This is a genomic window from Paenibacillus cymbidii, assembly GCF_004764705.1.
Lineage (GTDB): Bacteria > Bacillota > Bacilli > Paenibacillales > NBRC-103111 > Paenibacillus_AN > Paenibacillus_AN cymbidii.
The window spans coordinates 1-57,671 of the sequence record NZ_SHLX01000009.1 but is presented as its reverse complement, the minus strand read 5'-3'; the positions used below and the strand labels follow the sequence as shown (position 1 = coordinate 57,671).

Sequence of the window (57,671 nt, the reverse complement as noted above, 5' to 3'; positions counted from 1 at the left end):
TTAGAACGTCCGAAACGCCGAGTTCGTCTCCAATTTCGTAAAGCTTCTTGGTTCGGCCGCTCTTTAACCATATTTGAAGGGCCGCCGCCCGGTTGTTGCTGCGTGGTCGTGACATCGCATTTCACCACCCCCTTATAAGGATTTGAGTTGAGTGGAACGCTCCGATGATTTTTCGGGCGAGCGTTACCAATGAAAAGACTTAAAATCGACGATGATGACGCCATTAAAATACTGGAATCCTCTTCCTAATTCACCACAACAACTGTAAAACGAGTGAACCATAATCATTGTTGTGTTGCACTCGCCAGAATGCCGAAAAGCCGCGTCAAATATGGGTTTTTGGCGATCCCGGAAAGCGAGTGAACAAAGCATGTTATTGTGATGCACTCAAATTCAACTAAGCTTCGAAATGGCCTCGTCCATCATGTCTTGCGTCATGCCGATATAGTCCAAAGTGTACCCTGGATCGCGGTGTCCGAACATTTTCATTAGTAACGAAAGGACGACCGCTGATTCGCTTGGCTTCGCATTTTTTACGAGCTGGTAGCCCCACGTTTTCCGCATGGTGTGCGTTCCGACACTGTTCAGCCGAAATTCCTTTGCCGCACGGTTAAGCATCCGGTAAGCGGTGCTGCGGTGAATCGGTTGGTTGCGAATCGGTTCATTTTTCTTGATTTGTCGGCTGGGGAATAAATATTCGTCGTCGCCTTTGTCGGCAATGTAATCATCCAGTTCGGCGCGAATGCTCGGATGGATGATGAACATTTTGTCATGAATGTTTTTTCGCTCGGTCATTTTAACGTGCTTTCCGCGCACCATACCGACACGAAGCTCCAGCAAGTCGGATACCCGTAAGCCGCTATAAATGCCGAAGCAGAATAGAAGATAATTCCTCAAGCTGCGCAGCTTCAAATACTGTTTAAACCCGTCGATTACAGCTTGGTCACGGATCGGTTGAACGACTTTCATCCATGCTCACCGCCGTTCGTATGCATCGCTGTTTGCTGCAGAATTGAGAAGAACCTTCCCACTTGCCCCATACGCAGCCGCGGCATAGTGCGGGCTGTTTGGGGTCGAGAACGAATTTATGGCGCCGCGGCTGGTATCCCTTTACTCTTTGCATTGGAAGACTCATATCGTCGCCCCCAGGCACGAAAAAAGAACAGCCGTTTGGCTGCTCTCTTGAAATTGTTTCGATGATATAAATATAGCAGGGATTTTGCAAAGAAATCGGACGCAGAGCGGACATAGAACGGACATGGAGCGGACATTATTTTTCATCAATTTTCCACATTTTTCTTGTAGGATAGCATTGGCAATTGTAATATATGATTAACTATGCAATCGGGGTGTTTACCATGAAAAAGAAACTTCAAGTTTTTGTTTCGTCAACGTTTGAAGATTTGAAAGAAGAAAGACAAGTTGCTGTTCAAGCAATTTTAAATTCTGGTCACATTCCTGCCGGAATGGAATTGTTCACAGCAGGAGATGAAACCCAAAAAGAAATAATAATGAGATGGATTGAAGAGTCCGATGTATATTTATTAATTTTAGGAGGGAGATATGGATCTATTGATAAAACGACAAATAAAAGCTATACACATTGGGAGTATGAATATGCCGGCAAAATTAAAAAGCCTCGTTTCGCAATCGTAATTGACGAAAATGCGCTTAATGAAAAAATAAAAAAATATGGGGTTTCGGTGTGGGAAACAGAGAATCTCGACAAATACAAGGAATTCAGGAATCTTGTGCTGGAGAAGATTTGTAAATTTTATACGGATACAAGGGATATCCAGCTTGCAATTCATCAAAAAATGGCAGAATACGAAAAAGATGAAAAACTTACTGGCTGGGTCAATTCCAAAGATGTACCAAATGTGGGCTCATTAATCAAACAAATCGATAAACTGACCAAAGAGAATGCGAAACTTATAAGTTCTTCCGAATCGAAGAAGAAAAATCTCGAGTTCCACGACGGATATTCCTTTGAGGAATTATGCAAAAAACTGAACGACATTAAAATTAATATCCCGGGTTCAATATCTTCGGATGGAAAATCTATTACAGTGGATTTATTAGGTCTTTATGTAAGTAATCAAAACTTATATGCGACAGGTATAACAAATCATAATGATTCGAATAAAAAAGTCGAGTTCCTCTTTTATACCTTGGCTCCGAAATTGTTGACGTTTGGATTATTAGAAAAAGTGGGATTGCCAGGTGGAACTTATCAAAGAATACAAAATTCAAGTCTTGGAAATCGTTTTTTGGCTAAGATAATGATGTCGGTAGACGATGTGGAGCAATTAAACAAAATTCTTCGTCCTTCCTAAAGGATTTCTGATTCTCCCCCTGGGAGCCGTTAGGCTCCCTTTTTTTGTTCACTCTTAGTCCCAAAGCGTCGTAGCTACTTGTGTTATACGGTCCCAGTTCTTTACTTCTCGCCATCCAAGAAACGGATGGTAGTAGTGGACGTCGGCCCACTTCCGGCCTTCGCCGATCAGGCGCATATTACTAGCCATATATCGGCGACCGTGGATTTCTGTTTCGCGGGCGAAACTGACTTTTAAACAAGTCCGGTTGTTGTCCTCGATCCGCCCGATATTCAATGTTTGACCAGCGAAGTAGACACGAGCTTCATCTTCTGTGCCGTTGAAGCTTGTCGTTATCATGTTCCCATCGTCGTAATGGCATTGAACCGTTATCACCCAGTATATCCTCCCTAGGGAGCCGTTAGGCTCCCGTGATTATTTTTTCAGCCCACAATACCATACCGTCGAAGGAGGTAAAACCTCCAGCGTCAAGTATCGACTGTAGAGCTTTCCTTCCGCCGACTGGGATATACGGGCCTTTGTCGCCCTTAAATCCAACATATGAGCCGTCAGCGTTTTGGAACGTCCAGCCTTTGGGCTTGATGTAGCCGCCCGGTACTTGGAACAATTTCGATCCGTCCAGTTTAACGATTTTCAAGGTGGTTACCTCCCTGCCCTTCTGGGCTACTATTTGCGAAATGTTCTGACCAGCGACGCGACCGATAGCGCCAACGCCGCCAAGCTGACGATCCAAATTGCTGTTCCCATGTCGCACCTCCGTTTATTTTTTCAACCTACTATGATAAGATTGGGGGAGAAGGCCGGGTCGTGACCGACCTTCTCGGGAACCTATTTACGTTTGCCTGCCCGGCTGCGTTTGGTTCCTTTTTTCTTGCCCTTACGTTCCATCAGCATCTTGGCTGCTACAATCAACTGTATGATGGCCGTAAGTAGCTGAACCCAATCTCGCATTGTATCACCTCTCTTTCTATCTCTATTTTACATGCTTTTAAATGCTTTGTAAATAGTTATTTTGAATATTGCTAAATATTTTTAAATGCTGTAATATTGCATATAAAGGAGCGTGTTCGTTATGGCCGGCCGTCCCAAGAAAGATGATAAGAAGATTCGCGAAGCTATTTATTTCGAACCGGAACTGCTGCAATGGTTGCAAGAGAAGGCCGAGAAGCAGAAGACGACCGTTAGCGTCATCGTGAACATTTTGACTGAGGAAGCGAAGAATGCCGAGAGCCTACCCGCTAAGGGATAGGCTCTCTTTTCATTCGCGAAGCTTCACCAGACCCAGGATGCCGGCAAGCCGGAAAAGTGCGATGGATTTATAGCGGCGATATTGCCGATCCGAATAGCCGATGTCCTGGGCAACTGTGAAATCCATGACGTTGTCGTCTTCCATGTACTTCTTGCGGATCAACTCTTGCTGCCGGCTCCCCAACCGGGCAATGGCTCTTTCCGCCCTCTCGACATGGCGGCGGCGGCGTTCCGGTTCGTCGACGTTCTGGATTGCGATCCGCTCGACCGGTTTGCTGATGTCGTAGGGCGACCCGTACCGGGGTTCAAATCCCGCGGTAATCTTCTGCTCCAGCGGGATATATTCCGTTACTTTGTATTCCCTTGCCTGAAGCAGATATTTTTCTACTGCGTTTTTGGTGGCCTCTTCATCCACTGGGTAGATGTCAAAAGTCAATCGAAGCGCTTTCCCCATATTCCCCTCACCATCCCTATATGATATACTGGTGATGAGAACATTAATTCGGTAACCCCCGGTGCCCTATCCCCATAGGCCGGGGGTTTTGTTCTACTTGCGAACGTCTCCGATATCAGGTTCCAACATGCGGAGAAAGCGAATGGCATCTGCCGGGGTTCCCCCACCATTCAAAATTCGAAAACGGAAATCGTCGCCGATCGGACCCCATACGATGAACTTGCCATTTTCATAGTCGTCGGCATATGCACCGTTTAGCGCGGTCGCCAGTATGCAAAACGTCCCTTCGCTATCGCTGGCGCTGCCTATTTCTTCTTCGGATACGCCAACATCGATCAGTTTTTGGCGGTTTACCGGATTGTCTGCCACTAAGATGTACGCGTCTTCTCCGCCTTGCCGTTCGATGACTTCCAGACTATTCAGCACGTCACAAATAGCTTGTCTGTTCATTGGGCTGTTTCCCCCTTCGGGTCAAATGGTCCGATATCTTCGCCATAGCTGCCTTTGTAGACTTCCCGGTCATGATCCCAGCAATAACGGCACATCTTGCCGCCGTTCCGGTCATAATCGAAAATGTGAGGGTTTCGCAATTCCTCCCGATCTTCTCCACACCATGCACAGGTTTCAACCATTCCCCAATGGCCGTGATGTTTGAGAATGTCGATTACTTCATCCGCATACGGCTCGTCGGTGTTAATGACCAAATATTGATTTACTGGCGATTTCCCTTGTTTGATTCGGATTTCTTGGATTGCTTCCCCGATATGCCCGAGAGCTACCTTTTCGTGATGGGTAAGCTGTTCGACGTCCGATATCTTCATAACTACGAATTTGTGTTCAATACCAGCGGTATTAGCCATTTAAGATCCCCCTTTCGTTGTCTCTGATGTGGATAGGGCTTCGCGCAACTGGCCGATTACCTTTTCGATCGTGTTCGCCGGATCGTCGTCCATCTGCATGCATTCCCAGATAGATATGGCTTCGGTAATGTCGTCCCGCAATTGGTCGTTCTTTACCTGGATGTCATTCCGTTCGACAATGGCATCCGCTGCCCTCATTTCGGCATCGTCATATGATTCTTGTAATATATTTCGATCTTCGGTCAGTTCTGCAATGAGCCTATCTTTCGCTTCCACTTCCCATTGCAGCCGTTCGTTCGCTTCGACCAGTTGGTTCAGCCACATAGGCGCATTGGCGATAAGATGGGCATTAGCTTCGGCATTAGGTTGTACCACCAACCGGCATATTCCGGTATTGTTGATGCTCTGCCACACCTCGAACGTCTTCCCGTCAATAAACTTCACGGTGGACCACGGTCCAATTTCTGCCTTATCCAGCGCTTCCTTGATCTGCTCGATCATTCCCGCCACCCTTTCGCTTTTTCGTCGTGATGCACAACTAACCTTCCAATTCTTCCGGCGTCATCGGGCGCTCAAAAGAGCAATCGTCGTTCGGACAAGATGCCTTTCCACCCCAGTAATCCAAGTCAGCGCCACATTTCGGGCATTCTTGTTCAATGGCCCCATCTTGCTGGCCGAAGTATTCGGCAACTTCGTCGATGTCGTCCGTTATGAAGTCGGCGAAACCGTACATAACATCAAACTCGCCATTCGGGAAATCTTCCTGATAGATGACAAGGTGTTTGCCCCGCCCCTTTGCATATCCGGCTTCCAAGTGTGCAGATTTACCTGCCGGCAGGATCAGAAGCACGGCTTCCGCCCAATCAAGCCATTTCCTATCCTCGTTAAATGCTTGGTTGACTGGCGGGAAATTGAAAATAGTGATTGCGTTATGTTCGGACAGATTCGCCGGAAGTAGATCGAAACTGAATACGAACCGTCCCGCTGATGTATCGCAGAATGCGTCGACCTCGTGCCCTTCTGCCTCCAAAATATCCTTAACGCCTTTCACCAGCTCGGCATTCTTCCACGATGACGCAAGATAAATTTTCATGGTTCCATCATCCCTTCTATGTCGCAAAATGAGTCGATTTCGTCGAACTGCGTCATATCGTCACTGCTGGATATGCCTTGTCGGCAAGCTTCTGCTTCTTCTCCGCGCGCTTCTGCTTCCTGACGACCTCTTTTTCCGCCAATCGCGTCACAGCCCGATCCCAGTCACCCGGCTCCATCTCCCGATCGTCGATCAGCCATGGCCGCTTGACGGCGTCTTCTTCCCATGCTGCACGAATAAGTTCAATTTCTTCGGCGCTAATCAGTTCAATCGGCACACGATGCAACGGATTTTCATCGTACGCCCGCAACGTGTTGACCTCCTGTTGTGCCTGCAGCAGCTCCGTTAGCAGGTACTTGCGCGCGTGGATCGCGAGGCAACCTTTCCCAGGCCCGAGCGGCGTCCGGTTACGTCGGTAACCGCTGCGCCAGTCCGGATGCTTCTTCGGATTGTGAGCGTCCTTCAAAAGCTGGCGCCATTCGGTGAGCGGCTTCATCCACTCGTACTTCGCGGACATGTTCTCCGTGCTCCGGTCCTTGGTGATCGGCGGGCACACCCAGCAGCCGAACCGGGCACCGCATGCCTGAGTCGCCTTGACGGAGCCGCCGGGATTGATAAGCGCGCACTCGCCGGTCGCATCCTTGTAAAGCTTGCGAATCTCGTCCGATGATCCCCACGGCAGCGCATTGAGCAATACCTGCCACACCTCGTCCGTCGTCCATTCGACGATCGGCATGTAGATGCGCCGCCCGTCACTGTACGGGCTGACGGTAAACCGGCTCCCGCGCTCCTCGCGATATGTCTCGATGGTCGCGGCCCGCCTTGTCGACTCCTCCGTCCGGCTGCCGATCAACTGCAGGCATGGATTGACGTCGGTCAAGCGCTGGTTTTGCGGCTCAATCTTCAAAGCGTGGGTACAGTAACGGTCATCCCCGTTCGTGGGCAACGTCCAGCCCCATCCGAGCCACCCGACCCACACGCTCCGCTTAATCGGCCGTGAAACGATTTCGGCTGTCAGCGGCATCGCATTCTGCCGGGCCCAGCGATTGACGGCCCGCACTTGCCGGCGCATATAGTCCTCGAGGATCGGGTTTTCGATCTTGGTATCCGACATGATGACGATAACTTCCCGAGTCCGCTTCGACGACGGGAGCATCTGCAGCGCCCGGCAGACAAGCGCGAGTACCGTCGTGCTGTCCTTGCCGCCGCTCCAGCTCACCGCCCACGGCCGCCCTTGCGTGTCAGGATCGCAATACTGCTCGGCGATTTCGGCCACTGCCGCCATGACTTTCGTTTGCAAGTCCATTCCCCAAGCTCCTCTCTATGTCGCTTCATGAGTCGACTATGCTATTTCGAAATGTTTTTCGACGATTGCTCTTACCTTGGTTCGATCATGATTTTTCGAGATATCCTGCATTACTTGCTTTGATTGAAAACCGCGACTTTCCCGCTTGGAAGTGTCCCGGAATTCCCATGACTCTTCCATCAATCTGTTCGCGTAGTTGCCCTGAATAAAATAAATATCGCCAGTATCATTGATGTTGTATCTGCCGCGAATATTTCCGCTCGACCATTCTGGATCAAGATCGCCAAGGCGAATTGGCCTGGGGTTATCGCCGGATCGTTTGTACTCCATCAATTCGGCTGCGAACAGGCGAGCTTTTTCCAAAAAATCATGCGTGTGATGAACAATGAAAAAATGGCGGGAATAGTAGTATTGCGAAACTATTAGAGTGTACTTAAAAGGCGATTCCATTGACTAAATGACCTCCTTCGCAATGCTGCGGTAATCCCGAATGACGTTGCCGTTCCGGTCGAAATACCGCGTCTCCCACCATGGATGGCAATTCTCACCGTAATGTCGGCCGTCAAAACACACGTCCAGGTTGCCACTTCTGTTCGATCCGACGATGGTGCCCATTTGCCCGGCGACTTCGATCCGCATCCCCATATAAGCAAAGGGGAGGTTGCGCATTTTGATGACATGAGCAAAGCTGTCGGGGTTGCCGAATAAATCGGATACCTTGAATTTGCCGACGAGCTTGCAACGCAAATGCCGAACGACTTCTCCGAATGGTTCTTCCCATAGTCCGTCTTGTAGATAGTGCCAATAGGCGTATTTTGCTTTTCCACTCGTCGCCGCCTGCACCTCTTGAACACACCATTCATCATCCCATGGTTTGGATTGTACCCATACGCGGTATGTGTTCATCAACTGCTACCCTCCCATTCGAACAAACTGATTTGTTCCTGTGTTGCCGCCGCGATAGGATTGATCCAAATGACCTCTGTTCGTTGCCCGAAATTCATTACTTTTCCCTTGATAACTTCTCGTTTCCAGTGAACTAGCTTTTCTTTATACAATTGGCTTTCATAGCCTGATATTATGGCCGGCCCACTGTGATCATTGAGTGAGTCGAGCAGAATCATATGTTCCTCTTCCGTCATTTCACACTGATAAAGTTTCCCGACTCGACTCGAAAGCACATATGGCGGATCGGCATATATGAGGACTTCTGGCCGATTAAATCGTTTGATTATTTCTATAGCTGGCTTATTCTCGATGTTAACTTGTTTCAATCGGTCGGCAGCAATCATGATTCTGTCCGGTATATAATTCCAATCTCGAACAACCTTGTCGCCATAAGCACATCTGTATCCTGACTTTCCATCAGTCTTAACTCGAATGGCTTGCCAACACTTAATCAAGAATCTCCTTGCACGTTCGATATCATGCCCGATTTCCATCTGTGCTGCATCGTATTCTTCCCGTGCAAATGGGGTTAATTTAATCGCAATGGCCAGCTTTTCTGGCTGTTCCCGAATGACTCTAAATAAATTCACGATGTCTCCACTGACGTCATTTATTACTTCTTGTTCCGACGCATTCTTGTTGAAGAGAACAGCTCCACTTCCGAAAAACGGTTCGATGTATGTTTGATGTTCCGGCATGTGCGAAATGATCCATTCCGCTATGCTCCACTTGCTGCCGGGGTAATGCAGGATACGTCGAACGCTCATTGTCACCCCTCCCATTCGAATAAACTCAGTTGCCTTTGTGCTACAGCGGCTATGGGGTTTATCCATAGGACTTCCATTCGCTGTCGGCCCGCCTCGGCTTTAGCGACTTTTTCAAATCGACTCCAATGTCGTAATCGATCGTCGTAAAGCGAGCTGGCGTATCCCGACAATAGTACCGGTCCGGTATGAGCATCCAATGCTTCAAGCAACTTTACATGGTCGTCGTCGGTCATTTCATAGGCATAAATGCGACTACTACGAGTTGATAGCACATACGGTGGATCCGCATAAATGAGAACGTCTGAATGGCGGTATCGCTCGATCAGCCGGACTGCATCTTGATTTTCAATTTGAACGCTCTTTAGTCGGTCAGTTGCAATGAGTATTCGCTCAGGAAGTTCCCGCCATTGTTCATTCGCAAGCTTATGAGGGCTCTTTTCCGCTTGTACATTGCTGCGCCATCCTGTTCTATCGCTGGACTTTGCTCCGATTGCCTGCCACGTCCGAAGTAAGAAGCGCCGCGCCTTTTCAAGTGGGTCGTCGGTTAACTGGTAGGATTGGTAATACTCCGCACGCGAATATGGTGTCCAATACACTTGTCGGGCCAGTTCCTCCGGTCGACTTCGAATAACTTCGAACAAATTCGTTACGTCGTTGCTGGCGTCGTTTATCGTTTCGATCTTCGACCTTGGTTTGCTGAACAAAACGGCGCCCGAGCCAAAGAACGGTTCCACATATGTCTGATGATCCGGCATGTGCGAAATGATCCATTCCGCTATGCTCCACTTGCTGCCGGGGTAGTGCAGGATGCGAGGAATGCTCATGCCTCGCACCGGCCATGCGGGCAATCGTTGCCGTATACATCCGATTCGGTCACTGCGTCAGGCGGGATTAACTCGCCGTCCTGGATGACCAGTTCCAGTTGTTCGGGATCGGTCATGCCTTCTCACCTCCGCGGGTCAATAATGGCGCTGTCGCAAACACGCTGTTTTCTTCGTCGTCGCCGGACATGATGATGAGTTTGCCGGGACCTTGAAGCCGAATTCGAAATTCGTCATTTTCAATGGCGTGCAACGATTCGAGGAATAAGTCTCCGTTAACCGTAATGGGGATCATTTCGCCAGTAAATTCCTGGACAGAAACAAAATCCTCCGCATTCCCCGTTGTTGCGGATACCGATACACCTTCGGCCGTTGCTTTGATGCTGATTTCATCGTTTTCTGCCGCCAACAACGTCAATTCGACCGCCGAAATAAATTCTTTCGTTTTAAGTCGGAACATGGTCTTTTCCTTGAATTTATTGAGGTTCTGGATGGTTTCAACCGGATACGCAGTTTCGATAATCCTTGAATACACGACGATGCTTCCGGAATGAAGCACGAACCATGAACGAGTCACGGAAAACGAGACATCATCGCGGATCAGCTTCGCTATGTCCTTGAGTACAGGACCGGAAACCAGTACATTCATTTCGACATCCGAATCGATGTCGTCAGACACGTGCGCCATCTTTGACTTTTTATCCGCTGCCATGAATCTGATTTTTTTTGCGGCCGAAGCGATATAAACGCCGCACAATGCAGGGAGCCTCTCGTCTTTCGATACGGCGTATGCAGACAAATTTACAAGGTCCTTAAACGCCTTGGCCTGCATCGTTATCATCGCTTCGGCCATTGCGTGTGGTAATTCGGGGTAAAGGTCGGCCGGTTCCGAACCGCAGACTATTTTGGTTTTCCCCGTCGAAATTGTCGCCCTATTGTCAACGACGTCGATCGTTATAAGTGCGTCAGGCATTTTGGAAATGATGTCGTGAATTTTATTTGCGGCTATGACAGCAGCTCCGAAGCGCTCGACTTGACAGTCTTCGCGTTCGAACGATGCGATAACAAACATCTCCAGATTGCCGCCTGTAATGCGCAATTTGTCCGTTTCGGCTTGTATCAATACGCCATCAAGGATGGGGATTGTCCCCTTTGCACTTGCCGCCTTAACCGCTTGCGTGAGCGGCGGCAATAATCTCGATTTTTCAATTTGGAACTTCAAGTTGCTACCCTCCCAGTAATCCGTTATGCCGGCGCTCAATCCGTTCGGCACGCGCCATGTCTATTGCCAGTACGACCACTTCGTCTGGATCGCGGTCAAATACCTCCGCAATCTCAGCGATGGACATACCGCTTGTCCACAGACGAAAACGGTTCCTCTTACGCCTCATAGTTGCCTCAGTAACTGCGATACAGATTCGCGGTGCTCCTCAAGATACCGATGCTTGTCCCGCTTGAAATCATCCGTCGTTACCCATTCGCGGTCCGGACCGGTATCGACGATGAACTCAGTCAGGTTGTGGGTCTGGCGGATCATGACTCCGAAACAGCGAAGCGTCCACAGGGCAATATGCAAATCGCATTTACGCCGGTACTCAAGGTTTGGGATTAGTCGAAACAATCGTTGCCATAATGGGCTGTCACGTAAATCCGGGCGCGGATCGTCCCACAAATACCGAAGATCAGTCACTGCCGATCACTCCCTTGCCCCTGATGCGCTGGCGCCCTGGGTTTATTATCGCTGTCCAGTTTGCGGGCCAATTTCTGCATCGCTTCACGTTCAGCGTCGGTAATCGTCTCCCCTGGCCCGTTGTCGACGATTGCCAATTTCGGCTTGCTGGACGAAGGTTGTCCGCTGCCGCCGCTTTTTGGGGGTCGCGGTAGCGTCCATGGCTCGGCATGTCCCGTCTTCCGCCATTCGCGAAGCACCTTTTCGATGTACGACAGCTTCGGAGCTCCTTGTACTGCCGCCGCCTCAATAGCGCGCTTGGTCCAGTCTTCCCCGTAATCCATATCAAGTGATGCGAGTCGTTCGCGTATTCCGTCGCTCGGATTGCCAATGAATCGTTGCCATGCGCCGAACACGTTCTCCCGGTCGTATCTTGGTTTCGGGGCTTCGAAATTCGGTTGAGGCGGCAACGGCAATTCGTCCGCCGCGTCCGAAGGGTTGTTGATGTTGGTTTGTACTGTACTGTTTGTACTGTACTGTACTGTATTGTTATCTACGTCAGACATCCCATGGTTGTCCGCTGGATGTCCTTCGGACATCTCTTGGACATCCGAACCATTCACCGCACCATTTCCGTGGCTGTCCTGCGGACGTCCGCTTGATGTCTGCCGCTTGTTACGTGCGTTTCGCTTACGCTCGGCATCGCTGGCCTTGTTGGCGAGAAACTTTCCGCCGTATTGCTGCCAGTCGTGCAAATGCAGTTCGTTGCCGCGTCGTTCGATCCATCCAGGCTTATGGCCTCCGGCTGTAAGGAGTGCATCTATTAACTGATCTGCGTCCCCCGTCCAACCAATCGCTTCGGCGATATCTTCCGATTCATGCCAACTCAAGTTGCCATCTTTGGCATAGTCAAGCGCCCAGTACCACAATAGATGCAGGTGCCCAATTGCTGTTGGCACAGTCACACCCAATTTACGGGCAAACTTTTTCGTTTTGGGGTGCCCTCCCAAACTCTGATGGCTCTCTATCCATGCCATCAATCCCACTCCTCGCACCATTGGCTTTCGATAGCCTGGGCAATGGTAACGACAGCCTCAGCGTTGCGCTTGAGGTGTGACGCTATCCCGTCTTGCACCAATGACCGCTTGAAACGAATGCCCTCTATCGTCCTGTCCATCCAGTTGTGACAGTCGGCGCAAGAGTCGAGCAAATCATTCGCCGTTGTCTTCCAGTCGATTTGCTTGCGGCCAATAATGTGCGCCTGATTAACGGCGAATGCTCCGCCGCAACATCGCCGCACCTCACATACGCCACCCGAACGTTCCCTTACCTCCGCGCGAACGCGATTGCAAATTTCGCCTTTCTGGCGCTGGTTCAATCCCTCCACCTTCCTCCTCGTCTGTGTTCTACGATGTAAGTAACGATTACAATAACAATGCCTACGATATAAACCGTCAAAAACGCGCCGGCGATGGTCAAGTGTTCACCGCCCTTTTGAAGTACTGCCAATTGTCCGAAATAACATCCCTCGCGAGTTGGCGGGCGATGTCCGCTCCGATTACCTGCACAATCTTTTTCTTGTCCGTCACACCTGTCCGCTCAATTACTGCTTGCCGGTACCCACTCACGTAAGCATGTGTACTGGCGAGGGCGTCGATATGTTCAAAATACTTCGACCGTTCTGCGCAGTCTTTTGCATCCCCGACCAATCGGTCGACGAGAGCCAATACCTCATCGCGGTCGATTGGGATCGGCTGCTCCGGCTTTTTCCGGGCCATTTAAAACCCTCCTTGTCAAACTGCAAAAGGATTGGATATAATAACTGGGTCATTTCTTTTCGATTGGGCCGCTGCTCGTAACAGCGGCCTTTTTCTTTTGTCGTTGTTCGAACCGATAAGCCGCGTAAACCAAAAGCACATTCGCGACGCCGAGGACAGCGATCGTCACCCATTCCAGCAAATCGTTTCCTCCTTTCGTCATGCACTTGGGGTATTGGTTTCGCCGCGCAAACTCTGCTGTTCGGCTTCTCGCTCAAGTCGCGCCTTCCATCTGGCACACCAATCAACGACTTTAGCATATAATTCAGGACTGGCTTTCGATATTGCGCCTTTGAGTTCGGATTGATTCGCGCTCAATTGTGTGACTCCTTTCCAGGAAAGTATCTTTTCATCAACTTCACAATTACAATTAAGTATCCTTTAGGACACTTTTTTACTAAAAAAAATTGCAATGAATTCTGTTTGATCGACTTTCAACTCGTCGGCAATTGCGATCATCTCATTGCGGTAAAATTCGCTTTTGCCATTAAGCTTACGATAAAACGCGCTTCTACTCATGCAAACACCACGATTCTTCAATCTAGCGAGAAGTTCAGGGACGTTGAGCCCGATAATAATAAGCTTGGCTTTAAGTGCCTTGGCGTCCAATATCGCCAACCTCCTTTCGGTAAATAGTGTCGTCAAGGACACTTTCATATTACTGTTCAGCACTAACATTGTCAACCCCTTTAGGACACTTTTTTGCGCCATCATGCGAATAAAGTTGCATATAAGACACTTTTATTTTATAATCGATACAGAAACGGAGGAACAAAAATGAACGGTGAGCATTTGAAGAAGAGAAGGACTAACTTGAAAATGACTCTTGAGGAAGTCGGTAAAATGGTTGGTGTTGGAAAAAGCACGGTCAGAAAGTGGGAGACTGGCGACATCGAGAATATGAAACGTGATAAAATCGCTCTACTCGCAACAGCTCTTAGAACGACACCGCTCTACATCATGGGTTTATCGTCTGACGCCGGTGAAGTTGATTTTAATACCGACGGCCGCATTCCTCTCATAGGCACGATCTGTGCTGGTGACGGGCTTTTTGCAGAAGAAAATATTGAAGATTACGTACATTATCCGTTCAAGGAAAAGCGGCAGCCGGATTACGCCCTTCGCGTCAAAGGCGATTCCATGGAGGGTGCCGGTATTGATGATGGGGATATCGTCTATATGCGAAAAGCGCAGTGGGCAGAATTCAATGGCCAGATTGTCGCGGCGATCATTGGTAATGAGAACGGAACGCTAAAACACCTTCGATGGAACATTGATTCTCCTACCGTCCAGCTCACACCCGAAAACGACAAATATGAAACGATCGAAGTGTATCCTAATCAAATCTCTATCTGCGGCCTATATACAGGACATTTTAAACCGGAAAAGAGACGAGAACAATGAGAGCAGTCATTTACAAACGCGTGTCTGCCCTGAAAAATGGTTCTGACGGAACATCGCTTGATATGCAGCAGGAACGACTCGAAGCATACGCTAAGGCGCAAGGTTGGGATGTGACGGACGTATACGAGGACCCCGGAATATCGGCCAAGGACACGAATCGTCCTGAATTACAGCGAATGCTTAAAGATGCCGAGACGGGGAAATTCGACGTCATACTCGTTTACAAGTTAGACCGACTATCTCGTTCAGTTTCGGACTTCCATCGACTTTCTAATTTCCTTGAAACACATAAAGTTGCGCTTGTGTCCGTTACCCAGCATTTAGATACGTCCTCGTCGACAGGGAGGCTGCTTCGAAACATCCTTGTCGATTTCGCTAACTTCGAACGCGAACTAATCACAGAACGTACTGTGGACAGCAAATTGCGCCGCGCCGAGGAAGGCAAGTGGAACGGCGGTCATGCCCCATACGGATATAAACTTGTAGATAAACGGCCTGTTGTCGTACCCGAAGAAGCTGAAATTGTCAGGAAAATATACGCCCTTTATCTTGCGAGAAAAAGCATGCGGCAGGTTGCGCGAATCACAGGAATATCGTTTTCGAAGGTTGAGTTAGTCCTGATGAACCCTTTGTACTCCGGGAAAATCGCTTGGGGAAAAACCAGGTATAAGGATCATAAAGGGCAGTTTCGACGCATGCCGCAAGATAAATGGATTATGGCTGACGGTGAACACGAGGCTATTATCACGTTCGAGGACTGGCAACGCGTCCAGGATATCAAGCAGGAAAAGAAAAACATACCGGATGAACGCAGCCCGAAGCAATTATTTAAGGACTTATGCTTTTGTGCCCAATGCTCCAAAAAACTATATTTTTTTAGTGGGGGAAAAGAAACGCATTTTTATTACCGCTGTCACGACGTGAATAAATTTGAAGGCTGCAAACAAACCGTTGTCAGACAGCATGAATTGGAAACTAAGGTCGTCCGAAAAATGAATGAGCTTTTGGAAAACGGTGATTTTTGGCGTCAGGTAGAGGCTCAAGCAAAGAAGAAGGAACGGAGCGATGAGCAAGAAACGGAGCCGCTAGACGCACAGATGGAGAGATTAAATGGGCAGATTAAGCGGCTGGTAATGCAGATGGCGGATGCTGACATTGCGCATTTAATCAAGCCATCATTGCTACGACTTGAAAACGAAAGGAAAACGCTACACGAACAGAAAACTGCGATGTTAAAAGTCGTGCAGAAGAGTATGCGATCCATTTCACACGAAGTAATGAAGGATATCGCTTCAAACTGGAGTCTATTGACCTTTGAAGAGAAATCAGAAGGTATCCGTATCTTAATAAAAGCTGCACATTGCACGACCGACAAAGTGACTATTGAATGGACCGATTCGAATTTACCTAGTTGCGATATACTTTTAGACGAACGTTACGCCAATGGGATTATCCGCGCTTTTCGTTTTTGAAACAGTCTAAGTAAAGGTGTAGACGTCGTCGACAACCGCGACCCGGATACGTCGACGACGGTTGTCCGCTAGCGTCGCGGCGAGTTCCGCCATCCCGCCCCCATCGACGGCAAAAGCGCCGCTCAAATCGGCCAGCCGCTCGCGCCGGCTCTTGAAGCTTTGCTTGTCGGTATGGCGCACGCGCAGCAGCAGCGGCAGAACCGGCACGCCAACGCCACTGCCCAGCGCCGAGGCCATTTGCTCCGCCTGGTTGAAACCGCGCTCCTCCAGCCGGCCGGCGTTGAGCGGCACATAAGTGATGCAATCGAAGCCTCCCTGCAGCTGCGGGCTGGAAATATGCGCTTCATACGGCTTGCGCAGCATCCGTGCAAACAGCGCGAGCAACGCCTCGTCGCCGCGGTACTTGTACCTCGCCAGCAGGTGCCTCATCGCCTCGTCGTAGCGAACGGCGCTGCGGCTTTGCACAAAATGCGTACGCTCGCGCCGGCCGCAATCCGGGCAACTCTCGCCGCGACCGCAAGTGGCGCAGCGCACCGCCGCTATCCACGGGATAGCGGGCGCACAAGCCGGACATAGACCGAGCGTTGCGGCCGACACGCCACGGACGCGACGCGCGCAGATCGGGCACGCGCCGGGTGCCGATTCGCGCAGCATGCTCCCGGCAGAGCCGAACAGCCGGGCCAGCAGCTTGCGGATCAGGCTTTCGCGGCTGCCAATCATAAGCGGTCGCCCCCTTCCCCGAGCAGGTAGCCGCTGCGCCGAGCGAGCCGGTTCATGCGCACAATCTGGCGGATCGCCCCTTGCTGGGCGGCCGTCCGCTCGGGCGACACCAACCACACATTGCCGGCCGGATCGTCTTTCGAGCGTCCGGCCCGCCCCGCCATCTGGACGAGCGCCGCCTCGTCGAACAGCCGCGAATCCGCGCCGAGCACGAACACATCGGACTTCGGCACCGTTACGCCCCGCTCCAGAATCGTCGTAGTCACCAGCACCCGGGTATCCGTGTGCCGAAACGACATGACCTTGTCCGCGCGTTCGTCGTCCTGCGACGAGGTGCCGTGAATCGCAAAGCCGGGGAATGTGCGGCGCAGCAGTTCTACCAGCGGTGCCGCCAGCTTGATGCGCGGCACGAACAGGAACAGCTGCGCGCCGCGATCGAGCGATTGGCGCAGCTTGTCCACAAGCGGCTGCGGGAGCCTTCCCGCCTGCAGCCAGCGCTCGACCGGCGCCGCGCGCAGATGGCGCGGCACGGGCAACGGGTGCCGGTGAAACCGCACCGGCACTTTGGCGCAGCCGATGCGGCCGGCGGCTGCCGCAGCCTGCAGCGGTTTCGGCGGCGTCGCCGACAGCAGCACGAAGCGGCCGCCGGGCTTGCAGGCTTGGCGCGCCGCGTGCTCCAGCACGAGACTATTATGAAACGGAAACGCGTCGATTTCATCGAGAATGACAAGGTCGAAGCCGCGCCAGAAGCGCATCAGCTGATGCGTCGTCGCCAGCGTCACCTCGCCCCGCTCCCAGCGCTGCTGGCTGCCGCCATAAAGCGTCACCAACGCCCGCTGCGGGAAGGCGGCAGCCACTCGCGGCGCCAGTTCCAGCACAACGTCGCGCCGCGGCGTAGCCACCAGCACGCGCCCGCCGCGCAGCAGCTCATCTTCGATGAGCGGAAAAATCATCTCGGTTTTGCCCGCCCCGGTCACAGCCCAATACAAAAACGCGAGCGGCTCTCCAGCGTCAGCCGCCCTCCCTCGCCGCAGCATGCGCTCCTGCCCGTCGCCGCGCAGAAACCGCAGCCCCGCCAGCGACGCTTCCGTCTGCGCCGGGCTAAGCCGCCACCGCCGCAGCCGCTCGCGCAGCTCCGCCTCCGCCGGCGGCGCAACCCAACCCGCTGCCCCGCTTCGCGCAGCGGGCAGTTCCCTCGTTGCCGCTGCGCGAACAAGCAGCGAGCAGAACCGGGAGCGCCCCATCTGCAGGCACTCCTCGCAATAAGGGCATGGCCCGCCGCAATCGGCACACATGGCGGCCATCTGCAAGCGCTCGCCGCCGCTCCCGCACCGGCGGCACCGATACGTGCGGCCGCGCCGCCACAGTCGGCGCCGCTCCTTGCAGGCGACGCCGCCAAGCAGCTCGATGCCGCCGCGCAAATACGCCGCCTGGACGAGCCCGGGCCATTCGTCCGTCAGCCCGGTCAACGTGCTGCCGGCAAGCATCTGCACCAGCTCGTCCTTCAACAGCATGCGGCCGGCAAGCAGCCGCCCCAGCACCTCCGCTTCCCGCGGCCGATCGGCGCCGTCGCCGCGCATTGCATCTCCCCGCCTCGCCGCACTCGCTCCCGCACCGCCTCGCTCACCTTGCCGCACCGCTCCTGCCGCACTCGCCCCAGCGGCAGCTTCTTCCGCCGCCTCTTCCCGGCTCCAGCCTGCTTCCAACTGCAGCCGTTGCAGCAATTCCTGCGGCGCCCCCAGCGCCGCAAGCCGATTCACGATTTCCCTCCCGACATCGTCCCGTTTCCCCGCAGCAAGCGCCATCCTTGCCGCTTGCCGCTTCTCTTGCTCCAAACCGTCCCGGACCCACAACGCTTGTCCAAGCGACAATGCAGGCGCGAGCCGCACCACGCCGTTCTCCGGCGCCACGCCCCGCTCCGTCCAATACGCCCGGTCCACCCGCCAGTCCAGCGTCACCCGCCATTGCCAACCGGCATCGGCAAGCCGCACCGCATACACAACTGCCTTCACTCCCGCTCCTTCCTCGCGCGTTCTTTGGCAGAAATCGCGCCTTGTCGATTTGCGCACTTCCCCGGCTTCCGCTGTAAGCGGTTACCACTGGGGCATAGAAAACCGTTCCGTTCCTTGAAATCGGCTCAGCCGCGTAACGATAAAACTTTCCTCCGCATGCTCCGCCATATAGCGGTCCGCATCGTCGCCCGCGCCTCCGATTTCCACCTCGCCATGCCGCTCGGCAAACTGGCGCACAATTTTCATCGTGTCGTCCTCCGAGCCTTCGTCAAACACCGTCACGACGACGTTCCGTCCCCGCCAATACGAAAAAAACAACAGACATCGCAAGAACCACTCTGCTTGATGTTGGTTGTTTTTGACCATGAGTATGTGTCGAACCGGTTGAGCGCGCCCCAGGCGGCGCTGCCGGGCGTATGCGAGATGAATAGCGGCGATGGCGATCCCGTAAGCGCCAAAAAACAACAGCAATCCGATCATCATTGCGGCCCACTCCCCGAGGTGAAGTCCCGGCTTCCCGCGGAAAGCCTTTGGGAACAGTATATGCCGCAACGATGTCCGACGTGCCAACTGCTTTACAGCGTCACCCAGCCGTTCTTGATCGCGATGATAACCGCTTGTGTGCGGTCGTCGACTTCCATCTTCTGCAGAATGCTACTGACGTGGTTTTTGACCGTCTTTTCGCTGATGAACAGAAACTCGCCGATCGACTTGTTGCTTTTGCCCTCGGCCATCAGCCGCAGCACTTCCGCCTCGCGCCGGGTCAGCGGGTTGTTCGACGTATGGACGAATTTGACGCCGGCTTCCTTCGCGGCCACATTGTTGCTGACGACACCCATCTCGTCCAGGTACGTCATGCGGCGCAGCTGATTGATCAGCTTGCCGGTCACTTTGGGATGAATGTAGGCATGTCCCGCCACAACGGAACGAATCGCATTAATCAGCGACTCGGCTTCCATGTCTTTCAACAAGTAGCCGGAAGCGCCTTTGCGCAGCGTTTCGAATACATAGCTCTCGTCGTCGTGAATCGACAGAATGATGACCTTGATCGACGGAAAAATGTCTTTCAGCTTCTCCGTAGCCACAACGCCGTTCTCCACCGGCATGTTGATGTCCATCAGCACGATGTCGGGGTGCAGTTCGTTGCAAAGCTCCAGCGCCTGGATGCCGTCGCCGCATTCGCCGATCACTTCCAGATCGTTCTCCATGTTGATGATGCGTTTGACGCCTTCGCGAAAGAGCTGGTGATCGTCTGCTAGTATGATTTTGATAGCGCCGGTATTGCGTCCTTTCTCCATTCGCTAATCCTCCTTGTGTTCGTTGATCGGGATGAGCATCGTAACCTTCGTGCCTTCGCCTTTGCCCGAATCGAAGTCGATCCGGCCTTCCAGCAAGTCGATCCGTTCGCGCATGCCCATGATGCCGAAATTTTTCCCTTTGGCGATCTTCGCCTCCACAAAGTCGACCTCGAATCCGACGCCGTTATCCTGGATGACGAGCTTGATCATATGCTTCTGGTATGTCACCTCAAGCGACAGATACGTAGCCCCCGCATGCTTCAGCACGTTCGAGAACACTTCCTGCACGAGCCGGTACACGGCGACCTCCATGCCGGAGGGCAGCCGCGTCTCCCGGCCGAGCAGCTCGAAGTGCGTGCGGATCTTCGTCTTGTCCTCGAAATCCTGCACATACTTGCGGAGCGTCGGGACGAGACCCAGGTCGTCCAGCGCCATCGGCCGGAGGTTGAAAATAATTTTCCGCACCTCTTCCAATCCGCCGCGCATTTGGCCCTTCAGGTCGGAGAGCTCGTCCTTCACCGCCGTGTATTCCTGCTTGCCGAGCATGCGCTCGGCAATTTCCGTTCGCAGGACGACGTTCGCCATCGTTTGCGCCAGGCCGTCGTGAATTTCCCGCGCAATCCGCTTCCGCTCGTCCTCCTGCGCCAAAATGACCTTGAGCCCGAGCATCTGCCTGTTTTTGGCCGATTCCAGTATGCGCGTGACCTGGTTGAGATCGCCCGACAAATATTCGAGCACGACGTTCATTTGCGATACGACCGTTTCCGCCCGCTCCACTTGCTTGTCCGTATTTTTGATCCGCTTCTGAAGGTCGTCCCGGCGCAAGCGCAGATGCGATTCCTTCTCGCGGAATACCGTCAGCTGCAGCTGAAGATTCGTTGCCGCCTCGTAAGCGACCCGAATGTCCTCTTCCTTGTAGCGATGAAAGTCGCGGCTCACTTCCGTCAGCCGAATGCGCGACCTCCGGTATTCGAGTTCCAGTTTGTCCACTTTGTCGATCGTGGTGGTCGTTTCTTCGATTACGGCTTGCAGCTCTTTGTTCAGGGCTTCCCGCTCGGCGCGAACATTCTCGCAAATCTCAAAAATTTGATACTTGCTGCTCTCCATGACTCCTATGGCGTTTTTAATGACGCGATCGATGGCATCGACTTGATGCACAGTCCCGGGCCCCTTTGCTACGTACCGAATCATTTCTTTCTATACTACCATATTTGCCCTTGATTGATGTGATTAAAATGTACTAATTTTACGCCAGGCTTACGGTCCGCGTCGTTTCGTTCCAGCTGACGGTCCAGCCGAAGCCCTGGGTCAGCACGCGCAGCGGCACCATCGTATAGTCGTTTTTGATCATTGGCGCCACTTCCGCCGCAACGACCGTCCCGCCGATGTTCAGATTGGGGTTGCCGATCCACAGCTCGCCCAGCCGATCGCCCTGCTTCACCGTCACTTTGCGCTCCGCCTCGTTCCACTCGACGGATCCGCCAAGCGCCTGAATCACGAACCGCAGCGGCACCAGCGTGTTGTCATTGACGATTTCCGGCGCCGCATCCACCGTTTGTTTGGCTCCGTTCACCGTAATCGTGCGGCTGCCGATAGTCAATTGCACCTGATTGCGCGGCGCCTCCGCGAGCGGCTTCTCGTACAGGAACGCGATGTCGTCGACCTTGATCGCCCCGCGTTTTGCGCGTTCGTCCTGTCCTACCGGCGGATTGGCCAAATAAACCTTGCGCAGCTTGACCGGATAGGTCATCTGCTGCGAGACCAAATCGGCGGTTACCGTCCGCCATCCCGTCCAGCTGAGCGAGTCGGTAAACGGCACATAATACAGCTTTCCGTCCGCATCGATCATTTCCGCGCGCAGCCAGTTGAGGCTCTTGTCGCCCTCTACATTCATCACCATCGTCCGGGGTTCGCCTTCCAGCGTGACGCCGGTGCCGCCATCGCCGAAGGCGATGTAGGAGGCAAGCGTGCCGGAGCCGCCCGTCATGTCATAGTTCATGTAGACGGCTTTGCTGACCGATCCCGCGGCTCCGGCGGCCGAAACGATGCCTACCTGCCCTTTTACGCCCGCTGTCCCGGTAAAAGAGACCGGAAGCGTCTTGGCGTCAAAATCGGCCAACACCCGCTTCTCTCCGACCGGCAGCGTCGCCATGGCATGCATCCCGTCGTAAGAGGCGGTGATTGCGCCTTTGGCGGCGCCGTCCATGCTGTAGACGTGCAGCACGCCGTCCGTTACCGTGCCCTGGAAGCCGCTTGCCTCCCATGAGAAAAGATTGCCCGGAAGCACGCGCTCGACACCGGCCTTCGTCGTGACCTTCACCTTGAGCGCAACGTCGGCGCCTTCGATCAGCGAGCTGGCCGCCGGCTGAACTTGCATCGATGCGATGTCGCCCCGGCCGATGACTTGTACGTCAAGCGTGCCTTTGCCGAGTCCTGCGGCGGCAGTGAGGGTCGTTTTGCCCGCGGCGGTTGCCGTGAACGTGCCGTTCTCCAGCGTGCCGACCGCATTCGAACTATTCCATTGCCAACTGGTCTGCGTGGCGTCCACGGGGTTGTAATATTCGTCGTAAGCCTTGATGCCGTAAGTCGCCTTCTCGCCGATCAGCAGCTGTTGCTTGCCGCTGAGCTGGATGCCTTTTACTTGCCCTTTCGGCGCCGTCGAAAACACGCCCAGCCCGTTGACGACCGGCCGTTCGTAGTTGTTTTCGGTTGTGCCGACAAGCGTCGCCCCCGTCTCGCCGAGCGGCCGCGACACCATCTGCGTCGAGCCGCCTCCGTCGAGGTTCAGCCCCATCCACAGTCCGAGCGAAATCATGAACTGCTGCAGCTCGGGCAGCGACATGCCGGCGCTGTTCCCGCCCTTGTCGGCGGTGATGATGTAAGCGTACCGCTGATCGAGCGGATAACCGACCGCCGTGCGCGAGCGGTAGCTGCCCGGATCCGGCGCGTTCGACTGGATCGACTCGGCTTGTCCCTGATTGACGAGCAGCGGCTGGCCGCCGATCATCGTTTTGAACTTGGCCGTGTCGTACTGCTTCGTCGGATCGAGCGGCGCCAGGCTGTATTCGGCTTTGATCTTGTCGCCGACCTTGACGTGCTGGCGAATGAATGCCGCCCCTTTCCCTTCCGTGCGCAAAATATACCCGTCGCTCGGCGCCAGCATGTCCAGCGCGCCTTCCTTCTTCTGCATCACGACGCCGTTCTGCACGAGCACCTCGAGCAAATCGGTCGCCCGGTCGACGGCCCGCACCTTGGAGCCCCAGGCATCGGTGTACAGGTGGATCGCGTCCACGTGGCTGTGTTCGCCGCTGGGCACGAACCAGTAGGGCGCCTTGTTGACGCCGGCGATGTCGAACGTCGCCCCGTCTGCCGCCGTCACCTTGCCCGAGAACGTAAACTGGTCAATGATTGGCGTGTTGTTCTTCGAAACGGCGAACTGGTAAATGCCCGGCAGGAAAGGCGCGCTCGATTCCAGCGTGCCGCCGGTAATTTGCGCCCCGATCGGCGCTCCGTCGCCGGCCGTCGCGAAGAAATCGCCGTTCACCGCGGCAACGGCGCCTGTGTCCGCCGCCATGCCTTTTACCGTCTCCTTCTTCGTGAACTGGCCGTCCACCCCGGCTATGACGTCCAGCTTCACGTTCGGATTTTGCAAGTCGACCACGATCACGTGCACATTCGTTTGTACGGCATTGGTGCCGCGTGTCGCGCTCCAGACATAATTGCGCAGCGTCGCGCCTGCGGTGATCGGCTCCTCGCTTACGATTTTGGCGCTGGCGCCTGTTGTCGCCGCTGCGTACGCCACCGGCTGCTTGCCCGGCAGCCAGCCGGCCGTCTGCGCCGGAATCGCCAGCGACGCCAGCAGCAGCATCGACAACAGCCGCCTCCTGCTGCGGTTCGATTTATGTTTCTTCGTTTCCTGTGCCTTTCGCATCTTGTTGCTGCTCCTCTCCTCTTGACCGCGACCGACGTTTCCTCTCGGCCATTCTCCTATCTCTCTCTATCGAATTGCCTACTATAATAGACCCCGGTTTTCGTCGTTTGGTTGCGCTGGGATAAAAAAACGCCACTTCTCGCCGGGAGAAGTGACGTTCTTCGTCAGTGAGGCACGAATCAGTTGGACGGAATCCCTGCGTAAATCGTTTGCGACGCCGCCGGCATCATGGATTTGCCAAACACTTTTAAAGCCGAATTGTTTATGACCGTTATCTTGGCAAACGTTCCTCCCTGGAGCGCTTGGGTAAATCGAACGTGGAACGTCTTTCCGCCCGGATCACGCGTTACAGTACCTGTCACGGACTGCAAGTCGACGACGGCCGAGTCTCCTGCCAATTGTCCCTCCACTTGGAATAACAAGATGGAGTCGTTGCGTGAGAAACTGATATTCCTCGCCGCAATTCCCGACGGAAATTCGAAGTTAGCCAGTTGGTCATCGCTATTAAGCGCTAACGAGTACGGGCTGTCAGCAATTGCGACCGGTTGGTCGAAGCCGAATGTGATGCCCATCTTGTCCGTGTCTACGGTCGGGGGAATGAGCTTGGGTCCGACCAGATTACTCATACCGGCAAATTGGATTGTTTTCCCGCTGGTTATTCCCGCCATACCGGTATGTTCCGCGGGCACCGCTCTTGTCCCGTCCGCATTCATGATGGAGGAAGAGAGAGCCAAATAATACATCCTGCCTGCCGTTAAATTTTGCCCCAAATGCAAGGTAGCCTTTTTCATCAACGGATCGTAATCCACATTCCAGGTCGGTTGAGGATCCACCAGAATGCTGCCATCACTGTCGCTGGTTATTGCATAATGATTGCGGACGAGTACGGCGTTGCCCATCTGCTCCGGATAAAATACCTCGATCGTCCGCGCGTCTGTGGCCACGACCGAGATCGTGCCGAGCGATGCCATAGTGGCCGGAGGTCCGGCGAAGCTGAAATAGCCATCGCCCGGATCCGGTTGGATATAGCCGGAGCGGTCGGACAAGAAACTGTTGGACAACGTCGGATACAGAATCAATCGGTAAATGGTCCCGGTCGCGAGCGTCGGGCTCGTTCGGAACGACCATATTTTACTGCTCGTGTTTGCCACCGGGGCACCGTTTAACAAGCTGATTGGAGCCGATCCGTAACTATCAGCCGCTGTCCCGATTTTGGCGAACTGGTTTAAATCATCTACTTTTGCAGGCGAATCGAAATACACTTGTATCGTAAACGGATCGACAGCGACTACTCCTGTAACAAGAATCTTGCGAGTATTGTCCTTTCCGGTGAATGTCAGCGGCGCTGCCTCCGGTTTCAGCACATCGCCCGAAGTCGTCAGTTCAAACGTGTTCGAAGCTCCGGCAAACGCGTCTGGATTGCTTGCCACTAGAATCAGCCTGTTCGCTTCGCTGGGGCTCTTGTATGCATTCATCCCGCCAAAATAAGGCTCGCCCGGTATCGCATATGTCGCTCCGCCTACGGATACCTGCAAGAGATCGGGTACGATTTCTCCCGTGGAAGATTGATAAAGCGGTCCGGCAATTGACAAATCCGCCACGTCGCGATCGAACGTTACTGCCAGCGTCTGTCGGTCGAGCGCTTGAACGTTCATAATCGTCGGCTTGGTGTTGAGGAGATAGACGAAACTTATCGAAACCCAGGTTTCGCTTCCGCCCGGACTAAGCAACGACTCCAACACCACGTTGTAAAGTTTATACGGTACCTCCACGCTGTCCCTCAGATCAATGACAATCCCTTTACCGGCAGCAGCTGTCGCTTCCTCCGCCTTGTAACCGAATTTCTGCGCGTCCGCTGCGGTCGCGGCTCGTTTGACAGCGCCGGTAAATGCGGCCTCCGTCCCATTGCTCGGGGTGATTTTTAACGTAGCGGCAGTTAAAGATGATGGGTCGTAGCCGTCAGTCAACTCGATATAAAGCAGCTTGTCATCGATCTGCTGCGCTCTGGCGGTTGCCAGCGGCGGCATCTCTTTGTTCTTTCCTGCAAAATAAGTTGTGGAGCGGGCGAGATCGACGGCATTCCCGCTATTGTCGGTTATACCCGTCACGGTGACAATTTTATATAGGGTTGACGCCGTTTGCGATGCCGTATGAAGCACCAGCTTATCGCTCGCTTCCCGCGTGATCCCCGTAACGGCAAGCGTTCCCGTTCCGGAATAGAGCGCAATTGCAATTGCAGCCGAACCTGTCATTAGCACCGACTCGGAGAAGGTCAGCAGCACTTCCGTATTGGAACGGGCCGTTGCGTTAAAGGTGGGCGGCGTATGATCATCCGGAGGAGTCGATGATCCTCCGCCTGAAGGCGTATCGCCACCTGTAGAGCCTCCTCCTCCGGTCGGGCCTCCGCCAACTGGACCTCCGCCACCCGGCGCTCCCGACGGGGGTACCGACGCGGTGGGCGAAGCGGACGGAGTCGGCGAAGGAGATGGCGAAACGCTTCCTTTCTGCTGCACCTCCTCCGTCTTCACTTCAAGTTCCGAACCGGCGGCTTGTTCGCCGAAAATCACTTTGGTGATCGTTCCTTCGCCAAAAGCCTTAATAATTGCATTCGCAAGCATCGTAAGGACCGTAACCTCTTTGCCCAGCGATACCGACGAATCCGACGCCCCTTCGTCAAACAGAAGGTTGCCGATCGATCCTTCCGGCACAACCAGAATGACTTGACCTGCGGCGACATTAACGTCGGCGAAAGTGCCCGACAGCGTAACCGTGGAACCGGCGGGAAGCGATTCGCTTAGCGTAACTTGTCCAAAACCGCCTCCTGACGATTGGGTCGTATCCAATGTTGCGCTGGTATTGATTTGAACGGATACAACCGTTGTGTTTCCTTCGGAAACAATACGAACCGTACCGTCTTTTTTGTCTATCGTAACCACAGCAATGATGCAGTTGACGAAATGAACACTGTGTTCACCGCCGCCATTCACAATCGTTTCGCCGCGCACTGTGACGGACTGCAAATTCACATCGCCATCGCCTACTTGCCCGGAAATCCGCAGATTGCCCTCTATAACCGTATTTTTCAACGTAATATCCGGGGCATCGATGACAACGTCACCTGCGATCGTCGTCACCTTGTCATCAGATCCGTAGACCGCTCCTTTTTCGCTATAAACCACTTCTGCCGGCTTTAGATGCACTGCTTTATCCAGCATTGTCACGGCTTCCGCTCTCGTAATCGGATGCGTGGGACGGAACGCGCCGTCCGGGTACCCGGACAATACATCTCTATGTACGAGTTCGGTGGTAGCTTCCATGCTCCAATCGGCGATATCTGCCGCGTCTGCAAACGATGCTGCCTGCCGATTGCCAGGCTCAAGCTTGAGCAGTCGCGCCAGCATGACCGCAGCCTCCTGCCGGCTGATCGACTGGGAAGGGCGCAACGTGCCGTCTTCATACCCATCGAGAATTCCGGCGTAAACGGCATGCGATACCGCAGTTTCGAACCACTCGCCTCCCTGAGTGTCCTGGAAAGCTGGCTTGACTTCTCCCGCTTGCAACTCAAACGCCCGATCCATCATCGCCAAATATTCCGCACGGCTGACCGTTTGATCCGGCCGGTAGCTTCCGTCCGCGTATCCTTGCAGCCACCCTTTCGCCGTCCATTCCATCAACTGCTTCTCGGCCCAATGTCCGGACCGATCGTCTTTCGCCTGCTCGGCGCTCGCCGCTGGAATCCAAATCGACGCAAGTAACGATAATATCGTCAAAAATAGAACTACTTTGCGGTGAAATAATTTCATCATTTTTATACGGGTCCCTCCAATTCTATTATTTTACATTATCATTTCAATAGTATAGTGGAAGCCCCCATTATTTGTCTATCATCTTAAATGACTAAACAAAAACACGCCATCCGTGTCAGGATGACGTGCTTCGTCATTTTGCGAGCCGATTCGGAATTTTTTATACCGTAGCCAGCGCGTCGCGTTTCAATTGCTCTACCTTGTTCGTACGCTCCCAAGGCAGGTCCACATCGGTGCGGCCAAAATGGCCGTATGCCGCCGTCTGGCGATAAATCGGCTTGCGCAAGCCCAGTTCGCGAATAATGCCGGCCGAGCGCAGGTCAAAATTTTTGCCGATGACTTCGACAAGCTTGTCGTCGCTTACTTTGCCTGTGCCGAATGTGTCGACGCTGATCGAAACCGGACGAGCAACGCCAATCGCGTAAGCGAGTTGGATTTCGCATTTGTCCGCGAGTCCCGCGGCAACGATGTTTTTGGCTACGTAGCGTGCTGCGTACGCTGCCGAGCGGTCGACCTTCGTCGGATCCTTGCCGGAGAACGCGCCGCCGCCGTGGCGGGCGTAGCCGCCGTATGTGTCGACGATGATTTTGCGGCCTGTCAGGCCGGCATCGCCTTGCGGTCCGCCGATAACGAAACGTCCCGTCGGGTTGATGAAATATTTGGTCGCCGCATCCAGATATTCGGCTGGAATAACCTTCTTGATAACATGTTCCTGAATGTCCTTCTGGATCTGCTCCAGCGTGATCTCTTCCGCATGCTGCGTGGACACGACAATCGTGTCGACACGGAGCGGACGGTCGCCTTCGTATTCGATCGTCACTTGCGTTTTGCCGTCCGGACGCAGGTATGGAAGCGTGCCGTTCTTGCGCACTTCCGACAAGCGCCGCGCCAAACGGTGCGACAACGCGATCGGCATCGGCATCAGTTCTGGCGTCTCGTTGCAAGCGAAGCCGAACATGAGGCCTTGGTCGCCTGCGCCAAGCGCTTCGATTTCTTCGTCCGTCATTTGCCCTTCGCGAGCTTCCAACGCTTTGTCGACGCCCATCGCGATATCTGCAGACTGCTCGTTCAGCGACGTCAGAACAGCACAGGTTTGCGAGTCAAAGCCGTATTTGGCGCGAGTATAGCCGATTTCCTTGATCGTGCGGCGCGCAATCGCCGAAATATCGACATAATCCGCCCGGCTGCTGATTTCCCCAATGACCAGTACAAGCCCTGTTGCTACCGAAACTTCACACGCTACCCGCGCGTTCGGGTCCACTTCAAGGAAAGCATCCAATACCGCGTCGGAAATCTGGTCACATATTTTATCCGGATGGCCTTCCGTTACCGATTCCGAGGTGAACAGCCGGCGTTTGTTTGAAGCCGTCATCTTCCCATCGCCCTCCCACATAAAAAATCAACCTTCTCCAAAACCGGAGGAGGTTGTTGATTACGAACCTACTGACAAACATAGTACTGTATTTGTCGATCACTGTCAATGAATCATGTATCATCTGCACGCAGTTTGGGAAATCTTAATATGACGGCTTTTTCTCCGGCCATTCACGCTTGGAATGAGGCCAAATTATGATAAAACCTCTATCGAGGCCTCTCAGGATGAGCGACCGCGTTCAGTGGTAGGTTTTATCGCCAATATGAATTTGCATTTTTTCGCCTTGCTCGAAAACTTATTGATTCACATGTGGTAGCGAAAACAGCGTCTCTTCCGCTTGTCGAATCAACCGGCTCGTGATGGCGCCGCCGACGGCTCCCGTGTCACGGGAGGCAATGTGCCCCCAGTAATCTTCCTTCACGGAAGACACCGGAATGCCACCCAGCTCAGTTGCAAATTCCTCGTTCGCCCCGAACGCGGACAGCCCTTGCTTGCCGACCGGCAGTCCGAGCTCCGCTGCGATCTCATACTTCAATGCGTCGAGCGCCTTATGGCATCCTGGCACGAGTTGTTTTCCCTTTGCCATACGTGCTCACCTCCTTGGTTGTGGTGTGCCTTTATTATGGCTCCACGCCGGAAGGTCAACCTCATAAGATTATGTCAGCCGGGAAAAATGTTGGTGCCAGGCGCCGCGGCGCTCGTTGCTTTCCTATTTAACTTCGTATCCGCCACGAATCATAATGTAAATTTCGTCCTTGAACTTCGGATCCGGCTTCAAGCCACGCCCGTCGCGCGGAAAGATCAGCAAATGGTTGTTCTCTACTGAAGAACCCGGCAAAATGTCCTTGCCCGACGTCGCATCGGTAATCCCGTTCGTGTCGCTGCTGAAGGCGATCACTTTGCCCGTTCGCACGATGGAATCCGCCCCCGCGTCCACGTAGAGCGTCTGGTTGGGCTCGAGCTTAATGATGGCTGTGGTTACTCCCGCTGCTTCCGTAGCCGTGGGCGTAGCCGACGGCAACGGCGTCGGTGTTGGTGTCGGCGCAACAGAACCGCCATTTAGCAGCTTGCGGATCTGCTCGTCGACGTAACTCTTCGTGACAACAGGGTCGTCGACCGATCCCGGTTGGGTGGCGCTGTCGGCTTGGGTTTGTTGAGATAATGTCGATCCTATGAATGTTGCAGTTGTAATTGCAAGGATCAGAAGGATTGAGTTTCGTAGTCGTCTCATTTACAATATTCCCTCCGAATGGTTCATTATAAGGGAAAAGACTTCCCCGCAAAGCTGAAGTCTCTTCCCTTTGAATGTATCAGTTTCCTATTGTAACAGGGATGCTTGTAAAACCGTCCGTCTGTGTTCTTGTGTATACGCCCGAATAATCGGTCAAAGAAGTAAAATTTAACGTATAATTCTTATTAATATCTAAATCCTGAAACTTGATCGCTAGAGTCGTGGGATTTACTAGGCTTACGCTCAGCGGTGTCTTGATGGTTACGGTGTTACTCCCATCTCTGGTCTCCAGATTGTAGTTGCTGGATGACAGGTTCATACCCGATGCGGTTAGTTCTTTATGCAAAGCTACCAACACCACATCGCTTCCGACAATCTTCGCACTTGTTATCATTGGCTTGACATTGGCATCAGCCGAACCGTTAAAGTTGTATACTATTGGCGCAGATGGGTAATTTCCATTCTGATCTTGAATGGAGTTAAATATCGTTAGTTTATATGAATTGGAATTGGTAACTTCTTTCCCTACTGGCAAGAACAGCTTCACATAATACGGCGCAGCCGAATCGATGTAAGCATTTGCGACCGAGGAATAGAACCCACTGTCCGTTATGCCTTGAATTGAATAGATGGTTGAATTCATTGCAGTCAATAAATCCACTTCACGATCGAAATATACAAGCAAAGATGATTTATCCGCCGCTGTAATGTTGATAATTTGCAAATCCTTTATCGATGGTATTCCTTGACCGGCAAAACCAACCGTTGACTCTGTGATCACCGTTTGATTAAAGATGTCATTCACATTTTTCACAACAACCTTGTAGTCGTTATCCTTGCTTAGATCGCCCGCTAGCGATATGTGTATGAACTTTCCTTGCCCAATGTTTGGAACAGATGCTTTCAGTACACCATAAGGCATGCCGCTCGTACTCGTTACTGCATAATTGCCTATTTGCTCTGCTGACACAGTATCAATCTCTCTGCTAAATTCCAATGCAATGGTATTTGAATCAACAGGAAATACATTTCTTATTTGGAATGGAGTGTTCTCTTCGTTGCTCCCGGAGAAAGCTACGGTGCTAGTGGTTCCTGCATTCAGTCGAACACCGTAAATGCTAGTCACATCACCACTGATTTTCAGCGTGTAAGTAGCATCATCACTAATGTAATGATCTTTCAGATATATACTGACCACATTATTGGCGGTCGGCAATGCCCGAATGGTCATGGATGTAAAACTGCCGCCAATGTAGTCCTGGTTATTTTTCAAAATTTGATAATAAGCAGGGAAGGCAATATTTCCATTGATCGGTTGCGTAAAATACACGTTCAGCACATTTTTACTTACCGGAACAACTTTGCTTACTTTAAACAAATCCGATTTAATCTCTGGAATCTTATAACCTTTGAATTGTGCCGTTTGCGAAGAAACGACTCCATCATCATCGGCTACCTGGGCTACCTGGATCGTATATGGAACATCCGACTTCTGCAACGATGTTGATATGGTTATGGAATGGTCGGTTTGCTCTTCAATCTTGGCACTTATCGCATTCGACACGGCTGAACTTTCATATATTTTGATCGCATCCGCCGCGACGGCTTTCACTTTTTTGTTAAACTCCACTGTAACCTTTCGTTCGCTGACTGCAGTAGCGCTTGTTATTTTGAGTGGAGTATAGCCTTTGAAGGATGATTTCACCGAAGTATTATCGTTACCTTCTGCATCAGTGACATTTGAAACTTCCAGAGAGTAGTCTTGATCCGCTTTTTGTGCTGCAATCTGAATAACGGTTTCAGTACCAGTTTGCTTGACAATACTCACGTCAAGCTTAGTCGTCGGATTCCCCGTTTCAAAGACGCTGATTTGATTAAATACCAGCGCTCTGATCTCTTCATTCCATATAATTTTCAGTTCAGTATCACTGACGTGCTGGATAGAGCCGATAGCAGTTGGAATAGTATCACGAACCAAGCCGAGATCGGCCGCAGTCTTGCGTTCGATGATATGATTGTTGACCAATACATCGACAATCGTCGCTTTAGCCCCCTTCAATGGAATCGTAAGTCCCCGATATAAAGTACTCACGACATCTTCCCGCAAAAAATCTGTGTTGTCCTGCGTTTGAGTTTTATACTTCGCATCCGAAACCAATCCGACGGAATACGCAAACAAATATACGGTATCCCATGTAAAATCGGTTCCTTCTATGTAGCCGAGCGCTCCCAGAACAAGTTTGAAAAACGCTTTTTCGCTCACATACTCATCCGGATAATAATTCCCGTCCGGGAATCCACTTATAATCTTCTCAGCCACGCAATACCCCACACTAGCCGCGAACCAGTCCGTATTTTTCACATCGCCAAAAGAACTGGTTGCATACTGTTGCTGATTGGCTGTGACGTATGCCTCTTTGCCGAGAATACGAACAATAAAAGTAGCGGCTTCACTTCGTTTTAATTTTCCAGACAAGTTAAAACTAACACCATCACCTTGTAGTAACGTGAGTTTGTTTAGTGCAGCAACCTTGGAATCAATTGAAGCATCGGCTGAAACAAACATCGCGCTATTAAGAAATAATAATACAGCAATTAAATATACGAAGGCCTTTTTCATTCTATTCACCTCAACAATTTAATTAGGTATCTGTTCTCTTTACTACTCTATTAGACGCGATCCCGATCAATTTGTTGCTGTAGTAAATGAATTGTATTTTTACGGCTTATATTTTCCTCTCCCCTTTTTGAACAAAACACAAAAAAGGAGAGAGTGGAAACCCACTCTCTCCTTTTTTGTGAAGTAATTATTGACCAAATACAGCGTAGGAATCTGCATTAGATCCATTGCCGTTAATGCCTTGCAAGGTTGTCAAGTCCACATCTACTTTACCTACACCGCCAGCAGTCAACGTTGCTGCAAATGCAGGATTCAAAGTGTACTCAATCGTGGTGATATAAGCTGTGTTCGAATTACCTACAACTGTGCTACCGTTTTTCGCTACAACACCGTCGATATTAGCCGGCAGCAATGTTGTTGCTACACCGCCAACAACTACAGTAATTTTGAGTTCTTGACCTGTGCCAATACCATAAGTGCTTGTATTGACATCATTAGGTGTCTTAGTCTGCATGTTGAAAGTAACTGTAATTTTTCCTGCCGAGTAAGTTGCGCTAGTTACTGCAACTTTCGTCGAAGCGGCAGAGCTAATTGCAAACTGTTTCGAAATCTTGTTGGCTCCATCTTTAACAGCCGAAGTACCCGTTGCATTCTTGATCGAAGTAGCCAGACGGAGGAATGCACCGTTTGTAGCTGTTTTAATTGTTTGGTTCAACGTAATTGTTACCGAGTTATCGGTGGAGCTATAAGTGATTTCACCGATATGCGTTAAGCCGCTGAAAGCTGCGTTATCGTTCATGGTAACTGCGGCTGGAACGGATTGACCATCTACAATTTCATAGTTGGTTTTATCCAGTACCGAAGCAACGTTCGGTGCAGCTTGATTATTCATCATCGTCGGGTAGTAGACCTTCAATGTCTTCTCATCCAACGCGATTACCGAAACGTTCTTCAAATCAGCTGCAGCAGTAGTATTACCTGCGAATTGCACTCTGTAAGCTCCGGACGAGTAGTTTACTGTCACGTAATTGTTCGCAGTTGCGGCTACTGCAGTGTCGCTGATTGCTTTAGAACCATTGGCCGTAGTATTTGTGCCAGTCAAAGTTGGGTCTACTACGATCCAGTAAGATCCATTAGTAGCAAGCGCAGTGGACAACGCAAAGTCGTATACTCGTTTCGTCGAATCCACTGCCACCGCACTGCTCAGTATATTGCCAAGAACATTGTAAGCTGCAGTGTTAGTAGATTCTACGCTTGCAAACGGCGTACCGTTGAAAGAGACCGCTTGGTTGAAGTACAGACGAAGCGTTGTGCTGTTCAGCGCCAAAACGTTATCAATCGTAATTTTGGCTGGCGCCGTTTCAATCGGCGAGAACAGCTTCGAGTTAGAGCTCGTGAACTTGTTCGTGTCGCCATTCAGACGGAACGCAGCATCAGCGACGTTTTTGTTAGCCGCAGCAAATGCACTCGCTGTTTCAATACGAACTACTAGTGCGTTTTTGTCTGTTGCATCTTGGTAAGCATACTCGTTCAAAGTCGACAAATCTGTAGCAGTGCCATTACCATGCACATAAGTCAATGCGCCAGCAACCAATGTGTTGTCCGCACTGTTCCAGATCGCTCCTTTGATCAGCGAACCGGTAACATCTCGGTCGAAGAACACTTTGATCGTTTGGTTGTCAAGTGCAATAACGCCCTGAAGTGCCGGTACTCCTACTGCGATGCCTTTACCAACAAAGTCTCTGGATACGCCAGCCGAATCGGTAACTACTCCATCAGCATTCAGCAAACCTTTGACTGTCAGTTTATACAGCGTCCCAACGGTCAATTTCGGAATCGTCAATTGCACTTTAGTTGCAGCCGACTTAACTACCTTTTCAGGATATCCAATGCTGTTATCAATTGTGTATAAGGATACGTCAGTAGCGTTAGAGCCCACGGATTGGTTGAATTCAACTTCAATTACAGTATCCGATCCATTCAAGTATGCAATCGAGTTGATTGCCGAAATCTTAGCTGCTACAGCAACGCCCGAGAAAGGAACTACATTGGCGCTGCTATCCGTCTTAATTGCATTGCCGTAAATGTCTTTCAAGTTCGTGACAGTTACACTGTAGAGCACTGTTTTGAGAGCTCCGACCGTAAGCGTAACTACTTTGCCGTCGGTGCTAAGAGCCGCTTTGGAAACAGCAACCGCTGCTTTATCGCCATAGGACTCAGCGATTACGTAGTTAGCTACGTTCTCGGCATCTTCCTTAACCAATTTATTCGGGAAGTTCAACACTACAGATGTGTTGCTTGCAGCAACGCCGTTATTGACTGTGTATGTGAAAGCTGCTGCTGGTTTAGGCGTTCCCGTGAATGTTGTGCTATTGACGGAAGCGTCTTGATCCTTACCATAAAGTGTCTTCAATCCAGTTGCTGTTACTTTGTAAAGTGTTGCAGCTTTTTGAGCGCCAACCGAGACAACAATCGCTTTCTTGACTTCACTTGCTGTCAACTTCGTGCCATTGTTGAGCGAATTGTTATCGCTAGTAGTAGCGAGTCTCGCATCAGTAACCGTCAATACTGTTTGGCTGCCGTAAGCTTCTTCAACCTTGAAAGCGGCAGCGTTAATTGTAGCCGGATCAACGTTAACGTTGAATTCGATTGTTACTTCGTCCGGATTGTTCGAGTATGCTTTTACCACTTTCAGTGCTGCTGTGCTTGCAGCAATACCCGTGAACGTCTTATCAGTGCTGTTGTCCATTTTGTTGCCGGCAAAGTCAGATGCACCGGAAATTGTTGCGCCATACAGCGTAAAGTCCTTCTGATCAGCTGTTGTCAGAACAACAACGTTGTTTGCCGTATACTTGAAGCTTTTCACTTCAAGAGCGGTTTTGGAGCCGTATGCTTCGGCAAGGACGAACGAAGCACCTTCCAGAGAAACAGCTTCGTTAAAGGTAACCGTTACTTCATAGGCGTCTGTACCCTCAACTGTGGAAACTGTAGGTTTCGCAGTATCAACTGCTTTACCGCCGAAGTTAATCGATTTCGTAGCGCTCGTTAACGTATAAAGCGTTCCTACTTTTGTATCAGCGCCAAGAGTTACAAGCAATGTTTTGCTGTCCGTTACATAAGGTGCAACCGCTACTGCGGATACTGCCACGTCTGCGCCTGCAGCATCTTTCACTGTGACATTCGTTGCAGCAACATCTGCAGTTGCAGCAGCAGTATTCAATTTCACTTCTACTACTTTGCTGTTCAAAGCCACGGCTGAAGCAAGGTCAAGACCTTTAGCTGCCGGTGTCGGCGTTGGTGTTGGTGTTGGTGTTGGTGTTGGCTTTGTTATCACTTCATAAGCCGAGTAACCTGCTTCTACCAAAGCGCCGCGAAGTGCTGCTTTCGTGTAGTCAGCTGTTGCAGGAATGAGCTTCGCGTCAAGAGCCGCTTGAACATAACCTGCTGCCCAGTCGGAAGTGCCTGGAACTTTAGCACCAGCTACTGGTTTCAGATCGAAGCCGCGTACCAGTACAGTTGCCAGTTGCTCGGTAGTAACGTCAGCCGACGGCATGAACTTGCCAGCGTCGCCTTCCATCAAACCTGCTTTGGTAACTGCGCCGATAAAGCCGGCTGCCCAGCTTGCGCCGTCAAGATCGCTGTAAGCTTTGCTAGCAGCAGCGGCGTCTTCACTCAGGCCGAATACTTTAGCAAGGATTTTCGCGAATTGTGCGCGGGTCATTTTCGCATCAAGATGCGGAAGACCGTCTTCGTCGCCTTCGAAAATGCCTGCAGCGACGAGCTGATCGTATTTCTCTTGGGTTGTGTAGGTTGCAGACGTTGCTGTTGCGCTGGAATCGCTAGTGGTTGTTGCCGTGTCTGCCGCGAACGCGGATGCAGCCATGGTAAATACCAAAGCGATGGCCAGAATCAAAGATAAACTTTTCTTCATAACCTTTTTGTCTCCTCCTCGAAATAACGGTTGTTGAGAGTTTTCTTTAAAAGATGAGCTCGATTCCCTCATTGGCCGATTCACCCCCTTTCCAGAGTTGAGCGGAATTATGAAATAAAGTCTGCGGCTGATACCGCAGAAACTAGGAAACTAGTAAGTATGGAGATAGAGAAGTCGACACCACTTTAACATTATACAATGGCGCCCATACCCCGTAAAGAATATTTTGTGAAATTTACCCAACAATCCGTTGACATTACACGGTTTTCGCATGTATTTCACAGTATTAAACGCTCGCCCCGGGAAAAAGTTGCGGCACTCGTGAAAATAAATTAACGTTTCCTGTGTTGCCGGGTTGTGCCAGTCACGTTATGAATTTCCGCCACGAAACTTAGTATACATGGAACGAATGCGACCGTCACCGTCAAACATTTTCCATCTGCGGGCTCGCCACACCTACTTACCCAACCTCTTCCAAGCAGAAACAAACTGCCGGACGAATGCCGGCAGTTTGTCGCGGACGCAGGGCCAAAGGCCTGTTATTTCGGTATTTTCTTGTATTGGCGCAGCACGCGAATCGCCACTTCCGCCGCCTCGGCGCGGGAGAAGTTCTCTTCCGGATCGAAGCGTACGGTCGGTTTCTTCTGGCCCTGCAGGAGCACGTTGTCCTTGCCTTCGATCAACCCTGCCTTCGTCACCGCTTCGACAGAAGTGCGGGCATAGATGTCGATACCGTTGGCGTCGGTGAACGTCTTCTGCAGCGACGTAAGCGCCTTGATGTCGTCGGAGCCGATCTTCAGGTTCGCCGCCCGGGCAATCATGACCGCCGCATCCTGACGCGTAATCGCGTCGTCCGGCGCAAACCTGCCGCCGTCCATGCCACGCACGACGCCTACCTTGGCTGCCGTTTCAATGTACCGGTAATCGTAGAGGCCGTTGGTAAGCGGATTGATCCGCAGCACGTCAGTGAATGTCGGCGTCTCTGTATATTGAAGCGGAATTTCGAAAATCTTCACAAGCAGCGTAGCGAACTCGCCGCGGGTAATCGGATCTTCCGGTTCAAACGCCGCGTTCGACTTGTTAAGCATATATCCTTTGGCATACAAGGTGTCGAGTTGATCTCGAGCCCATTGGTGCCCGGTGACGTCGTCAAAGCTTTGGTCCATGTACATGACCTGATAATAGCCGAAGCTCTCGAAAGGAACCGTGATCGTATGGGAGCTCGGTTCGATCACGCCGCCGATGTTCTTCCAGCGGAATTGAGTGACTCCCTTGTAGTCTTCAAAAATATCGTAATGATACACCGTCAGGTACTTCCAAGCGTCGGTGCGAATCGATGGATCGTATTTTAATGTCAAGGTGCCTCGCTCGGAAGGAACGACAAGGTCTTGCTGCGACCGGGCGTAGAACTCGTCCGTATCGTAAGGGTCACGGCCGCTGCCGGTGAGCGCCTTCGTCCGGTCGGTTTCATCCGCGGCGATCGTGCCTGCGTCCGTCCAGAACAGCGGGCTGGCCGGACGGAACCGGAACGTCGGCTCTTCCAGCAGAAGCGCCCCCTCCGTTCCGATCACCGGATTCGGGTTGTCCACTTGCCCATCCGTCGGCGAAGGATGCTTGATTTTGTCGACACGTCCGTCCGCGTTGGAGGCAATGCCGAACACAATTTTGCGATCGGTGGTCAAAAATTGATTGACGCGTGTCGAGTCGTTGCGCATCAGATTGACGCCTTTGGGAAACTTAAGGTTAAGCATGCCGTCGAACGCCTTGATATCCGACTTGAGCGCCGACTTGAACTGCGCGCCTTCGATCGGCGTATCGGAGTTGAAGACAACGAACTCGCCGTTGATTGTCTGCGTTCCTTGCGTCACCGTAAATTTCACGTTGTTGGCGCCGACCTTCAAGTCGTTCATTTCATAAAAGTAATGTACTTCCTGCAGCCCGGTTTCGGGATCCGTAACAATTCGTTTGATCGCTTCATTCTTGCCGAAAGTAATCTTGTCGGCGTTCTCCGACTTCATCTCGATTTCGACGAAGTTGCCGTTGATCGTTGCCTGATCCAGTCCTTTGCCGTTCTTCGCCAGCGTCGGATACACAATTTCGTATGCGAGCGGCTCACGATTGATCGTCACCGTCTTCGTCACGGTAACGTTGGACGAATTCGTGATCGCCAGCTCGAACGTCGTCGCTCCCGTCTTGGACAACATGATCGGGCTGGTCGTAAATTGCAGCGTTGTCGGATCGATGCTGTCGATGAAGGCCGGGTTGTCGGAAATCGGATCCAGCTCCGAGAAGCTTGACCCATACCGGCGATCATAGAGCGTTTCCCAAGTGTTCGGATTGGACTCGTTCTTGCGCTTGACGGTCAGCTTCACTTCCGTTGCGTTGGCGAATTGACCGGTCAGAATAACATTGCGTTCCGACGTCGCATAGTTGTCCGGCAGCTTCTGCGGCACGTACTTCGGCACATCCGTCAGTTCGACCGGCTTCATATTCAAAATTTCCGGCGCATCCGTACTGAATTTGAAAATTTCGATCGTCGTGCTGGTCGTCAATTGATTGTTGATGTAAATCATCAGCTTCAGCTGATTGCGGCCTTCATGCAGCGGCAACAAGGCATGATTGAAGGTGGAATCGCTGTTCGCCTCGATGTATTCCGTCGGGTTGTCGGATGTAACCAGCTGCACGTAGTTCTTGCCAGCCATATCCGCCGGATCGAGCGGCAAGGGGCTCAGCGGCGGCATATTCACGAAACGCCCTTCCAGCGTCGGGATGTCTTCTCTTACGATCATGCCGTTATACACGTTGTTCAGAATGATATAAGGCGTGTTGTTGATGTTCAGCATGTAAGATCTGCGGCCCGAATAGTTCTCCGCCGAACCGTCCGAAGGAATGAACGTTACCTGCGTTCTGCCGTTCGGCAAGGTAGGCAGATCGAATTCGAACATATTGAACGTTTCGTTCGTTTCCGAATCAATCTGGGTTGATGCTCCGCCAAGCGAATCTATCCCGACCTGGCTGTCGCCGATATACATTTTGACATCGGATGTATTGATGTTCGCCATTACATACAGCTTGGCCGGCTGCTCGTCGATTTCGCTGTCCGCCGTTCCCGACAAGGTCATGCCGGTGAGCGGATCCTTGTAATGCACATGGTCTACGTACGGCTGGATCGTATCGATATACGTAAAGTTGAACTTGGTCGAAGGCGCTGTATCGATAGCCGAATTATAGAACCGGAACTCGAGAATCTGGTTTCGGTCGTTCGTCGATACGGGAAGCGACTTCTGGAAATCGTATACCTTATACCGGTTTACCCGCGACAGCGTCGGGTTCTCGCGCAGGATGGACGGCGTCGTCACCGTAAATTTCTGCGGCGTTCCCTGCACTTCGTTGCCGGCGTATACGATCGATACGTCATAAGTGCCGTTGGCCAGAAAATTCGATGTGAACGGGAACAGCAGTTGCCCGCTGGCATTCATCGAACCGCCGCCCAAATCGACCGACGGAGCCGTTGGATCGCCTTCCGGGCGGAACCGCAGCTTGTAGTTGTCGAGCACATAGCTGCTTTTGCCGAAACCGGCGCCGGTTACCGCAATCGTACCGGTCATGTTCATATCGACGTAGTTAGGCGCGATCTTCGTCATTTTCGGTCCGACGACCGAAATCGGGAACGAAGCAAGCGCATAGGGATTCGCCTTGTCGCGGAGCGTGATGAAGTAGTTGCCCGCATTAAGACTCGGAATGCTGATCGTTGCGGTACTGCCGTCAGGAGCGTCAATGACGCTCACTACGCCTGACACGGCTCCGCCGGTTTCGCTAAGCATTTGCGCTACAAGCTGCGTCTTGTCCGTCGGCAGGTTGGTGCCTTCGACTCTCACTTGCGATGCGCTGCCGGTGGCAATTTGCCGCGGATTCGTGGAATCCGTCGTAATCGGGTACATATTGTTGATGAACTCCACCGGCGTCGACGGGGCGGTATCATCGACATACTGGGCGCGTACGACCGCTGTTGGCGATGTTACCGTGTAATCCGTACCAATGTCGTCCCCGTTCTTGAACTTGGGCCGCACGACCAGATGAAGCTTCCAATCCCTCGATTTCACCGTCGGGTTATCCGGATCATAGTCGCTAAACAACTGAATGCGTTCGCCGCTCTCGACCCGCATCGTCATGCTGGACGGCCCCAATTCGACATATTCGGGATCGATGGGAATCGGAAGCTCGTCGTTGCGGTTGTCGTACGAATTGCCGCTATACAAGGAAAGCTCTATGATTTCATCCAAATTCGACGGCAGCGATGTTCCGGTAACGGAAAAATAATAGTCGCCGCTAGCCAGCGTAGATACGTTGACCGGCACCTTGGAAGTAATCACAGGCTGTGCCGGAATCTTATCCAGGATCTGCAAATAATTTTCCGATAACGGAATGTTGTTGACTGAAGCGCGGAGCTTGTACTCGCCTTCGCGCAGGCCGGCTGGGAGCGTATAAGTGCCTGCGTCGATTTGCACGGAGGCGTTGCCGATCACCACTTGACCGGTCAAATCGGTAATTTCCACCTTGACGGAAGGAGTGGCACCCGATGTATCGATGCCGCTCAAATCGCCAACCTGGGCGGTATCCCCTTCGTGCACGGGGATGGCCGGCGCTTCGACATCCAGATAGGAGCCGTTGTTTACATTGGATACGGGAACCGAACGCGACAGGTCCGAATACAGAACTTTATCGTTCTCGTCCCGCACCTCAACCGCATAGTTGCCGATTAGGCCGCCTGGAAGATCGAAAAGTGCGACGCGGCGGTCCAAGCTGATCTGGGGATTCAGGTATGTGATTTCAGACCCGCCTTGTTTGATGGCGAGTACAATAGCATCATGCAAAGCAGAGCCGACAACCGAAACAAGCATCTTGCCGTATTCGGAGTAAAGCTTGGTCGGATTGACGGCCGTCACCGACAGCGCCTGATCGGCATTGCCGACGTCGTAGCTGCCCAGCTTCTGCCCGTTCAGGATCGCGTCGACAAACCGGTATTTCGGTTGCCCCGATGTGTTGAGATCAATCTTCAGCGATGTGGAAATGTCGACTTGTCCGGTACCGGACGCGGAGTTGATCGTCGGCGACGAGATCAGATCGTATTTGACCGGATCGGCGACCGACGAATCGTTGTCGCTGATCTTGGCGTTGAAGGCAAACGGTTTGCCGTTGTCGTAAACGAAACGTTTCGTCGTCTGATACGAGCGCTGCGCGTTCCGCGCCGTCATCGAGATGACGTTGTCGCCCGGCTTCAGCCGGAACGTCGCGGCCGAGCCGGCCTTGTTGGCATCGTCGGCGGAGAAGAAGAACGAACCGTTGCTGAAGAACGCATTCTTCGTCTGGGCGTCGCCCATGACGTTAACTTGCACTTCCGACGCATTGGGTGCCTTGCCCTTGATGCTGATTGCCGTGGAACTGCTAGGCACGTCCGGGAAGAACTTGCCGTCCAGGAACGGCTGATCATTGATCGTCAAGTCGGAAATGGTCGTCGTCGGGGTAAAATACACCCAGGCCGGCGAGGAGGCGATACTGTTCGTGTCCCCCAGCTTGACGACGATCTTGTTAAGACCTTCGGTCAACTGGACATTGTTGAAAGTAATATCAAACGAACCCGGCTGGTGGTAAGCATGGTTCTTGTTCTCCACCACGGGTGCGGCGCCAGTCGTTACGTTCGTGATCTCGTAATACATATTCGGCACTTGCACATCGCTGATATTCTGGATGGTTGCTTCGACCGTAATGCGCGCCGAAGTGACGCGCGGAATGCTCGCGTCTTCGGTAGGGGCCGGTCTGCCGGAGGAGATGTCGAACGCCGTCCACCACGGTGGCTTGATAGTAATGCGCGATACGTCGGCCATCGCCGTAAGCGGCGCAAGCGCGGACAGCAGCATGGTGGCGAGCATAGTCGTTACAATCGTCATGCTGAGCCACGACTTGGATTTCTTCTTCACGTGCAGTACCTCCCTGAGTACATCTTGCATAAAAGTTTCCCGTACTTTCTTTTATCGGCTAACGCAGGGGGAAAATTTAGATGCCGCAAGCATCAAAATTGCACTTCCTTCATATGGAAGCCCCTTGCCGCAAAAACAAAAAACCGCCTGCAAGAGGCGGCGACGCGTGCGAAGCTTGGAGTTACTTGGATGCGCGCGATACGCCGCGCGTAAGCTTGAGCAGGAAGCCGAGAAGCGGCTTCTTCGTCTTGCTGATAATGCCGATCGCTTCGACGCCAAGCTCGAGCACGAGCAGCAGAACGGCAATGAGCACAATCGTCCACCACTGCATCGGCTGCGACAGCAGCACGGCGCAAAGGCCGAACAGGACCGAGATGCCGTAAATAATCATGACGGTTTGGCGCGTGCTGAAACCGAGATCCATCAGGCAATGGTGCAGATGCCCCTTATCCGGCGCGGAAATCGGTTTATTGTTGAGTTTGCGGCGGATAATCGCCAGGAACGTGTCGGAAATCGGCACGCCGAGGATCAGAATCGGCACGATCAAGGAGATGACCGTCGCTTGCTTAAACCCGACGATCGACAGCGTCGCGAGACAAAACCCGAGAAACAGCGCGCCGGTATCGCCCATGAAGATGGACGCCGGATTGAAATTGAAGAACAGGAAGCCGACGATGCTGCCAAGCAGCACGGCGCAAACGAGCGCAACCCCGGGATTGCCCATCAGGAGCGCCAGCACCATGATCGTGGCCGTCGCGATTGCGGACACGCCTGCCGACAAGCCGTCCAGGCCGTCGATCAGGTTGATCGCGTTGGTGACGCCGACAATCCACACAATCGTGATCGGGATGCCGACCCAGTTCATGCCGACCCAATCGTTGAGATGCATAAAGTCGCCGAACGGAGATTGCAGAAAGTCGACCTGAAGTCCGAATGCGACCACAATGCCGGCTGCAATCAATTGACCGAGCAGCTTCAGCTTGGGCGACAGAACGAAACGGTCGTCCAGCGCGCCGGTCAGCACGATAACCGCACCGCCGATCAGCAAAGCTAGTGCCAGATCGGTCTTCACTTCGCCGGCCAGCGGCGCAACGATAAAGTATACGCCGATAAAAGCAAAAAATATCGCGAGCCCGCCCAGTTGTGGCATGATGCGGGAGTGCATGCTGCGGTGATTCGGAACGGCGACCGCCTTGACGCGAATCGCAAATTTCTTGACCAATGGCGTAAGCAAGGTGGCCAAGAGGCAAGCTGCCACGAAGCCAATCACATACATCCACACATTCATCGAATAAACACAACCCCTCGAACGATCTCTAGAAGGACGAAATTCATGAAAACGGGCGGAAAACAAACTCCGCAACAAATTATACGCGTTTTGCCCAGTAAACTCCAACCCGCGATTTCGGCAAATTCGACTGTTTTCAGGCTATTTTCAATGAAATTTTCACAGTTTTTGCACGTTCTCTTTCTCGCGAATCACTTTGAAAGCGAATTGCGGCAGCGCAAGCATGCGCTTGTAGCGCGAAGGCTCGCGCAGCAAGCGGTAGAACCATTCCAGCCGCAGGCGGATGAACAGCTTGGGCGCCCGCTTGGCCCGGCCCGCCATAATATCGAGGCTGCCGCCGACACCCATCATGACCGGAACGTTCAATTCCGCCTTGTAGCGGTCGATCCACGGATCCTGCGTATCCGCGCCACGGGCCACAAACAACAGATGCGGCTTCGCTTCGCGAATTTGCCCTACCACTTCCTGGTCCTGACCGGCGCCAAAAAAACCGTCGCGGAAGCCGACAAGCGTTATCCCCGGATACTGATCTTTCAACTTGTCCGCGGCGATTCGAATCGTCTCCGGTGTCGTGCCAAGCAAATAAACGCGCCAGCCTTTCTTCTCGCCGCGGCGCAGCAGCTCGTGCATTAGTTCGATGCCCGCGACTTTGCCGGCTACGGGATTGCCGACATAGCCCGCGGCCCAAACAACGCCCGCGCCATCGGGAACGATCAGATCGGCCCGCTTCATCATCGCCATGTTGCCCGGATGATTCAGCGCTGCCATCACCATGATCGGATTGGCCGTAATGATCTGATGCGGTCGCCCGCTCTCGGCCATCTCGGCGACCAGGTCGGCTGTATCTGCGGCCGATAATTTGGAGAACGGCACGCCGAATATCGAAACTGTAGGAACGCTCTTGCCCATAATTACTCCTAACCGGTCATTTAACCTAAAACAACCGTTGTCCTTATAGACGCATCGAAGCGATGATTTGTTGCGCCGGCCGTGAAGCTTGCTGCTTCAACCGGTCCACGAGCGGCCGTTTGGCCGCGGTCCAGGCATCGCGATTGTCCAGCAATCGCCCGATTTCCGCCGCGACGCCGGCCGGGTCGAACGCTTCCGTCGAAGCCGCCGGCGTCGATTCCAGGCGATGCAGGAATTGATCGATCTTCGGATCGTAGGTGATGCCGACCATCGGCACCAACTGCGAAGCCGCGTAGATCAGTGCATGCAGGCGCATGCCGACAAGCACGTCGCATCGGCTCACTTCCGCCAGCATGCGCTGCGGGTGATCGATGCCGCCGACGACCGTCATCTTCGGCTCGCTCCCTGCCGCCTTGATGCGGACGCGGCCGATCACGTCGTACGACGCCTCCTCGTCGGAAGGCAAATGGAACGGCAAAAAGCGAACTTCCATCTCGCGCTCGTACGATAGTCGGACAATGGCTTCCGCCAGCTTGTCCAACTCCGAACGGTCCGCGTTCCAATAACGCACGGAGATGCCGACGACCGGCAAGCGCTCTCCTGTGCTTTCCGGTGCGGCAGCCTGCGCCGTGCCGCCCGGAAGCGGCAGGCCCAACACCGGATCGGGCACTACCTCGGCGGCTCCTGGCGCGCAGCCCATACTCTCCAGCAAGGCGGCCGATTCCGCGTCGCGCACCGAAACGTAGCGGCACTTCCCGAACGTGCGGCGTATCCACCCATAGTATCGGCGATTATGTACGGGGCCGATTCCTTGGGAATATATGAAAACCGGCTTGCGCAGCCATAACGCCAGCTTCATGATGCCAATGTAGTAAGGAATCGTCAACCCGCCGGTAACGTCCTGCAGCAAGCTGCCCCCGCCGCTGACGAGCCCGTCGGCGGAGCGGATCGCGGCAAACACGCGGCCGAGCTTCATCCGGTGCACGGCTTCCACGCCGTATGTGCGCGACGTCCATTCCGGATCGATCGACAGCACGACCGGAACAACCTTCACCCCGGCCGCCTCGCCCTCCTGGCGCAGCGCCAGCAGGATCGATTGCAGCACCGCTTCGTCTCCGCTGTTGCGAAACCCATAATAGCCGGAGATTACGATTCTTTTAACAGACGACCCCATCGGTTCCAGCTCCTTGCGCAAACTTCCCATATCGCAATCGCCACAAGTCCGATCAACACGCCGCCGATCCCGCCGTAAATATCGCGGATCGCCGAAATGTCAAGCGGCGTATGCAGATGCGTAAACGTTCCGATCATATCCGCCTGCGCGACGACGCCGATCAGCAGCAAATACAAGCCCCACTTGTGTTTGCGCCAGACCAGATAGGCGCCGAGCAGGAAGGCCGGATGCCCGATCAGAAACTCCTTCGTCCGCGGGCGGACGCCGAGCGTGTTCTCAAGGAACGAACGGAATACCAGTTCCCCCGATGAAACCGAACCTTCATTGCCGGTCCGGGACAAATAGTACATACCGGCCGCGCCGATCACGACAGCGGTCAGCACCCAAAGCACCGTAATCGGCGAGTTGGCCATGCGCCGCACTTTGGAGAAGCGGCCGGCCGGCGTCAGCTTTTCGCTGAACACAAGCAAGTACACGGCAGCGATAAGGATCGGCAAGTAGGCGAGAATTTTCACGCCTTTGAACTGATCGAGCAGCAGGTTGTACGTAATGTCGTTCAGCAAGCCGACGATATAGGCCGCGCCGATCAGCGACACGACGGACACAGCGACCAGCAGCCCGATCGAACGCACGATCGCGGCCCCCGGGGAAGCGGCGGCGCGGACGGCCTGCAGCCGGCGAATCGCGAGAATGACCGCCAGGCTGGCGGCGAATACGCCGATGCCAAGCGCAAGCAGCTTGTACAGCGCATTGGAGCTGAGCACGTTCAGCGCGGCTGCGCCGAACAGGCCAAGCACGAACAGCGGCGCGGTCAGCAGCAGCGAGAAATAAGAGATCACAAGCGCGATTAGCGACACGCCGCCGAGCACGACGAGCGGCTTGAGCGCCTTGCGCCAGCCGGCGTCGCTTTTCTCGAACGCATGCGCCTGGCCGAGCGAATAGCCGGCGTTTTCGATTCGATCCATCGCGCCGTCCTTGCCGGTCAAGCTTTCGTAGATGGCGGACAACGGATCGACGTACGTGCCTTTGTCCAGACTCTTCGTCGCCCGGGCATTCAGGAAGATCATGCGGATGTTGCGGTCCTTCACGGCCAGCACGAACCTGTCGGACACGCCCCGAATCCGCGCTTCCAAATCCTGTTTGGTCAAGTTTTCGGTCAGCTTGCTTGCGTCGTTCTCCGTAAACGAATGCAGCCGCAGCACGTTGTAGTCGATGGACTTCGCCAGCGTCGTGTAACCTTTCTGCGGCGTCTTCAAAATAATTTCGATCGTTGCCAGCCCCATATGGTGCTTGTTCATCAGATCGCCCATCATCTTCAGCGAATCGATCGACGATACGCCGAGATCGACATTCGAGTAGCCCGGCACCGTTGCGGTTGCGTCGCCGTCGACGATGATCGTGCGCGCGCCGGCTTCTTCCAGCTGCTGCAGCAGCCTGTCCATCTCGGCCGGGTCGAGCGGCCGGCGATTCGACAGCCGCGGCACGACGCGGAAGCCCAAATCCTTGATCGTGCGCAGCGCGATCGGATCCGGATCCATCGACTTCGCGGAAGCTTCGTCGAGCGGGAGCTGGATGACAAGCCCTTGCTGGTTTTTGACCGACCAGGGAGCGGTCTTCACATTCAACCGGGCGAACGTGCGCTCGATCAAACCTTGTATTTCCGCCTGGCTTTGCGGTTCGGTGAACAGCACGTAGGTGTAGTTCTCCGTCGGCGATACCGGCGTTTGCGACAGCGCGGCGGCATCGTGCGCGTTGTACAGCTCGATGCGCCGGCTCAGCTTGAGCTCATTCAACGTACTTTCGTAGATGGCCAGCGATTGAATACCGTGCTTCTTCATTTCGGCCAGTTGATCCGCCACGAATTGGCGCGGGTTCGGCTTGTAGTCGGAAATTTCCAGCAAATCGCGATAGTCGAACACGAACTCCACTTTCTTGGACGTCTGCTCGGTGCGATAACGATCCGCCGCAAGCGGCAAGGAAGCCGCCAACCCGATGATGACCAGAATCCATAGCAGTTTGGGCATCAGCCGGCTCCACTGTGCATACCGCTTCATAAGACGTTACCACTCCTGTCAATAATCTTGCTTTCCACCTCGGCAAAAACTAACCGTCCACGCGGGACATAACCGCTTGCACCAGCCGGTCCGCGCGCGCGGAAGCATCCTCGGCCGACTGGCCGCGGACGGCAAAATACACCTTGATCTTCGGCTCCGTCCCCGAAGGCCGCAGACAAAACCACGAATGATCATCGAGCACGTATTTCAGCACGTTCTCCGGCGGCAGTCCGTCCAGCCCCGGCGCGTAATCGAGCACCTGCGCCACCTGGCGGCCGGCAACTTCCGTCGGCGGATGCGCCCGCCAATCGTCCATGATGCGGCCGATCTGCTCGAGGCCGTCCTTGCCCTTGAGCGTGCGCGATTCCAGCTTCTCGAGGAAATAGCCATGCTGGCGATACAGCTCCTGCAGCACGTCGTACAGCCCGCTCCCTTGCGCCTTGTAATAGGCCGCCGCTTCCGCAATCAGCATCGAGGCGAGCACCGCATCCTTGTCGCGCGCGTAATCGCCGGCCAAGTAGCCGTAGCTTTCCTCGTAGCCGAACAGGAACGTGTGCGCCCCGGTCGCGGCGAATTGCGTCATCTTCTCGCCGATATATTTGAAGCCGGTCAGCGTATTCATCACTTGAGCGCCGTAATGTTCGGCAATGACCGCACCCATCTCGCTTGTCACGATCGTTTTCACCACGACGCCGTTCGCCGGCAAATCGCCGCGCTCTTTCATGCTGCTCAGCAAATAATGCACCATCAGCGCACCCGACTGGTTGCCGTTCAGCACAACATACTGCCCGTTGTCGTCCTTGACGACGGCGCCCATCCGGTCGCAGTCGGGGTCCGTACCGATGACGACGTCCGCATTCACTTGCTCCGCCAGCTTCAATGCCAGCGCGAACGCTTCCTTCTCCTCCGGGTTCGGCGACTTGACCGTCGAGAAGTTCGCGTCGGGCAGTTCCTGCTCCGGCACGACCGTCACGTTCGTAAAACCGACGCGCGCCAATGCGGCGCGAACGGACAAGTTGCCGGCGCCGTGCAGCGGCGTGTACACGATCGACACGCGGTCGCCGAGCTCGCGCACGACTTCCGCATGGCGGCTGACGGACGTAACCGCGGCGAGGAACGCTTCGTCCGCCTCGCGCCCGATCCAACGCAGCAATCCGGCGGCTTCCGCCTGTTCGCGCGTCAGCTTGCGGATGGAGGCGAAGGCGACATCGCGAATTTGCGCGATGACGCGTTCGGCGTCGTGCGGCACCAGTTGGCCGCCGTCCTTGCCGTATACCTTATAGCCGTTGTACTCCGGCGGATTGTGGCTCGCCGTCACCACGATGCCTGCCGTTGCACCCAAATGCCGCACGGCAAACGACAGCTCCGGCGTCGGCCGCAGCGAGTCGAACACATAGGCGGCAATGCCGTTGCCGGCCAATACCAGCGCCGCCTCCAGCGCAAACTCCGGCGACTGGTTGCGGGAGTCGTACGCAATCGCAACGGCGTTGTCCGCCGCAGCCGCGTTCGCCAGAAGAAACTGCGCCAGCCCTTGCGTCGCCCGTCCCACGGTATATAGATTCATCCGGTTCGTGCCGGCGCCGATGACGCCGCGCAAGCCCCCGGTGCCAAATTCGAGGTCCTTGTAGAAACGATCTTCCACTTCAGCCGGTTGGTCGGCAATTGCCCGCAGCTCCGCTTTCGTCGCCGCGTCGATACCCGGATCGTCAAGCCATCTGTCAAACAATGATTGTACGCGATTGGTTTCGCTCATCCTGTTCTCCTTCCGTCTGTGGCCGAGTCGGCATTTCGTCTTTCTTCATTAATAATAGTGCCATATTAACGCCGCTTCCGTAACTCCGGCAGACGACCCAATTACTGGCCTGCGACAAGCGCAAACATGATCCCGCCGGACGCCACGACCGTTTCGCCGACCTTGGCGGTCGCCTGGCCTTTGCCGACCATGCCTTTCAGCCGCGTAATCTCCACTTCCAGGTGCAGCGTATCGCCCGGCACCACTTGCCCGCGGAAGCGGAACTCGTCGATGCCGGCGAACATCGCCAGCTTGCCGCGGTTCGCCTCCGGCAGCAGAATCGCCACCGCGCCGACCTGCGCCAGCGCCTCGACGATCAGCACGCCCGGCATCACCGGCTTCCCGGGGAAATGTCCGGCAAAAAAGGGTTCGTTTACAGTCACATTTTTCAGTCCGACGGCGCGTTTGCCTTCTTCGACTTCCAGAATGCGATCGATCAGCAGAAAAGGATGGCGGTGCGGAATAATCTCCTGAATTTGTACGATATCGAGCATGATAAAAGGTGGCTCCTCTCTGTGTACGTTAGCAGTATAAATTGGCTCCGGAAGACTTACAATAGACATTGTCCCTTCAGGAACTGCAGGCTTGAAGGTTGATATAGGGGAGCACCGTTCCGATCAGGCGACCGCCTGACTGAAACGATGCTCTTTTCCTTGCGTGGCGCGACCGGCGCGGACGGGAACGGCTTGCGAGGCCGCATCAGCCTTTCTCTATGTATTGCTTGCGATTCAGCCTTACGAACGAATAAATATAAATGAAAGAAGTCAGGAACGAAAAAATAATCACAAACCACAAATACTGCTGCGCATAAGCGAACTCGAACACGATCAGCAAAATGGCCAAGTAGTACAGCACCGTCGTCAGCTTGCCCATCGTATTGGCCGGGACCGTCTTTTTGCCGCGGAAATAGAAGTAGGCGGATCCTGCGATCATGCCCAAATCCCGGATGAACATCGCAATCGCCGCCGCCCACGAAATCATACTCGTAAAGACGAACGACAAGATTACGGTGAGCATCATCGTCTTGTCCGCCAGCGGATCGAGCATCGTGCCCACTTGCGTCACCTGGCCTTTGCGGCGCGCCAACCGCCCGTCCAATATATCGGTCAAGCCGGCCAACACAAGGATAAAAAAAGCCGCTTTCACATGACCGGCCGCAAACACCAGCACATAGACAGGTATCATGATAAAACGCAGCATGGTCAGCGTGTTCGGCAGGTTCACCCCTGTTATCCCCCTAACAGATTTCTCTCCATCCCTACATTATACCGTTGATGCGGCAAAAATAAAACTCCCGTGCGGGGAGTCCGATTTTTGTGCGAATGAGATCCGCTCGCGCCAGGACGTCAGCAGGTCATGACGGAGAAAAAACCAAATCGTATACATGTTTCCATGTTTCCACGTGCCATACTTCGTCCATCGGCTGCCCGCCCAAATACACATAGCCAATCGCGAGACCGACGAGCAGAGCGGCAACGGAAAGCACGGGGACAATCACAATACGCAGCGTCTGGTAGACGATACGCACCCATAACGGCCATTTCTTGCGCGGCGGCGCTTTCTTCTTCTGGGAACCGGCGGCGTTCGGCTTCCCGGGCGACGCTTTGAGCTGCGGTTGCGACGACTCCCGCGTACCGGAGAACAGCTCGTTCAACTGCTTCGTGTCGAAAAACACGTCCTCCGGCCTCTCGCGTTCCTCCGGTTTTATCTCCGGCCCGCGTTTCGGCTCCTGGTCTTCACGCTTCATCGTCATCAGACGCGCAGGCTGTTCGCAAGCCCCATCATCGTATCGGACGAGGTGATCGCCCGCGAACTAAGCTGATAGGCGCGTTGTACCATAATCAAATCTGTCATTTCGTCGCTCAAATTGACATTGGATTGTTCCAGAAAGCCTTGCCGCACAGTAGGCTTGTTCTCCAGTTCGGTCGCCGCGTTCGCATCCTGCAAAATATCGCCGACATTCGTCCCCGGCGCGACCGCGAACAGATTGTCGCCGGTTTGTTCCAAGTATTGCGGCCGGATGACGCGCAACAGCTTCAACTGGCCGACAACCTCGGTCGCCTCCGTATCCCCCGGCTTGTACGCCGTAACGACGCCGTCGGCGCTGACCGCCATCTTGTAGCCGTCGCCGGCCGGCACCCGAATCGGCAAATTGTCCGTCCCGCGCACGTAGTCGCCGGCCTTGGTCGCGAGGTACAAGTTGTCCGGGTCTTCCGGATTGATCACCAAGTCGAAGGAACCGTCGCGCGTATATGCGATATTGGTGACATTGTTGCCGTTCGCATCGACCGTCATATGTTGAATTTCGAACAAGCCGTTGCCTTCGATCGCCATATCGGAATCGACGCTCGTTTCCTTCAGCGGCCCCTGCTCCATATTGAGCTGCACCAGGCTCAGCTTGGCACCCCAGCCCTGGTTGAAGCCAAGCGGCGACAGCCGCCCGTCCTTCTGAAAGCCCGGAGGCTGAGACTTGATGTTCGTCAAAATGTCTTCGAAAGTCGCTTCCTTGCGCTTGAAGCCGATTGTGCCGGTGTTCGCCATATTGCCCGCGATCACATCGAGCTTCTGCTGCAAGGAAGACATGCTGACCATCGCATTGATCATCGAATGGTTCATCGGAATCGGAACCTCCTGGGAACGATCTTATCGGAGCCACGTCAAACTGCCGCGCCCCTGGATGCTAGACGCGGCCTACTTCGTTGACAGCCTTCTCCAGGCTCTTGTCGTAATATTGCACCATCTTCTGATTCGTTTCGTACGCGCGCAGCGCGGCGTTCATGTCGACCATCGACTGCGCGGCGTCGACGTTCGACCGTTCGATGAAGCCTTGCCGGATTTGCACTTCGTTGTTCGGCACCGCCACCGTTACGAGCCCTTCGTCGCCGGCATTGATCCGGTACACGCCATTGCCTTCGCGAACGAGCCGGTTCGGGTTGTCCACCCGCGAGATGCGCAGCGCAATCTGGTTGCCTTGCGCATCCAGCAGCGGCACGCCGTTCACCGCATCGACGAATTGGCCGGTCGGCGTCACCTTGGCGCTCGAAATGAATTCGCCGGTGGCGTTATCGCGCAGCACGATCGGCTGGCCGTCTGCACCAAGCACGCGATAGCCTTCCGAGGATACGAGCTCGCCCGTATCGTTCACGGCAAACTTGCCGTTGCGCGAATACCGTTCCTGTCCCTCGTTATCGAGCACCGTAAAAAACGCTTGCGGCTGGAACACCTTCTGACCGTCCGGCGTCATCGCTTTGCCCGCGCCGTCGAAGGCCAATCCGGGCACCTGAATGTTGGAAATGATCGCCATGTCGAGCGGATTCTTCGTCTCGGACAGATCGCCCTGCACGTAGATCGACAAATCCTCCTCGGCGAACACGCCGGTATTCAGCCGTCCGATCTGCCTGACTTCCGTCTGCCCCTCGTCCTTGCCCACGAGCGAGATCAGCATTTCCGGAAACGAACGCGACACCGCGTTGCCCTGCTTGAAGCCCGGCGTATTGAGATTGGAAATATTGTTCGTGATCGTATCGTGCTTGCGCTGCTGCGAAATCATGCCCGCCGCCGACGTGTACAAGCCTCTCAGCATAAGCGTACCTCCTAATATAGGGAGTTTAGCTTGCTAAACTCTCACCTCTAACGAAAAGGTTTTGCGATACTTCCCCGGCCACTTCCTTGCGAGCAAAAACTTACTTCGGAAGCATCTGCCTAGCCGTCTTGACGCTATACATGGTATATCGAATCCGAACGTCCGATTGTTTAGTCCGGCCTGTCGGAAACGCCGTTATACTTTGCGCTTGCTCACTTTGTCGAGGTTGTCCAGCATCGCGCCGGTCCCTTTCACCACGCAGTGCATCGGGTCTTCGGCGATAATGATCGGCACCTTGAGCTCGTCCGCCAGCAATTGGTCGAGACCGTGAAGCATCGCGCCGCCTCCCGTCAGGATGACGCCGCGATCGATAATGTCCGCCGACAGCTCCGGGGGCGTACGCTCCAGCACCGTCTTGGCGGAAGCGACGATCGCCGACACCGGTTCCCACAACGCGTCTTTCACCTCGCGCGAATTGACCGTAATCGTCTGCGGCAGACCGGACACCATATCGCGGCCGCGAATATCCATTTCTTCGACGCGCGTGTCCGAATAAACGGAGCCGATCTTCACCTTGATGTCCTCCGACGTGCGTTCGCCGATCAGGAGCTTGTACTTCGTCTTGATATATTTCATGATCGCCGAGTCGAACTTGTCCCCCGCCACTTTGATCGAAGAGGAGGTGACGATGTCGCCCATCGACAGAACCGCGACGTCCGTCGTCCCTCCTCCAATATCGACCACCATGTTGCCGCTCGGCTGGAAAATGTCCATGCCCGCGCCGATCGCCGCGGCTTTCGGTTCTTCCTCCAGAAACACTTCGCGCGCGCCGCTGCGTTCCGCCGCTTCGCGGATCGCTTTCTGTTCGACCGACGTAATGTTGGTCGGAGCGCAGATCAGAATGCGCGGACGGCTGTACCACATCTTGCCGCCCACTTTATTGATGAAATGCCGCAGCATCATTTCCGTAATTTCGAAGTCGGCAATAACGCCGTCCCGCAGCGGACGGATGGCGACAATGTTGCCGGGCGTACGCCCGACCATGCGAAACGCCTCTTCGCCGACGGCGAGAACCCGTTTCGTGTCGTTCTCGATCGCGACGACCGACGGCTCGTTAAGCACGACCCCCCGGCCTTTCACATGAATCAGAACGTTTGCCGTACCCAAATCGATCCCGATATCCTTACTGAACATAGTGAAACATATCCTCCCTGAACTTACCGGCCATCCCGCAACGAAACAGATGGTGAGCGATCCTTTAATGGGTATAAAGCTGCTTATAAGGTACATTCGTCAAGTTTCGCCAAAATCCTCTTTTTCATCCGCTCCGAACGCGCATTTTTTTCACAGGGGGGAGTGCGGCGAACGAGCTACGACTGAAGCTGTACAAGCTGATCGGGCGTTTTGTAATACCGCGTCTTCTTGTACTTGATCTTGGTCGCTTCTCCTCCCCTCAGGTGCCGAATCGATTTGTGATATTCCAAGATGGTTTTCACCTGATTGGCAAGATCCGGGTTGATTTCAGGCAGCCGCTCGGTTAAGTCCTTGTGGACCGTGCTTTTGGAAACACCGAATTCCTTGGCTATCGTGCGAACCGTATTCCGCGTTTCCACGAGACTGCGACCGATCTTGATCGTACGCTCTTTGATGTAATCGTGCACTCCCCTCGCCTCCCTACTCGAGATAGTTTGGTACATTATATGAGGAGCGAGCCTATATATGCTCTGTTGCGTCCGGCTGACAAGCCAATCGGAAACATTTTTTCAAAAGAAAACGCAGAAGGAGTTGTCCTTCTGCGCCGCCGGCGAAGCGTTTGCAACGCCGGCCCTCGAATTTCATTATTTGGCTGCGAGGAACTGCTCCGGATTGACCGCAGGTCCGTCTTGCCCTTGACGCACTTCGAAGTGCACGTGAACGCCGTCTTCCTTCTCCAGTTCGTTGCGTCCCGCCTTGGCGATCACGTCGCCTTGCTTGACGGTTGCGCCCTGGGTTACTTTGACTTCGTCCAGGCTTTGGTACACGGTGACCAGCCCGTTGTCGTGCGTGATTTCGACCACATTGCCGTTAAGCGGATGCTTCTCGATGTGTGTCACTTTGCCGCTCAGCGCCGCGAGGACGTCGAATGTCTGGTTGTCCTTGCGGGCAAGATCGATGCCGGCGTGCGGGATGAACGTGTCGCCATATTCGACCATCGCGGCTTCCTTGGCTTCCGCCGTCGCGCTCGAATCGTAGTGCGTCAGCATCGTTTGCACTTCGGCTGCGTCCTTCACCGGCCAGCGCATCGTTTCGGCAGTTGTTGCCGCCGGAAGCGCCCCGCCGTTTTTGGTCGTCGCATCGGTAACCGTTTTGCTCGTCTTGTTCAGTTCGGAAGTTACCGAGCTGCCCGACGTGCCGCGGGTGCCATATTGCTGGTACACCCACATGAAGGTTAGGATGAGTGCAGCCGCGACCATGTAGATTGCCGGGAAAGCCCATTTACGGGAGAGCAATCTTTTCCACGATCCTCCAGTGGCTGCCGTTTGCGCTCGCTCTGTAGATTGAGGAGCTTCTTCCTTGCGTTTCTCTTTGGTTTGATCATTCATGTTCTATCACCTCATCAGCCATTGTTGCCAGATCGTGGGGTTTTATACGTGAGATGATAGGTTTTTTCAAGAGAACGCGAGATTGTGAGACAACGGACCGTTTCGGCGCGCTGCCGGGTTAGCCGCCCGCAATCCGCTGCACGAACGGATCGTCCGGGCCTATCGAAATGCCCGTATAATAGTAGGTAGCGATTTGCTCCGCCGTTTTGCCTTCCTTGGCCATGCCGTTCGCTCCCCACTGGCTCATGCCTACGCCGTGTCCGTAGCCGGTCGAGGTGATTTCGACCTGGCCGTTTTTGGCTTTCCAGCTGAACTGGGCGGAGGCCAGGCCAAGCTTCTCGCGCACGTCGCGGCCGGTGAAGCGCGTGCCGGCGATCGACAGCCGTTTGATCCGGTGTCCGGCGGTTTGCTCCAGCACCGTCGTTCCCGCCGCGGCCGCACCTGCCGCCGCGCTGGCGCGCAAACCCAGCTTGGCCGCAAAATCGGCGACCTTCATCGTAACGGTCGTCGTAAACTTCGGCGACAGCTGGCGGTCCCACGGACTCGGCACACTGCGCAAATAAGGAATGTAGACGGACCAGTAGTCTTCCGAATTTTCCGTATAGCCATTGCTGGTAGAGAAGAACGTCGCGTCGATCGGTTCCCCGCCGTACAGCAAAATTTGCCCTTCCGTTTCGCTCGTCGCCCGGTTCACTTTCTCCATGTTGCGGCGGTACGTTTCCTCGTCCGGCCATTGCTTGCGCAATTGCTCGTCCGTGACATACGCCTGGTGCGTGACGGTGTCGGTCACCCAGGCTTCCTTCACGGGCATGTTGCTGTGATCGCCGGCTGCCATCCGGCGCACGATATAGGTGCGCGCCGCCAGCGCCTGCGCCTTGAGCGCTTCGAGCTCGAAGTCGATCGGCATCTCCGCGGCGACGACGCCGCGCACATACGCCTCGATCGGCACGCTCGCCACGCGCTTCTCGTTCGTCAGGTAGACGCTGACGGCAAGCGTGCTTGCGGCCGCCTGCGGCGCGGCGGCCGAGTCGACGACGGCGGCCGGAGGCGGGGCCGCCGCGGGTTTGCTCGGGTGCCGCGCGAGCAGCGGCACCAGCAGGGTTAGCGCGAGCGCAGCCGCGATCCACACCGACGCGAGCGCGAGGTAGGGGTTGCGCGCCGCGAAGCGGCGCAGCCGCGCGGAGCCGGCGAC

General features: G+C 53.8%; 53 protein-coding genes (1 of these 53 running past the window's edge). 4 read left to right on the top strand and 49 right to left on the bottom strand.

All coding sequences use genetic code 11. The features are described from left to right. Together terS and EXY20_RS14110 are read right to left on the bottom strand one after the other, a co-directional pair. On the bottom strand, nt 1-115 hold the beginning of the coding sequence (gene terS, locus EXY20_RS14115) for a phage terminase small subunit (RefSeq protein WP_135552090.1). Its footprint begins 641 nt before the window's first position; only the first 115 of its 756 coding nucleotides appear in the window; the start codon lies at nt 113-115; its stop codon lies off the left edge, out of view. A 278-nt stretch (nt 116-393) separates the two neighbouring features. Further along, entirely contained in the window at nt 394-969 is a 576-nt protein-coding gene (locus EXY20_RS14110; protein ID WP_135552088.1) for a tyrosine-type recombinase/integrase, read from the bottom strand. A 389-nt stretch (nt 970-1,358) separates the two neighbouring features. On the opposite strand from EXY20_RS14110, the gene EXY20_RS14100 reads away from it, so the two are divergent. Continuing rightward, a complete protein-coding gene (locus EXY20_RS14100) occupies nt 1,359-2,336 on the top strand; it encodes a DUF4062 domain-containing protein (protein ID WP_135552086.1) in 978 nt (325 codons plus the stop codon). A 54-nt stretch (nt 2,337-2,390) separates the two neighbouring features. Here the strand turns inward: EXY20_RS14100 and EXY20_RS14095 are convergent, their stop codons facing one another. Both EXY20_RS14095 and EXY20_RS14090 read right to left on the bottom strand, forming a co-directional pair. Further along, nucleotides 2,391-2,711: a hypothetical protein gene (locus tag EXY20_RS14095; RefSeq protein ID WP_135552084.1), complete on the bottom strand. Its 321-nt coding sequence runs from the start codon at nt 2,709-2,711 to the stop codon at nt 2,391-2,393. Between the two features lie 25 nt (nt 2,712-2,736). Continuing rightward, nucleotides 2,737-2,973 (bottom strand): 3-isopropylmalate dehydratase, encoded by a 237-nt coding sequence (locus EXY20_RS14090; RefSeq protein WP_135552082.1) that lies wholly within the window; start codon nt 2,971-2,973, stop codon nt 2,737-2,739. A gap of 435 nt (nt 2,974-3,408) precedes the next feature. Between EXY20_RS14090 and EXY20_RS14085 the strand changes: the two genes are divergently transcribed. After that, nucleotides 3,409-3,585 carry a CopG family transcriptional regulator gene (locus EXY20_RS14085; RefSeq protein ID WP_135552080.1) on the top strand — a complete coding sequence of 59 codons (177 nt, stop codon included), beginning with the start codon at nt 3,409-3,411 and terminating at the stop codon, nt 3,583-3,585. Between the two features lie 9 nt (nt 3,586-3,594). Here the strand turns inward: EXY20_RS14085 and EXY20_RS14080 are convergent, their stop codons facing one another. The 18 genes from EXY20_RS14080 to EXY20_RS14005 form a co-directional block, all read right to left on the bottom strand. Next, on the bottom strand, nt 3,595-4,038 hold the full coding sequence (locus EXY20_RS14080) for an ArpU family phage packaging/lysis transcriptional regulator (RefSeq protein WP_135552078.1): 444 nt from the start codon (nt 4,036-4,038) through the stop codon (nt 3,595-3,597). 93 nt (nt 4,039-4,131) lie between these two features. Then, a complete protein-coding gene (locus EXY20_RS14075; protein WP_135552076.1) occupies nt 4,132-4,488 on the bottom strand; it encodes a hypothetical protein in 357 nt (118 codons plus the stop codon). Continuing rightward, nucleotides 4,485-4,898 carry a hypothetical protein gene (locus tag EXY20_RS14070; protein ID WP_135552074.1) on the bottom strand — a complete coding sequence of 138 codons (414 nt, stop codon included), beginning with the start codon at nt 4,896-4,898 and terminating at the stop codon, nt 4,485-4,487. The genes EXY20_RS14075 and EXY20_RS14070 overlap by 4 nt, the downstream gene beginning before the upstream one ends. Beyond that, nucleotides 4,899-5,399, bottom strand: coding sequence for a hypothetical protein (locus tag EXY20_RS14065; protein WP_135552072.1), 501 nt, complete (start codon nt 5,397-5,399; stop codon nt 4,899-4,901). A 37-nt stretch (nt 5,400-5,436) separates the two neighbouring features. Beyond that, nucleotides 5,437-5,991: a hypothetical protein gene (locus EXY20_RS14060; RefSeq protein ID WP_207671272.1), complete on the bottom strand. Its 555-nt coding sequence runs from the start codon at nt 5,989-5,991 to the stop codon at nt 5,437-5,439. A 52-nt stretch (nt 5,992-6,043) separates the two neighbouring features. Further along, nucleotides 6,044-7,297 (bottom strand): phosphoadenosine phosphosulfate reductase domain-containing protein, encoded by a 1,254-nt coding sequence (locus EXY20_RS14055; protein ID WP_135552070.1) that lies wholly within the window; start codon nt 7,295-7,297, stop codon nt 6,044-6,046. Between the two features lie 36 nt (nt 7,298-7,333). After that, the gene (locus EXY20_RS14050; RefSeq protein WP_135552068.1) at nt 7,334-7,747 is read right to left on the bottom strand and encodes a hypothetical protein; all 414 of its coding nucleotides are present in this window, start codon (nt 7,745-7,747) and stop codon (nt 7,334-7,336) included. Between the two features lie 3 nt (nt 7,748-7,750). Further along, entirely contained in the window at nt 7,751-8,203 is a 453-nt protein-coding gene (locus tag EXY20_RS14045; RefSeq protein WP_135552066.1) for a hypothetical protein, read from the bottom strand. Continuing rightward, entirely contained in the window at nt 8,203-9,012 is an 810-nt protein-coding gene (locus tag EXY20_RS14040) for a DNA adenine methylase (RefSeq protein WP_135552064.1), read from the bottom strand. Before EXY20_RS14040 ends, EXY20_RS14045 begins: the two co-directional genes overlap by 1 nt. A gap of 2 nt (nt 9,013-9,014) precedes the next feature. Then, entirely contained in the window at nt 9,015-9,836 is an 822-nt protein-coding gene (locus EXY20_RS14035; protein WP_135552062.1) for a DNA adenine methylase, read from the bottom strand. A 112-nt stretch (nt 9,837-9,948) separates the two neighbouring features. Further along, complete coding sequence (dnaN, locus tag EXY20_RS14030; RefSeq protein WP_167859216.1) at nt 9,949-11,055, bottom strand: DNA polymerase III subunit beta; 1,107 nt, start codon at nt 11,053-11,055, stop codon at nt 9,949-9,951. Between the two features lie 165 nt (nt 11,056-11,220). Further along, the gene (locus EXY20_RS14025; protein WP_135552058.1) at nt 11,221-11,523 is read right to left on the bottom strand and encodes a hypothetical protein; all 303 of its coding nucleotides are present in this window, start codon (nt 11,521-11,523) and stop codon (nt 11,221-11,223) included. After that, complete coding sequence (locus EXY20_RS14020) at nt 11,520-12,539, bottom strand: DnaD domain-containing protein (protein ID WP_135552056.1); 1,020 nt, start codon at nt 12,537-12,539, stop codon at nt 11,520-11,522. The genes EXY20_RS14025 and EXY20_RS14020 overlap by 4 nt, the downstream gene beginning before the upstream one ends. Continuing rightward, the gene (locus EXY20_RS14015; RefSeq protein ID WP_135552054.1) at nt 12,539-12,880 is read right to left on the bottom strand and encodes a hypothetical protein; all 342 of its coding nucleotides are present in this window, start codon (nt 12,878-12,880) and stop codon (nt 12,539-12,541) included. The genes EXY20_RS14020 and EXY20_RS14015 overlap by 1 nt, the downstream gene beginning before the upstream one ends. 97 nt (nt 12,881-12,977) lie before the next feature. Continuing rightward, complete coding sequence (locus EXY20_RS14010; protein WP_135552052.1) at nt 12,978-13,280, bottom strand: hypothetical protein; 303 nt, start codon at nt 13,278-13,280, stop codon at nt 12,978-12,980. A 49-nt stretch (nt 13,281-13,329) separates the two neighbouring features. After that, the gene (locus tag EXY20_RS40265; RefSeq protein ID WP_268966410.1) at nt 13,330-13,461 is read right to left on the bottom strand and encodes a hypothetical protein; all 132 of its coding nucleotides are present in this window, start codon (nt 13,459-13,461) and stop codon (nt 13,330-13,332) included. A gap of 17 nt (nt 13,462-13,478) precedes the next feature. Continuing rightward, complete coding sequence (locus tag EXY20_RS38905) at nt 13,479-13,637, bottom strand: hypothetical protein (protein WP_167859215.1); 159 nt, start codon at nt 13,635-13,637, stop codon at nt 13,479-13,481. Between the two features lie 63 nt (nt 13,638-13,700). Then, a complete protein-coding gene (locus EXY20_RS14005; protein ID WP_135552050.1) occupies nt 13,701-13,928 on the bottom strand; it encodes a hypothetical protein in 228 nt (75 codons plus the stop codon). Between the two features lie 168 nt (nt 13,929-14,096). On the opposite strand from EXY20_RS14005, the gene EXY20_RS14000 reads away from it, so the two are divergent. Continuing rightward, nucleotides 14,097-14,723 carry a LexA family protein gene (locus EXY20_RS14000; protein ID WP_207671271.1) on the top strand — a complete coding sequence of 209 codons (627 nt, stop codon included), beginning with the start codon at nt 14,097-14,099 and terminating at the stop codon, nt 14,721-14,723. Beyond that, nucleotides 14,720-16,195, top strand: a complete 1,476-nt coding sequence (locus tag EXY20_RS13995) for a recombinase family protein (protein ID WP_135552048.1) — start codon at nt 14,720-14,722, stop codon at nt 16,193-16,195. Before EXY20_RS14000 ends, EXY20_RS13995 begins: the two co-directional genes overlap by 4 nt. 6 nt (nt 16,196-16,201) lie before the next feature. On the opposite strand, the gene EXY20_RS13990 is transcribed toward EXY20_RS13995, so the two are convergent. From EXY20_RS13990 to spoIID, 27 genes are all read right to left on the bottom strand, one after another. Continuing rightward, a complete protein-coding gene (locus EXY20_RS13990; protein ID WP_135552046.1) occupies nt 16,202-16,915 on the bottom strand; it encodes a ComF family protein in 714 nt (237 codons plus the stop codon). Continuing rightward, the gene (locus tag EXY20_RS13985) at nt 16,912-18,927 is read right to left on the bottom strand and encodes a helicase-related protein (protein WP_135552043.1); all 2,016 of its coding nucleotides are present in this window, start codon (nt 18,925-18,927) and stop codon (nt 16,912-16,914) included. The genes EXY20_RS13990 and EXY20_RS13985 overlap by 4 nt, the downstream gene beginning before the upstream one ends. Before the next feature lie 81 nt (nt 18,928-19,008). Next, nucleotides 19,009-19,410 (bottom strand): hypothetical protein, encoded by a 402-nt coding sequence (locus EXY20_RS13980; protein ID WP_135552041.1) that lies wholly within the window; start codon nt 19,408-19,410, stop codon nt 19,009-19,011. A 92-nt stretch (nt 19,411-19,502) separates the two neighbouring features. Then, nucleotides 19,503-20,225, bottom strand: coding sequence for a response regulator (locus EXY20_RS13975; protein WP_135552039.1), 723 nt, complete (start codon nt 20,223-20,225; stop codon nt 19,503-19,505). 3 nt (nt 20,226-20,228) lie between these two features. Continuing rightward, the gene (locus EXY20_RS13970; protein WP_268966409.1) at nt 20,229-21,383 is read right to left on the bottom strand and encodes a sensor histidine kinase; all 1,155 of its coding nucleotides are present in this window, start codon (nt 21,381-21,383) and stop codon (nt 20,229-20,231) included. A gap of 88 nt (nt 21,384-21,471) precedes the next feature. Continuing rightward, the gene (locus EXY20_RS13965) at nt 21,472-24,156 is read right to left on the bottom strand and encodes a stalk domain-containing protein (protein WP_135552035.1); all 2,685 of its coding nucleotides are present in this window, start codon (nt 24,154-24,156) and stop codon (nt 21,472-21,474) included. Between the two features lie 179 nt (nt 24,157-24,335). After that, the gene (locus tag EXY20_RS13960; protein ID WP_135552033.1) at nt 24,336-27,962 is read right to left on the bottom strand and encodes an S-layer homology domain-containing protein; all 3,627 of its coding nucleotides are present in this window, start codon (nt 27,960-27,962) and stop codon (nt 24,336-24,338) included. 160 nt (nt 27,963-28,122) lie between these two features. Continuing rightward, nucleotides 28,123-29,334, bottom strand: coding sequence for a methionine adenosyltransferase (gene metK, locus EXY20_RS13955; protein ID WP_135552031.1), 1,212 nt, complete (start codon nt 29,332-29,334; stop codon nt 28,123-28,125). Between the two features lie 298 nt (nt 29,335-29,632). Further along, nucleotides 29,633-29,923, bottom strand: a complete 291-nt coding sequence (locus EXY20_RS13950; protein ID WP_135552029.1) for an alpha/beta-type small acid-soluble spore protein — start codon at nt 29,921-29,923, stop codon at nt 29,633-29,635. A gap of 123 nt (nt 29,924-30,046) precedes the next feature. Next, entirely contained in the window at nt 30,047-30,568 is a 522-nt protein-coding gene (locus EXY20_RS13945) for a hypothetical protein (RefSeq protein WP_135552027.1), read from the bottom strand. A gap of 79 nt (nt 30,569-30,647) precedes the next feature. Further along, entirely contained in the window at nt 30,648-33,188 is a 2,541-nt protein-coding gene (locus EXY20_RS13940; RefSeq protein ID WP_135552025.1) for an S-layer homology domain-containing protein, read from the bottom strand. Nucleotides 33,189-33,375: 187 nt separating this feature from the next. Further along, nucleotides 33,376-37,119, bottom strand: coding sequence for an S-layer homology domain-containing protein (locus EXY20_RS13935; protein WP_167859214.1), 3,744 nt, complete (start codon nt 37,117-37,119; stop codon nt 33,376-33,378). A gap of 539 nt (nt 37,120-37,658) precedes the next feature. Beyond that, a complete protein-coding gene (locus EXY20_RS13930; RefSeq protein WP_167859213.1) occupies nt 37,659-43,097 on the bottom strand; it encodes an S-layer homology domain-containing protein in 5,439 nt (1,812 codons plus the stop codon). A 181-nt stretch (nt 43,098-43,278) separates the two neighbouring features. Beyond that, a complete protein-coding gene (locus EXY20_RS13925; protein ID WP_135552018.1) occupies nt 43,279-44,385 on the bottom strand; it encodes a glycosyltransferase family 4 protein in 1,107 nt (368 codons plus the stop codon). A 159-nt stretch (nt 44,386-44,544) separates the two neighbouring features. Beyond that, nucleotides 44,545-45,294: a WecB/TagA/CpsF family glycosyltransferase gene (locus tag EXY20_RS13920; RefSeq protein WP_135552016.1), complete on the bottom strand. Its 750-nt coding sequence runs from the start codon at nt 45,292-45,294 to the stop codon at nt 44,545-44,547. 43 nt (nt 45,295-45,337) lie between these two features. Beyond that, on the bottom strand, nt 45,338-46,468 hold the full coding sequence (csaB, locus tag EXY20_RS13915; RefSeq protein WP_135552014.1) for a polysaccharide pyruvyl transferase CsaB: 1,131 nt from the start codon (nt 46,466-46,468) through the stop codon (nt 45,338-45,340). Continuing rightward, complete coding sequence (locus EXY20_RS13910) at nt 46,441-48,522, bottom strand: DUF5693 family protein (protein WP_135552012.1); 2,082 nt, start codon at nt 48,520-48,522, stop codon at nt 46,441-46,443. The genes csaB and EXY20_RS13910 overlap by 28 nt, the downstream gene beginning before the upstream one ends. A 49-nt stretch (nt 48,523-48,571) precedes the next feature. Beyond that, a complete protein-coding gene (locus tag EXY20_RS13905; RefSeq protein ID WP_135552010.1) occupies nt 48,572-50,275 on the bottom strand; it encodes a phospho-sugar mutase in 1,704 nt (567 codons plus the stop codon). Between the two features lie 101 nt (nt 50,276-50,376). Next, complete coding sequence (gene fabZ, locus EXY20_RS13900) at nt 50,377-50,808, bottom strand: 3-hydroxyacyl-ACP dehydratase FabZ (protein ID WP_135552008.1); 432 nt, start codon at nt 50,806-50,808, stop codon at nt 50,377-50,379. 205 nt (nt 50,809-51,013) lie between these two features. After that, nucleotides 51,014-51,538, bottom strand: coding sequence for a CDP-alcohol phosphatidyltransferase family protein (locus EXY20_RS13895; RefSeq protein WP_135552006.1), 525 nt, complete (start codon nt 51,536-51,538; stop codon nt 51,014-51,016). A 130-nt stretch (nt 51,539-51,668) separates the two neighbouring features. Next, nucleotides 51,669-52,067, bottom strand: a complete 399-nt coding sequence (locus tag EXY20_RS13890; protein WP_235885878.1) for a DNA-directed RNA polymerase subunit beta — start codon at nt 52,065-52,067, stop codon at nt 51,669-51,671. Beyond that, nucleotides 52,067-52,930 (bottom strand): flagellar hook-basal body protein, encoded by an 864-nt coding sequence (locus EXY20_RS13885; RefSeq protein WP_135552001.1) that lies wholly within the window; start codon nt 52,928-52,930, stop codon nt 52,067-52,069. The genes EXY20_RS13890 and EXY20_RS13885 overlap by 1 nt, the downstream gene beginning before the upstream one ends. A gap of 64 nt (nt 52,931-52,994) precedes the next feature. Then, entirely contained in the window at nt 52,995-53,897 is a 903-nt protein-coding gene (locus tag EXY20_RS13880) for a flagellar hook-basal body protein (protein ID WP_135551999.1), read from the bottom strand. A gap of 195 nt (nt 53,898-54,092) precedes the next feature. Beyond that, nucleotides 54,093-55,091 (bottom strand): rod shape-determining protein, encoded by a 999-nt coding sequence (gene mreB, locus EXY20_RS13875; RefSeq protein WP_135551997.1) that lies wholly within the window; start codon nt 55,089-55,091, stop codon nt 54,093-54,095. 176 nt (nt 55,092-55,267) lie between these two features. Then, entirely contained in the window at nt 55,268-55,558 is a 291-nt protein-coding gene (gene spoIIID, locus EXY20_RS13870; RefSeq protein ID WP_135551995.1) for a sporulation transcriptional regulator SpoIIID, read from the bottom strand. Between the two features lie 177 nt (nt 55,559-55,735). Further along, nucleotides 55,736-56,479, bottom strand: a complete 744-nt coding sequence (locus tag EXY20_RS13865; protein ID WP_135551993.1) for a M23 family metallopeptidase — start codon at nt 56,477-56,479, stop codon at nt 55,736-55,738. Between the two features lie 118 nt (nt 56,480-56,597). Next, nucleotides 56,598-57,653: a stage II sporulation protein D gene (gene spoIID / locus EXY20_RS13860; RefSeq protein WP_135552440.1), complete on the bottom strand. Its 1,056-nt coding sequence runs from the start codon at nt 57,651-57,653 to the stop codon at nt 56,598-56,600. Nucleotides 57,654-57,671 lie beyond the last annotated feature (18 nt).

Coding starts and splice junctions, on each gene's coding strand:
- EXY20_RS13995 (WP_135552048.1), top strand. CDS start 14,720: ATGAGAGCAGTCATTTACAAACGCGTGTCTGCCCTGAAAAATGGTTCT.
- fabZ (WP_135552008.1), bottom strand. CDS start 50,808: ATGCTCGATATCGTACAAATTCAGGAGATTATTCCGCACCGCCATCCT.
- EXY20_RS13975 (WP_135552039.1), bottom strand. CDS start 20,225: ATGGAGAAAGGACGCAATACCGGCGCTATCAAAATCATACTAGCAGAC.
- EXY20_RS13935 (WP_167859214.1), bottom strand. CDS start 37,119: ATGAAGAAAAGTTTATCTTTGATTCTGGCCATCGCTTTGGTATTTACC.
- EXY20_RS14070 (WP_135552074.1), bottom strand. CDS start 4,898: ATGGCTAATACCGCTGGTATTGAACACAAATTCGTAGTTATGAAGATA.
- EXY20_RS13950 (WP_135552029.1), bottom strand. CDS start 29,923: ATGGCAAAGGGAAAACAACTCGTGCCAGGATGCCATAAGGCGCTCGAC.
- EXY20_RS14035 (WP_135552062.1), bottom strand. CDS start 9,836: ATGAGCATTCCTCGCATCCTGCACTACCCCGGCAGCAAGTGGAGCATA.
- EXY20_RS14045 (WP_135552066.1), bottom strand. CDS start 8,203: ATGAACACATACCGCGTATGGGTACAATCCAAACCATGGGATGATGAA.
- EXY20_RS13945 (WP_135552027.1), bottom strand. CDS start 30,568: ATGAGACGACTACGAAACTCAATCCTTCTGATCCTTGCAATTACAACT.
- EXY20_RS14020 (WP_135552056.1), bottom strand. CDS start 12,539: ATGGCATGGATAGAGAGCCATCAGAGTTTGGGAGGGCACCCCAAAACG.
- EXY20_RS14010 (WP_135552052.1), bottom strand. CDS start 13,280: ATGGCCCGGAAAAAGCCGGAGCAGCCGATCCCAATCGACCGCGATGAG.
- EXY20_RS14065 (WP_135552072.1), bottom strand. CDS start 5,399: ATGATCGAGCAGATCAAGGAAGCGCTGGATAAGGCAGAAATTGGACCG.
- EXY20_RS13990 (WP_135552046.1), bottom strand. CDS start 16,915: ATGATTGGCAGCCGCGAAAGCCTGATCCGCAAGCTGCTGGCCCGGCTG.
- EXY20_RS14075 (WP_135552076.1), bottom strand. CDS start 4,488: ATGAACAGACAAGCTATTTGTGACGTGCTGAATAGTCTGGAAGTCATC.
- EXY20_RS14110 (WP_135552088.1), bottom strand. CDS start 969: ATGAAAGTCGTTCAACCGATCCGTGACCAAGCTGTAATCGACGGGTTT.
- EXY20_RS14000 (WP_207671271.1), top strand. CDS start 14,097: ATGAACGGTGAGCATTTGAAGAAGAGAAGGACTAACTTGAAAATGACT.
- EXY20_RS14040 (WP_135552064.1), bottom strand. CDS start 9,012: ATGAGCGTTCGACGTATCCTGCATTACCCCGGCAGCAAGTGGAGCATA.
- EXY20_RS13910 (WP_135552012.1), bottom strand. CDS start 48,522: ATGAAGCGGTATGCACAGTGGAGCCGGCTGATGCCCAAACTGCTATGG.
- EXY20_RS13905 (WP_135552010.1), bottom strand. CDS start 50,275: ATGAGCGAAACCAATCGCGTACAATCATTGTTTGACAGATGGCTTGAC.
- EXY20_RS14055 (WP_135552070.1), bottom strand. CDS start 7,297: ATGGACTTGCAAACGAAAGTCATGGCGGCAGTGGCCGAAATCGCCGAG.
- EXY20_RS13980 (WP_135552041.1), bottom strand. CDS start 19,410: ATGATGATCGGATTGCTGTTGTTTTTTGGCGCTTACGGGATCGCCATC.
- csaB (WP_135552014.1), bottom strand. CDS start 46,468: ATGGGGTCGTCTGTTAAAAGAATCGTAATCTCCGGCTATTATGGGTTT.
- EXY20_RS13920 (WP_135552016.1), bottom strand. CDS start 45,294: ATGGGCAAGAGCGTTCCTACAGTTTCGATATTCGGCGTGCCGTTCTCC.
- EXY20_RS14050 (WP_135552068.1), bottom strand. CDS start 7,747: ATGGAATCGCCTTTTAAGTACACTCTAATAGTTTCGCAATACTACTAT.
- metK (WP_135552031.1), bottom strand. CDS start 29,334: ATGACGGCTTCAAACAAACGCCGGCTGTTCACCTCGGAATCGGTAACG.
- EXY20_RS13885 (WP_135552001.1), bottom strand. CDS start 52,930: ATGAACCATTCGATGATCAATGCGATGGTCAGCATGTCTTCCTTGCAG.
- EXY20_RS13965 (WP_135552035.1), bottom strand. CDS start 24,156: ATGCGAAAGGCACAGGAAACGAAGAAACATAAATCGAACCGCAGCAGG.
- EXY20_RS13940 (WP_135552025.1), bottom strand. CDS start 33,188: ATGAAAAAGGCCTTCGTATATTTAATTGCTGTATTATTATTTCTTAAT.
- EXY20_RS13865 (WP_135551993.1), bottom strand. CDS start 56,479: ATGAATGATCAAACCAAAGAGAAACGCAAGGAAGAAGCTCCTCAATCT.
- EXY20_RS14100 (WP_135552086.1), top strand. CDS start 1,359: ATGAAAAAGAAACTTCAAGTTTTTGTTTCGTCAACGTTTGAAGATTTG.
- EXY20_RS14085 (WP_135552080.1), top strand. CDS start 3,409: ATGGCCGGCCGTCCCAAGAAAGATGATAAGAAGATTCGCGAAGCTATT.
- EXY20_RS13890 (WP_235885878.1), bottom strand. CDS start 52,067: ATGACGATGAAGCGTGAAGACCAGGAGCCGAAACGCGGGCCGGAGATA.
- EXY20_RS14080 (WP_135552078.1), bottom strand. CDS start 4,038: ATGGGGAAAGCGCTTCGATTGACTTTTGACATCTACCCAGTGGATGAA.
- mreB (WP_135551997.1), bottom strand. CDS start 55,091: ATGTTCAGTAAGGATATCGGGATCGATTTGGGTACGGCAAACGTTCTG.
- EXY20_RS14060 (WP_207671272.1), bottom strand. CDS start 5,991: ATGAAAATTTATCTTGCGTCATCGTGGAAGAATGCCGAGCTGGTGAAA.
- EXY20_RS13925 (WP_135552018.1), bottom strand. CDS start 44,385: ATGAATGTGTGGATGTATGTGATTGGCTTCGTGGCAGCTTGCCTCTTG.
- EXY20_RS13880 (WP_135551999.1), bottom strand. CDS start 53,897: ATGCTGAGAGGCTTGTACACGTCGGCGGCGGGCATGATTTCGCAGCAG.
- EXY20_RS13960 (WP_135552033.1), bottom strand. CDS start 27,962: ATGATGAAATTATTTCACCGCAAAGTAGTTCTATTTTTGACGATATTA.